Source organism: Bradyrhizobium sp. SRS-191, from assembly GCF_024586915.1.
Taxonomy (GTDB): domain Bacteria; phylum Pseudomonadota; class Alphaproteobacteria; order Rhizobiales; family Xanthobacteraceae; genus Bradyrhizobium.
Map to the genome: position 1 here is coordinate 1 of NZ_JANBVS010000013.1, position 55,926 is coordinate 55,926.

At 65.0% G+C, this 55,926-nt stretch carries 54 protein-coding genes, 2 tRNA genes and 2 pseudogenes (1 of these 58 only partly in view); 28 read left to right on the forward strand and 30 right to left on the reverse strand.

All coding sequences use genetic code 11. The features are described from left to right. Window positions 1-306, forward strand: a pseudogene (locus NLR35_RS22290) (ParA family protein); the annotation flags it as partial. 76 nt (window positions 307-382) lie between these two features. Here NLR35_RS22290 and NLR35_RS22295 read toward each other — a convergent pair. The 4 genes from NLR35_RS22295 to trxB all read right to left on the reverse strand — a co-directional run bounded on the left by NLR35_RS22295 (window position 383) and on the right by trxB (window position 4,003). Continuing rightward, window positions 383-517 (reverse strand): hypothetical protein, encoded by a 135-nt coding sequence (locus NLR35_RS22295; protein ID WP_257168686.1) that lies wholly within the window; start codon window positions 515-517, stop codon window positions 383-385. A gap of 211 nt (window positions 518-728) precedes the next feature. Then, window positions 729-1,652, reverse strand: a complete 924-nt coding sequence (dapA, locus tag NLR35_RS22300; RefSeq protein ID WP_257168687.1) for a 4-hydroxy-tetrahydrodipicolinate synthase — start codon at window positions 1,650-1,652, stop codon at window positions 729-731. Between the two features lie 454 nt (window positions 1,653-2,106). Continuing rightward, on the reverse strand, window positions 2,107-3,030 hold the full coding sequence (locus NLR35_RS22305; RefSeq protein WP_006610484.1) for a LysR family transcriptional regulator: 924 nt from the start codon (window positions 3,028-3,030) through the stop codon (window positions 2,107-2,109). A 7-nt stretch (window positions 3,031-3,037) separates the two neighbouring features. Further along, on the reverse strand, window positions 3,038-4,003 hold the full coding sequence (gene trxB / locus NLR35_RS22310; protein ID WP_257168688.1) for a thioredoxin-disulfide reductase: 966 nt from the start codon (window positions 4,001-4,003) through the stop codon (window positions 3,038-3,040). Between the two features lie 282 nt (window positions 4,004-4,285). Here trxB and NLR35_RS22315 point away from each other — a divergent pair, with 282 nt between their 5' ends. Then, window positions 4,286-4,765, forward strand: coding sequence for an Lrp/AsnC family transcriptional regulator (locus NLR35_RS22315; protein WP_257168689.1), 480 nt, complete (start codon window positions 4,286-4,288; stop codon window positions 4,763-4,765). A gap of 130 nt (window positions 4,766-4,895) precedes the next feature. Here NLR35_RS22315 and NLR35_RS22320 read toward each other — a convergent pair whose 3' ends face one another. The 5 genes from NLR35_RS22320 to NLR35_RS22340 form a co-directional block, all read right to left on the reverse strand. Beyond that, window positions 4,896-5,300 carry a DoxX family protein gene (locus tag NLR35_RS22320; RefSeq protein ID WP_257168690.1) on the reverse strand — a complete coding sequence of 135 codons (405 nt, stop codon included), beginning with the start codon at window positions 5,298-5,300 and terminating at the stop codon, window positions 4,896-4,898. Between the two features lie 277 nt (window positions 5,301-5,577). After that, window positions 5,578-6,054, reverse strand: a complete 477-nt coding sequence (gene greA / locus NLR35_RS22325; RefSeq protein ID WP_257168691.1) for a transcription elongation factor GreA — start codon at window positions 6,052-6,054, stop codon at window positions 5,578-5,580. A gap of 230 nt (window positions 6,055-6,284) precedes the next feature. Then, complete coding sequence (gene carB / locus NLR35_RS22330; RefSeq protein WP_257168692.1) at window positions 6,285-9,749, reverse strand: carbamoyl-phosphate synthase large subunit; 3,465 nt, start codon at window positions 9,747-9,749, stop codon at window positions 6,285-6,287. A gap of 246 nt (window positions 9,750-9,995) precedes the next feature. Then, a tRNA-OTHER gene (locus tag NLR35_RS22335) sits at window positions 9,996-10,072 on the reverse strand. A gap of 107 nt (window positions 10,073-10,179) precedes the next feature. Then, the gene (locus NLR35_RS22340) at window positions 10,180-10,884 is read right to left on the reverse strand and encodes a class I SAM-dependent methyltransferase (RefSeq protein WP_257168693.1); all 705 of its coding nucleotides are present in this window, start codon (window positions 10,882-10,884) and stop codon (window positions 10,180-10,182) included. Between the two features lie 108 nt (window positions 10,885-10,992). Between NLR35_RS22340 and NLR35_RS22345 the strand changes: the two genes are divergently transcribed. Then, entirely contained in the window at window positions 10,993-11,520 is a 528-nt protein-coding gene (locus NLR35_RS22345) for a Dps family protein (RefSeq protein WP_006610477.1), read from the forward strand. 122 nt (window positions 11,521-11,642) lie between these two features. On the opposite strand, the gene NLR35_RS22350 is transcribed toward NLR35_RS22345, so the two are convergent. From NLR35_RS22350 to NLR35_RS22360, 3 genes are read right to left on the reverse strand one after another with little or no spacing between them, the layout of a single operon-like run. Further along, window positions 11,643-12,536, reverse strand: a complete 894-nt coding sequence (locus NLR35_RS22350) for an MBL fold metallo-hydrolase (protein ID WP_257168694.1) — start codon at window positions 12,534-12,536, stop codon at window positions 11,643-11,645. A gap of 43 nt (window positions 12,537-12,579) precedes the next feature. Continuing rightward, window positions 12,580-13,032: a DUF6691 family protein gene (locus NLR35_RS22355; RefSeq protein WP_257168695.1), complete on the reverse strand. Its 453-nt coding sequence runs from the start codon at window positions 13,030-13,032 to the stop codon at window positions 12,580-12,582. Between the two features lie 7 nt (window positions 13,033-13,039). Continuing rightward, a complete protein-coding gene (locus tag NLR35_RS22360) occupies window positions 13,040-13,654 on the reverse strand; it encodes a YeeE/YedE family protein (protein ID WP_306577688.1) in 615 nt (204 codons plus the stop codon). On the opposite strand from NLR35_RS22360, the gene NLR35_RS22365 reads away from it, so the two are divergent. After that, a complete protein-coding gene (locus tag NLR35_RS22365) occupies window positions 13,548-13,889 on the forward strand; it encodes a helix-turn-helix transcriptional regulator (RefSeq protein ID WP_257168696.1) in 342 nt (113 codons plus the stop codon). The genes NLR35_RS22360 and NLR35_RS22365 overlap by 107 nt on opposite strands. Here NLR35_RS22365 and NLR35_RS22370 read toward each other — a convergent pair whose 3' ends face one another. After that, window positions 13,890-14,405, reverse strand: coding sequence for a cupin domain-containing protein (locus NLR35_RS22370; protein WP_257168697.1), 516 nt, complete (start codon window positions 14,403-14,405; stop codon window positions 13,890-13,892). It abuts the gene before it with no gap. A gap of 150 nt (window positions 14,406-14,555) precedes the next feature. Here NLR35_RS22370 and NLR35_RS22375 point away from each other — a divergent pair, with 150 nt between their 5' ends. After that, entirely contained in the window at window positions 14,556-15,725 is a 1,170-nt protein-coding gene (locus NLR35_RS22375) for an ROK family transcriptional regulator (protein ID WP_257168698.1), read from the forward strand. A gap of 44 nt (window positions 15,726-15,769) precedes the next feature. Next, window positions 15,770-17,341 carry an ABC transporter substrate-binding protein gene (locus tag NLR35_RS22380; RefSeq protein WP_257168699.1) on the forward strand — a complete coding sequence of 524 codons (1,572 nt, stop codon included), beginning with the start codon at window positions 15,770-15,772 and terminating at the stop codon, window positions 17,339-17,341. Between the two features lie 9 nt (window positions 17,342-17,350). On the opposite strand, the gene NLR35_RS22385 is transcribed toward NLR35_RS22380, so the two are convergent. Further along, the gene (locus NLR35_RS22385) at window positions 17,351-17,845 is read right to left on the reverse strand and encodes a PaaI family thioesterase (RefSeq protein ID WP_257168700.1); all 495 of its coding nucleotides are present in this window, start codon (window positions 17,843-17,845) and stop codon (window positions 17,351-17,353) included. Between the two features lie 137 nt (window positions 17,846-17,982). After that, window positions 17,983-19,179 (reverse strand): glutamine-hydrolyzing carbamoyl-phosphate synthase small subunit, encoded by a 1,197-nt coding sequence (gene carA, locus NLR35_RS22390; protein ID WP_257168701.1) that lies wholly within the window; start codon window positions 19,177-19,179, stop codon window positions 17,983-17,985. Between the two features lie 192 nt (window positions 19,180-19,371). On the opposite strand from carA, the gene NLR35_RS22395 reads away from it, so the two are divergent. The 4 genes from NLR35_RS22395 (at window position 19,372) to NLR35_RS22410 (ending at window position 23,344) form a co-directional block, all read left to right on the forward strand. Next, window positions 19,372-19,827 carry a GatB/YqeY domain-containing protein gene (locus NLR35_RS22395; protein WP_257168702.1) on the forward strand — a complete coding sequence of 152 codons (456 nt, stop codon included), beginning with the start codon at window positions 19,372-19,374 and terminating at the stop codon, window positions 19,825-19,827. A gap of 258 nt (window positions 19,828-20,085) precedes the next feature. Then, window positions 20,086-21,693: an acyl-CoA synthetase gene (locus NLR35_RS22400; protein ID WP_257168703.1), complete on the forward strand. Its 1,608-nt coding sequence runs from the start codon at window positions 20,086-20,088 to the stop codon at window positions 21,691-21,693. Between the two features lie 334 nt (window positions 21,694-22,027). Then, on the forward strand, window positions 22,028-22,804 hold the full coding sequence (locus NLR35_RS22405) for a DUF2189 domain-containing protein (RefSeq protein WP_257168704.1): 777 nt from the start codon (window positions 22,028-22,030) through the stop codon (window positions 22,802-22,804). A gap of 117 nt (window positions 22,805-22,921) precedes the next feature. Continuing rightward, window positions 22,922-23,344: a hypothetical protein gene (locus NLR35_RS22410; protein ID WP_257168705.1), complete on the forward strand. Its 423-nt coding sequence runs from the start codon at window positions 22,922-22,924 to the stop codon at window positions 23,342-23,344. A 13-nt stretch (window positions 23,345-23,357) separates the two neighbouring features. Here the strand turns inward: NLR35_RS22410 and NLR35_RS22415 are convergent, their stop codons facing one another. Further along, on the reverse strand, window positions 23,358-23,891 hold the full coding sequence (locus NLR35_RS22415; protein WP_257168706.1) for an SRPBCC family protein: 534 nt from the start codon (window positions 23,889-23,891) through the stop codon (window positions 23,358-23,360). Then, window positions 23,884-24,198 (reverse strand): helix-turn-helix transcriptional regulator, encoded by a 315-nt coding sequence (locus NLR35_RS22420; protein WP_257168707.1) that lies wholly within the window; start codon window positions 24,196-24,198, stop codon window positions 23,884-23,886. The genes NLR35_RS22415 and NLR35_RS22420 overlap by 8 nt, the downstream gene beginning before the upstream one ends. Before the next feature lie 462 nt (window positions 24,199-24,660). Between NLR35_RS22420 and NLR35_RS22425 the strand changes: the two genes are divergently transcribed. Then, the gene (locus NLR35_RS22425) at window positions 24,661-25,281 is read left to right on the forward strand and encodes a LysE family translocator (protein WP_257168708.1); all 621 of its coding nucleotides are present in this window, start codon (window positions 24,661-24,663) and stop codon (window positions 25,279-25,281) included. Between the two features lie 16 nt (window positions 25,282-25,297). Here NLR35_RS22425 and NLR35_RS22430 read toward each other — a convergent pair whose 3' ends face one another. Together NLR35_RS22430 and NLR35_RS22435 are read right to left on the reverse strand one after the other, a co-directional pair. After that, on the reverse strand, window positions 25,298-26,134 hold the full coding sequence (locus NLR35_RS22430) for a PhzF family phenazine biosynthesis protein (RefSeq protein ID WP_257168709.1): 837 nt from the start codon (window positions 26,132-26,134) through the stop codon (window positions 25,298-25,300). A gap of 25 nt (window positions 26,135-26,159) precedes the next feature. Then, a complete protein-coding gene (locus tag NLR35_RS22435) occupies window positions 26,160-26,303 on the reverse strand; it encodes a hypothetical protein (RefSeq protein WP_006613609.1) in 144 nt (47 codons plus the stop codon). Between the two features lie 86 nt (window positions 26,304-26,389). Here NLR35_RS22435 and NLR35_RS22440 point away from each other — a divergent pair, with 86 nt between their 5' ends. Beyond that, window positions 26,390-27,799: a PLP-dependent aminotransferase family protein gene (locus tag NLR35_RS22440; protein WP_257168710.1), complete on the forward strand. Its 1,410-nt coding sequence runs from the start codon at window positions 26,390-26,392 to the stop codon at window positions 27,797-27,799. A 207-nt stretch (window positions 27,800-28,006) separates the two neighbouring features. Here NLR35_RS22440 and NLR35_RS22445 read toward each other — a convergent pair whose 3' ends face one another. Next, entirely contained in the window at window positions 28,007-28,795 is a 789-nt protein-coding gene (locus tag NLR35_RS22445; RefSeq protein ID WP_257168711.1) for an N-formylglutamate amidohydrolase, read from the reverse strand. 186 nt (window positions 28,796-28,981) lie between these two features. Between NLR35_RS22445 and NLR35_RS22450 the strand changes: the two genes are divergently transcribed. The 7 genes and pseudogenes from NLR35_RS22450 to NLR35_RS22480 all read left to right on the forward strand — a co-directional run. After that, window positions 28,982-29,806 carry a transglutaminase family protein gene (locus NLR35_RS22450; protein ID WP_257168712.1) on the forward strand — a complete coding sequence of 275 codons (825 nt, stop codon included), beginning with the start codon at window positions 28,982-28,984 and terminating at the stop codon, window positions 29,804-29,806. 36 nt (window positions 29,807-29,842) lie between these two features. Beyond that, a complete protein-coding gene (locus NLR35_RS22455; protein WP_257168713.1) occupies window positions 29,843-30,253 on the forward strand; it encodes a gamma-glutamylcyclotransferase in 411 nt (136 codons plus the stop codon). A gap of 166 nt (window positions 30,254-30,419) precedes the next feature. After that, on the forward strand, window positions 30,420-32,426 hold the full coding sequence (dnaG, locus tag NLR35_RS22460) for a DNA primase (protein WP_257168714.1): 2,007 nt from the start codon (window positions 30,420-30,422) through the stop codon (window positions 32,424-32,426). Between the two features lie 426 nt (window positions 32,427-32,852). Further along, on the forward strand, window positions 32,853-34,964 hold the full coding sequence (rpoD, locus tag NLR35_RS22465; protein WP_006613604.1) for an RNA polymerase sigma factor RpoD: 2,112 nt from the start codon (window positions 32,853-32,855) through the stop codon (window positions 34,962-34,964). Window positions 34,965-35,081: 117 nt separating this feature from the next. Continuing rightward, window positions 35,082-35,348 carry a hypothetical protein gene (locus NLR35_RS22470; protein ID WP_257168715.1) on the forward strand — a complete coding sequence of 89 codons (267 nt, stop codon included), beginning with the start codon at window positions 35,082-35,084 and terminating at the stop codon, window positions 35,346-35,348. Window positions 35,349-35,724: 376 nt separating this feature from the next. Next, a complete protein-coding gene (locus tag NLR35_RS22475; RefSeq protein ID WP_257168716.1) occupies window positions 35,725-37,908 on the forward strand; it encodes a tetratricopeptide repeat protein in 2,184 nt (727 codons plus the stop codon). 84 nt (window positions 37,909-37,992) lie between these two features. After that, window positions 37,993-38,174: pseudogene (locus NLR35_RS22480) on the forward strand (sigma factor-like helix-turn-helix DNA-binding protein); the annotation flags it as partial. Window position 38,175: 1 nt separating this feature from the next. Here the strand turns inward: NLR35_RS22480 and NLR35_RS22485 are convergent. The 3 genes from NLR35_RS22485 to NLR35_RS22495 form a co-directional block, all read right to left on the reverse strand. Continuing rightward, complete coding sequence (locus NLR35_RS22485; RefSeq protein ID WP_257168717.1) at window positions 38,176-39,411, reverse strand: reverse transcriptase domain-containing protein; 1,236 nt, start codon at window positions 39,409-39,411, stop codon at window positions 38,176-38,178. 998 nt (window positions 39,412-40,409) lie between these two features. After that, window positions 40,410-40,646, reverse strand: coding sequence for a hypothetical protein (locus NLR35_RS22490; protein WP_006613601.1), 237 nt, complete (start codon window positions 40,644-40,646; stop codon window positions 40,410-40,412). 31 nt (window positions 40,647-40,677) lie between these two features. Then, window positions 40,678-41,010, reverse strand: coding sequence for a hypothetical protein (locus tag NLR35_RS22495; protein WP_257168718.1), 333 nt, complete (start codon window positions 41,008-41,010; stop codon window positions 40,678-40,680). Here NLR35_RS22495 and NLR35_RS22500 point away from each other — a divergent pair. Next, window positions 40,985-41,359 carry a thiol-disulfide oxidoreductase DCC family protein gene (locus NLR35_RS22500; RefSeq protein ID WP_257168719.1) on the forward strand — a complete coding sequence of 125 codons (375 nt, stop codon included), beginning with the start codon at window positions 40,985-40,987 and terminating at the stop codon, window positions 41,357-41,359. The genes NLR35_RS22495 and NLR35_RS22500 overlap by 26 nt on opposite strands. 281 nt (window positions 41,360-41,640) lie before the next feature. Here the strand turns inward: NLR35_RS22500 and NLR35_RS22505 are convergent, their stop codons facing one another. From NLR35_RS22505 to NLR35_RS22515, 3 genes are all read right to left on the reverse strand, one after another. Then, entirely contained in the window at window positions 41,641-41,955 is a 315-nt protein-coding gene (locus NLR35_RS22505) for a hypothetical protein (RefSeq protein ID WP_257168720.1), read from the reverse strand. Between the two features lie 149 nt (window positions 41,956-42,104). Then, window positions 42,105-42,617, reverse strand: coding sequence for a hypothetical protein (locus tag NLR35_RS22510; protein ID WP_257168721.1), 513 nt, complete (start codon window positions 42,615-42,617; stop codon window positions 42,105-42,107). 89 nt (window positions 42,618-42,706) lie between these two features. Then, entirely contained in the window at window positions 42,707-43,645 is a 939-nt protein-coding gene (locus tag NLR35_RS22515; protein ID WP_257168828.1) for an OmpA family protein, read from the reverse strand. A gap of 270 nt (window positions 43,646-43,915) precedes the next feature. Here NLR35_RS22515 and NLR35_RS22520 point away from each other — a divergent pair, with 270 nt between their 5' ends. Further along, a complete protein-coding gene (locus NLR35_RS22520; protein ID WP_257168722.1) occupies window positions 43,916-44,722 on the forward strand; it encodes a lytic transglycosylase domain-containing protein in 807 nt (268 codons plus the stop codon). A 767-nt stretch (window positions 44,723-45,489) separates the two neighbouring features. On the opposite strand, the gene NLR35_RS22525 is transcribed toward NLR35_RS22520, so the two are convergent. Continuing rightward, window positions 45,490-46,329: an SDR family oxidoreductase gene (locus tag NLR35_RS22525; RefSeq protein ID WP_257168723.1), complete on the reverse strand. Its 840-nt coding sequence runs from the start codon at window positions 46,327-46,329 to the stop codon at window positions 45,490-45,492. Between the two features lie 155 nt (window positions 46,330-46,484). Between NLR35_RS22525 and NLR35_RS22530 the strand changes: the two genes are divergently transcribed. Beyond that, window positions 46,485-46,889 carry a response regulator gene (locus NLR35_RS22530; RefSeq protein ID WP_257168724.1) on the forward strand — a complete coding sequence of 135 codons (405 nt, stop codon included), beginning with the start codon at window positions 46,485-46,487 and terminating at the stop codon, window positions 46,887-46,889. Window positions 46,890-47,024: 135 nt separating this feature from the next. Here NLR35_RS22530 and NLR35_RS22535 read toward each other — a convergent pair whose 3' ends face one another. Continuing rightward, the gene (locus tag NLR35_RS22535) at window positions 47,025-47,177 is read right to left on the reverse strand and encodes a hypothetical protein (RefSeq protein ID WP_175345159.1); all 153 of its coding nucleotides are present in this window, start codon (window positions 47,175-47,177) and stop codon (window positions 47,025-47,027) included. A gap of 303 nt (window positions 47,178-47,480) precedes the next feature. Between NLR35_RS22535 and NLR35_RS22540 the strand changes: the two genes are divergently transcribed. Beyond that, the gene (locus NLR35_RS22540) at window positions 47,481-48,716 is read left to right on the forward strand and encodes a GGDEF domain-containing protein (RefSeq protein WP_257168725.1); all 1,236 of its coding nucleotides are present in this window, start codon (window positions 47,481-47,483) and stop codon (window positions 48,714-48,716) included. Window positions 48,717-48,734: 18 nt separating this feature from the next. Next, window positions 48,735-49,358: a peptidoglycan recognition family protein gene (locus NLR35_RS22545; RefSeq protein WP_257168726.1), complete on the forward strand. Its 624-nt coding sequence runs from the start codon at window positions 48,735-48,737 to the stop codon at window positions 49,356-49,358. 82 nt (window positions 49,359-49,440) lie between these two features. On the opposite strand, the gene rpoH is transcribed toward NLR35_RS22545, so the two are convergent. Beyond that, window positions 49,441-50,340: an RNA polymerase sigma factor RpoH gene (gene rpoH / locus NLR35_RS22550; RefSeq protein WP_257168727.1), complete on the reverse strand. Its 900-nt coding sequence runs from the start codon at window positions 50,338-50,340 to the stop codon at window positions 49,441-49,443. A 219-nt stretch (window positions 50,341-50,559) separates the two neighbouring features. After that, window positions 50,560-51,540 carry an RluA family pseudouridine synthase gene (locus tag NLR35_RS22555; protein ID WP_257168829.1) on the reverse strand — a complete coding sequence of 327 codons (981 nt, stop codon included), beginning with the start codon at window positions 51,538-51,540 and terminating at the stop codon, window positions 50,560-50,562. A 31-nt stretch (window positions 51,541-51,571) separates the two neighbouring features. Here NLR35_RS22555 and NLR35_RS22560 point away from each other — a divergent pair, with 31 nt between their 5' ends. From NLR35_RS22560 to hsdR, 4 genes are all read left to right on the forward strand, one after another. After that, entirely contained in the window at window positions 51,572-51,910 is a 339-nt protein-coding gene (locus NLR35_RS22560) for a hypothetical protein (protein ID WP_257168728.1), read from the forward strand. 397 nt (window positions 51,911-52,307) lie between these two features. Further along, the gene (locus tag NLR35_RS22565; protein ID WP_257168729.1) at window positions 52,308-52,829 is read left to right on the forward strand and encodes a DUF2846 domain-containing protein; all 522 of its coding nucleotides are present in this window, start codon (window positions 52,308-52,310) and stop codon (window positions 52,827-52,829) included. Between the two features lie 95 nt (window positions 52,830-52,924). After that, window positions 52,925-52,999 (forward strand) — tRNA-Glu (locus tag NLR35_RS22570). A gap of 200 nt (window positions 53,000-53,199) precedes the next feature. Continuing rightward, window positions 53,200-55,926: the 5' portion of a type I restriction-modification system endonuclease gene (hsdR, locus tag NLR35_RS22575; protein ID WP_257168730.1), read on the forward strand. Its footprint extends 654 nt past the window's final position; the window shows 2,727 of its 3,381 coding nt (coding positions 1-2,727); its start codon is at window positions 53,200-53,202; the stop codon falls past the right edge of the window.

Here is a 55,926-nt window from a genome sequence, read left to right on the forward strand (position 1 = left end):
GCGCGCAAGCCCTACGCGGTCGTGCTCAACGGCGCGCCGGCCCGCCGCGACGATGCCGAGAGCCCGATCGTGACGATCGCGCGCGAGGCGCTCGCCAAGTTCAAGGCGCCGGTGTGGGGCGGTCAGATCACCAACCGCGCCGATCTCCTGATGGCGCTGGGGCAGGGCGAAGGCGTGCGCGAATATTATGCGGAAGGCCGCGCGGCGGCCGAGATCGCGCGTCTCTGGGCTGCGATCGAGCGCTCGGTGAGGGCGATCCGCGGCACGGTGTCGGCCAACGGCGCGATGCACAAGCAGGCGGCGTGATAGCAGCCGATGTGAATCAGGGACGCGCGGGGCCGCCGCGCGTTTTTTGCTTGAGAGGCGAGGTTGAGAGGCGAGGTCAGGCGACCATCAGCAGATAGAACGCGATCGCCGGCGTCAGCGTCAGGATCACCGACCAGATCCCGACCGCCCACACGATATCCTCGGTGCTGAATCCCTGATGCTCAGGGAATGGATGATCCTGAAAAGCCACGACGCCCCCGCGCTCGTTTTGAGGTTTTCAACATCCATAGCGGAATGTCTTTAAAGAGCTGGTTGCCGCGCTCGGCGCATTTGACCGCGTTTGTTAGCCGCGATTAACCAACGGCCGCCGCGCTCGGCGCGGCGTCCAAAGGCCGGGGCGGCCGACTTGACATCAATCGCCGGACGATCGAGGCAGAGCCGGTGATTGCGCCCGGCCGGGCTCAGGCGACGCGGCTCCGTGTCGCGGCTGTGCTGCGGCGGTCGATTTCCTGATCCAGCCGTGCGGCGAGCTCGGCGCTGACCTCCACCATCGGCAGCCGCACCTCGGCGCTGGCGATGATGCCGGTCCGCGCCAGCCAGTACTTCGCCGGCGCCGGGCTCGGCTCGGTGAACAGCAGGCGCGTGAGATCCTCGACCTGCGCCCAGCACGCCGCCGCGGCGTCGGTCCGGCCGGCCCTCGCGTGATCGAGCATGGCCGCAAACGTCTCGGTCTCCAGATGCGCCGAGAGCAGGATGGCGCCGTCGGCGCCGGCCTGCAGCGCGTCGAAGCTCTGGGCATCCTCGCCCGTGAGGATACGGAAGCCCTGTGGCCGGCGCGCAATCAGATCGCGCGTCTGCATGCGGTTGGCGCAGCAATCCTTGAGCCCTGCGATGGCCGGATGCTCCGCGAGCCGCAGCAGCGTCTCGTTGTCGACGCCGACAGCCGAGCGATAGGGGATGTTGTAGAGCACGATCGGATGCGCCGTGCGCTCAGCCAAAGCGGTGAAGTGCGCCAGCAGCCCGCGTTGCGAGGGACGCACGTAAGGCGGGCTCGAGATCAGATAGAAGTCGATCGGCCATGACGCCGTTCGATCGAGCGCCTCGATGAGGTCTGATGTCGCCACGCCGCCGATGCCGAGACAGATCGGCAGTGTGCGACCGAGCGCCGCGAGTTCGTCGCGGACGGCGCCGACGAGGCGCGCGCGCTCGTCCCACGACAGCGCCAGCCCCTCGCCTGAGGTCGCGCCGAGCACGAAGCCATCGACCGGCTTGGCGGCATAATGCCGGACGAGATTGCGCAAGGATGCTTCATCCAGCGCGCCGTCGCGAAACGGCGTGATCAGCGGCAGCCATAGTCCGTGCAGTCGCGTTCGAAGGGGCGTCATGGTCCATCTCCTTGGGGGTGTTGAGGCCGGAGACGGGACACAGAAAAAAGCCCCGTCCTTGCGGCGGGGCTGGTGATGCGGCGGTGAACTTGGAAAGATTCTAGCGCGCGCGTCCACAGGTCCCCGGCTGGGGACCTTTTTTCGACGACAGCTTGGCGTGCGACGTGGACATGCGATCTACATGCGCTGATGGCGACGCGCTGTCAACGTCACGCGGGCGTGATGATGCCCCGTGCGGAAAAATCCATGCGCAAAAAAATAGCCGGGCCCAATGAGCCCGGCTGGAGGTATGGCCAATGAGGCCGACACAATCACCTTCCAAGAAGGATTCCGAGCGCTTGCGCCACTGGAGGAGGGGGACAATGCGCAGCGCCAACGCTCAGCACACCAACACTATGGTCCTCGATGCGGCCCTGCAGCAAGCAGGTGCACCGCATGTCAGACATGCACAATCTCAAGCCGGCCAGCGCTGCGCTTTGCTCACGACAAAGTCACGGAACACTTGGACGCGCGCGACCGTCTTCAATTCCTCAGGGTAGACGAAGTAGGTGTCGAGCTGGATCGAGTCCGATTCACCAAACAGCTGCACGAGCCGGCTGTTCTCTTCGACCAGATAGTCGGGCAGCGCGGCGATGCCGAGCCCTTGCTGGCAGGCGCGCACCAGGCCGAGGATGTTGTTGACGCGGAAATACGCCTCGCGCGGACCGGAGCCGTTGCGGCCGGCATCGACCAGCCAGCTGCGGTTCTGCAGATGCGGCGCGACCTGGCCGTCGGCCAGCATGATGATGCGGTGATCGTCGAGCTCGTCGAGGGTGCGCGGCGTGCCGAAGCGCTTCACATATTCCGGCGAGCAATAAGCGTGGAAGCTGATCGCGAACAGCTTGCGCTGGATCAGGTCAGGCTGGGTCGGCTTGCGCGTGCGGATCGCGACGTCGGCCTCGCGCATCGACAGATCGAGCTCTTCGTCGGTGACGATCAGCGAGATCCGGATCTCCGGATACATCGCGGTGAACTCGCCGAGCCGCGGGATCAGCCAGTTGATGCCGACGCCCGGAGTCGTGGTGATCTTCAGGTCGCCGCTGGGACGTTCGCGGCTGTCGGTCAGCTTGGCGCGCGCGGCCTGCAATTGCATGAAGACGTCGTGCGCCGTGCGGAACAGCAGGTCGCCCTGCTCGGTGAGGATCAGGCCGCGGGCGTGGCGATGAAACAGCGAGACCGCCAGCTCCTGTTCGAGCGCACTCACCTGGCGCGACACTGCCGATTGCGACAGCCCGAGCTGCTCCCCGGCATGCGTGAAGCTGCCAGCTTCCGCCGCTGCGTGAAACACCTTCAGTTTGTCCCAATCCATATCCGTAAATCCATCCCGTGATCGTGGCATCGTCAGTTCATTCTGCAGCGGCGCGTTCGCTCGCGGTGTGGGCGAGGAAGCGTTCAGCCTCGAGGGCCGCCATGCAGCCCATGCCGGCGGCGGTGATCGCCTGCCGATAGGTTTCGTCGGCGACGTCGCCGGCCGCGAACACGCCGGGCACGGAGGTCGCGGTCGAGCCGGGCACCACCTCGACATAGCCGGACGGCTTCAGCTTCAGCTGGCCCGCGACGAGCTCCGTCGCCGGCGCATGGCCGATCGCGACGAACACGCCATCGGCGGGCAGCTCGGTGACGGCGCCGGTCTTCACGTTCTTGAGCCGGACGTGAGTCACCTTCGAAGGCGAGCTCGCGCCGCAGATCTCGTCGAGCGCGCTGTCCCACACCACCTTGATCTTGGGATGCTTGAACAGCCGCTCCTGCAGGATGCGCTCGGCGCGGAAATGATCGCGCCGGTGCACGACTGTGACGGTGGAGGCGAAATTGGTCAGGAACAGCGCTTCCTCGACGGCGGTGTTGCCGCCACCGACGACGATGACCTCCTTGCCGCGATAGAAGAAGCCGTCGCAGGTCGCGCAGGCCGAGACGCCGAAGCCCTTGAACGTCTCCTCCGACGGCAGCCCGAGCCAGCGCGCCTGAGCGCCGGTCGCCAGGATGACGGTTTCGGCGAGATAGACGTCGCCGGAATCGCAGGTCAGGCGGAACGGACGCTGGCCGAGCTCGAGCTTGGTGACCAGATCGGTCCTGATCTGGGCGCCGACGTGAGTGGCCTGCTTCTCCATCTGCTCCATCAGCCAGGGGCCCTGGATGACGTCGGCGAAGCCTGGGTAATTCTCGACGTCCGTCGTGATGGTGAGCTGGCCGCCCGGCTGAATGCCTTGGATCAGCACCGGCTCAAGCATGGCCCGTGCCGCGTAGATCGCCGCGGTATAGCCGGCTGGGCCGGAACCGATGATGACGACTTTGGCATGGATCGGAGCTTGCATGACGACGAGAACTCGCTGGAAAGGGGTAGATTGACGACGCAGCGAGCGGATTGCGTAGGAGAAACGCCCCGAAGCCCCATCGAAAATGTCAAATCCAAGTCTAAGCCATCTGGCAAGCTATGCAAGAATTGCAACGCATCTCGGCGAATTTTCCCTTCACGAGCCGGTCAACAGGGGAAATCTAGAGTAATAAAATTGCGCAAATTGATCGGCTTGCGCTAAGAGATTGCCTTCCGCCCGGGGGCCCGCCTCCCGCCTGTTCCCGCCAGCCCCCAATCCCCCGTGACCAAGAATCTCGACGACATCGATCTCAAAATCCTGAGCGAAATTCAGGCCGACGGCAGGATTACCAATGTGGAATTGGCCAAGCGGGTCGGCATCTCGCCGCCACCCTGCCTGCGGCGGGTCAGGACGCTGGAGGAAGAGGGCTACATCACCGGCTATCGAGGCCTGCTCGATCCGCGCAAGCTCGGCTTCGATGTCACCGTGTTTGCCGCGGTGCATCTGTCGAGCCAGGCGGATTCGGACCTGAAGGCGTTCGAGGAGTTCGTCCGCGCGGAGCCGCTGGTGCGGGAGTGCTGGATGCTGTCCGGCGAGGTGGATTTCATCCTGAAATGCGTGGCGCCTGACATGGCGACGTTCCAGGAGTTCGTCACGCACCTGACGGCAGCGCCTCACGTGCGCAACGTGCGCACCTCACTGGTGCTGCACAATTCGAAATACGAGGCGGCGGTGCCGCTCGAGGTCAAGGGACGGACCTAAGCCCCAGGCGTCATTCCAGGGCAGCCCCGAAAGGGGCTGAACCCGGAATTTCGAGATGGCGTCTGTAAGCTCTGGATTCCGGGTTCGATGCTGCGCATCGCCCCGGAATGACAATCGAGAGAGAGCGAGCTCAGCTCTTCTTGCGCAGCAGCGCGTCGAGGCTGATCGGGCCGCCGCCGGCCGTCGCCAGATACAGACACGAGAAGCAGAAGGCGATCGCCGCGGTGCCGTTGTTCAACAGCGGCAACCACACCGGCTCGCCGGTCTTGAACATGTGGCCGAGGAAATACGCGAACGCCATCTGGCCGGAGAGGATGAACGCGACCGGGCGCGTGAGCAGGCCGACCATCAGCAGGGCGCCGAGCACGAGCTCGATCATGCCGGCCGCGTAGATCAGCGGCGGGATGTTGGCGAAATACGGGATCACCGGAAACTTGAAGATCTTCGCCACGCCGTACTGAAACAGCAAAAGGCCGGTGACGAAGCGAAACAGGCTGAGCACAGCCGGTTGCCATTTCGAGAGCATCTGCTCCATGTCTGATCATCCCCCAATCAAAGCTATCATGATGTCACGAGCGCCGCACCGGTCCGAGCGGCACCGTTCGCCCTTCCTGCACTAGCTCATTACGTAAACCCCGTCACCGCCGCGTCTCTTCCGGTCCCGATGAATTGACCGTGTGCTGCTGGACGGCATAGGGCGGGGAGTGAGGCCGGCGCGCCGCCCTCCTGTTGAACGAGACCCGCAAAACGAGAAAGGGCTGCGCCTTCGCGCAGCCCTTGTTTGGTTCAGATCCTGGTGAGGGCGACCGACGTCAGCGCCACTCGACCTTCTCGATCTCGTAGGACTTGGCGCCGCCAGGCGCCATCACCTCGACGGTGGTCCCCATCTTCTTGCCGATCAGCGCGCGCGCCAGCGGCGAGGTGATCGAGATCTTGCCCTTCTTGGCGTCGGCCTCGACTTCGCCGACGATCTGCCAGACCGTCTTCTTCTCGGTGTCCTCGTCGATCAGGGTCACGGTCGCGCCGAACTTGATCGTGTCGCCGGAGAGCTTGGCCACGTCGATGATGTCGGCGCGCGCCAGCTTGTCCTCGAGCTCGGCGATGCGGCCCTCGTTGTGCGACTGCTCTTCCTTGGCGGCGTGATACTCCGCATTCTCCGAGAGATCGCCATGCGAGCGCGCTTCGGCGATGTGCTCGATGATGCGCGGGCGGTCCACCGACTGGCGCTGCTTCAGCTCGACCTCCAGTGCGGCATAGCCACCCGCGGTCATCGGAACCTTTTCCACCATCTCTTCTCGTCCTTCAGCCGTGCGGGCAACGGCGCGCACGATCAGCATCTTCAGAATCAGAATAGGCCTTTGCGGCTCAAAGCAAAGCCCGAAAGCCAAAGCCGGAAAGTCCCGTCAGTCCGCCCCGTCAAAGGCCGGACCAACATCGAACGGGGCGGCGAGTTCCTGCGGAGAGGCTTTATTGCCGATTGTTGCCAATCGCTTAGCGGGCTCTCGCCCGCGCCACGCGATTAGTTTTCGGAAAAGTAACTCTGCAAGGTGCGGACCTCAAGGTCTCCCCCGAGATAGGCACGGATGCCTTGCGCAGCCGCCACGGCACCCGAAAGAGTGGTGTAATACGGCACTTTATGCAAGAGGGCAGCGCGCCGCAGCGAGCGGCTGTCGGCTAGGGCCTGCGGGCCTTCGGTGGTATTGAAGACCAGCTGGATATCGCCATTGGTGATGGCGTCCACGATGTGCGGCCGTCCTTCCAGCACCTTGTTGATCTTCTCGGTCGGGACGCCCTGATCGACCAGGAAGCGCTGGGTGCCCGAGGTGGCGACGACCTTGAAGCCATGCTCGTGCAGCATGCGCACGACCTCGGTGATCCGGCCCTTGTCACTCTCGCGCACCGAGACGAACACCGTGCCCTTGCGCGGCACGCGCGTGCCGCCGCCGAGCTGGCTCTTGGCGAACGCCACCGCAAAGGAGCGGTCGATGCCCATCACCTCGCCGGTCGAGCGCATCTCCGGGCCCAACACCGTGTCGACGCCGGGGAAGCGGGCGAACGGGAAGACCGATTCCTTGACGCCGACATGCTTGGGCGCGCGCTTCTTGAGGCCGAAATCCGCGAGCTTCTCACCCGCCATGATTCGCGCCGCGATCTTGGCGACCGGCGTGCCGACGACCTTGGCGACGAAGGGCACCGTGCGCGAGGCGCGCGGGTTGACCTCGAGCACGTAGATCGTGCCGTCCTTGATCGCATACTGCACGTTCATCAGGCCGACGACGTCGAGGCCGAGCGCCAGCTCGCGGGTCTGCCGCTCCAGCTCGCCGATCATGGCGTCGTCGAGCGAATGCGGCGGCAGCGAGCAGGCGGAGTCGCCCGAATGAATGCCGGCTTCCTCGATGTGCTCCATGATGCCGACCACGAACGTGTCCTTGCCGTCGCAGAGGCAGTCGACGTCGACCTCGGTGGCATCGGACAGATAGCGGTCGAACAGCAGCGGGTTCTTGCCGAGCACCGTGTTGATCTGGCCGGTCTTGTCGTTGGGATAGCGCGCCTTGACGTCGGCCGGCACCAGCTCGGGCAGGGTGCCGAGCAGGTAGTCGCTGAGCTGGTTGTCCTCGCGGATGATCTGCATCGCGCGGCCACCGAGCACGTAGGACGGGCGCACCACCAGCGGCAGGCCGAGATCGGCCGCGACCAGGCGCGCCTGCTCGACCGAATAGGCGATACCGTTCTTCGGCTGCTTCAGATGCAGCTTGTCGAGGACGCGCTTGAAGCGGTCGCGGTCCTCGGCAAGGTCGATCGCCTCCGGCGAGGTGCCGAGGATCGGCACGTCGGCGTCTTCGAGCGCGCGCGCCAACTTCAGCGGTGTCTGGCCGCCGAACTGCACGATCACGCCATGCAGCGTGCCGTTCTTGCGTTCGGTCGCGATGATCTCGAGCACGTCCTCGGCCGTCAGCGGCTCGAAATACAGCCGGTCTGCGGTGTCGTAGTCGGTCGACACCGTCTCCGGATTGCAATTGACCATGATGGTCTCGTAGCCGGCATCGGCCAGCGCGAAACAGGCATGACAGCAGCAATAGTCGAACTCGATGCCCTGGCCGATGCGATTCGGACCGCCACCGAGAATGATGACCTTCTTCTTGTCCGACGGCGCGCTCTCGTCGGCGAGGTGGCCGGCGAACAGCGTCTCGTAGCTCGAATACATGTAGGCAGTGGGCGAGGCGAACTCGGCCGCGCAGGTGTCGATGCGCTTGAACACAGGACGGACGTCGAGCGCGTGCCGCTTGGCGGCGACCTCTGCCTCGGTGGTGTTGGCGAGCACGGCGAGCCGGGCGTCGGAGAAGCCCATCCCCTTCAGCGTACGCATGCCCTGCGCGTTCGGCGGCAGGCCGTGACGGCGGACCTTGTCCTCCATCTCGACGATGCCGCGCATCTGCGCCAGGAACCACGGATCGATCTTGCAGGAGTTGAAGATCTCCTCATCGGACCAGCCGAGGCGCATCGCCTGCGCCACCTGCAGGATGCGGTTCGGCGTCGGCGTGCCCAGGGCGGCGCGGATCGCGTTCTTGTCGTCGCCGCGGCCGAGCCCTTCGATGTCGATCTCGTCGAGGCCGGTGAGCCCGGTCTCGAGGCCGCGCAGCGCCTTCTGCAGGCTCTCCTGGAAGGTGCGGCCGATCGCCATGACCTCGCCGACCGACTTCATCGACGTCGTCAGCGTGGTCGAGGCGCCCGGGAATTTCTCGAAGGCAAAACGGGGAATCTTGGTGACAACGTAGTCGATGGTCGGCTCGAACGACGCCGGGGTCGCGCCGCCGGTGATGTCGTTGGCGATCTCGTCGAGCGTGTAACCGACCGCGAGCTTGGCCGCGACCTTGGCGATCGGAAAGCCCGTGGCCTTCGACGCCAATGCCGAGGAACGCGACACGCGCGGGTTCATCTCGATCACGACCATGCGGCCATCGGCCGGGTTGACGCCGAACTGCACGTTGGAGCCACCGGTCTCGACGCCGATCTCGCGCAGCACCGCCAGCGAGGCGTCGCGCATGATCTGGTATTCCTTGTCGGTCAAGGTCAGCGCCGGCGCGACGGTGATGGAGTCGCCGGTGTGCACGCCCATCGGATCGAGGTTCTCGATCGAGCAGACGATGATGCAGTTGTCCTTCTTGTCGCGGACGACCTCCATCTCGTACTCCTTCCACCCGAGCACCGATTCTTCGATCAGCACTTCGTTGGTGGGGGAGGCATCGAGACCGCGCTCGATGATATCGAGGAACTCTTCCTTGTTGTAGGCGATGCCGCCGCCGGTGCCGCCCATGGTGAAGGACGGACGGATGATCGCGGGCAGGCCGATCTCGGACAGCGCCATGAGCGCCTCGCCGAGGGCATATTCCTGGTAGCGCTTGCGGCGGTCGTTTTCGCCGAGCGTCCACTGCCGGTCGAGCTCGTCGCGCTCGGCGCCGGTGAGCTTCTCGCGCTCGGCGAGATATTTGTCGCGATACTGCTTCTTCAGCGCGGAGGCGTTGGCGAGCCGCGACTTCGGCGTCTGCAGCCCGATCTTCTCCATGGCGTTGCGGAACAGCTGGCGGTCCTCGGCCTTGTCGATCGCGTCAGCGGTGGCGCCGATCATTTCGACGTCGAACTTCTCCAGCGTGCCCTGCCGGCGCAGCGACAGCGCGCAGTTCAGCGCGGTCTGGCCGCCCATCGTCGGCAGTAGCGCGAAGCCGCCGGGAATGACGTTGCGTTCCTTCTCGATGATCTTGGCGACGATCTCGGGCGTGATCGGCTCGATATAGGTCGCGTCGGCCAATTCCGGATCGGTCATGATCGTGGCCGGATTGGAATTGACGAGGACGACGCGATAGCCCTCCTCCTTGAGCGCCTTCACCGCCTGCGTGCCCGAATAATCGAATTCGCAGGCCTGGCCGATCACGATCGGACCGGCGCCAATGATCAGGATGGTCGAGATGTCGGTTCGTTTCGGCATTCAAGCTCACGGGCAAGAAACGGCAGAGATTTGGGCACAAAAAAAGGGCGCGCGTGCCGCGCGTCCCCGAAGGCCATGGGAAGGCCAAGGCGCGACCAGTGCTCGCGCGCGAGCGGTCTTTAGACCAGTTTCCTCTGAGCGAAAAGGGTTTTGGGCCGAAATCAACGGCCAAATTGGCCGGACTGGCAAACGGGCGGCCCCGTGACCGCTGGCTCGCCGAACGGAAGCTGCGAGAGCAGCGAAGGCTGGAGGCCCGGCCTGGACTTGAACCAGGTTCAAGAGCGTTGCACCGCTCTTCGCGTCGTAGCTTCCGCCACCGGGCCGAGAACGATCTTACCTCTCACGGGCCCGTGATCCAGCACGTGTTTCAGTTAACCCTAATTCCGTTGCCGGATGCGGCCGACGCGGCGGTGGGGCGGGGCGCTGGCGGTCAGACGGTTCCCGTGGCCGGCCGCGCCACGAAGGTCATGCGCCAGGGATTGTGACCGATGTTCTTGGGCGCGCGGTCCGCGTTGAACCCGGCTTTCTTCAGGCGGGCAAGGATATCGGCCTCGGTGTACCGCTGGAGGCCGATCCTGGTCCGCAGCTGCCGGTAATCGGACAGGGCGGTGGCGACCAGGCCGACCAGCGCATCCTTGAGGAAGCCGTCGCGGGCGGCAAACATCAACAGAGCCAGGACGTCGCGGGGCATGCCGACGTCGGGGCGCAGGATGTCGCCCAGCACGAATTGCCCGGACGGCTTGAGCAGCCGGCGGATGACGCCCAGCGCCGCGTCGAAATCGGTCGCGCTCATGTACTGCGCCACCGAGTTCATGACGACGAGATCGATCGAGGCCTCCTGCATGTTGCGCAGCTCGTCGAGCGAGCGGACGCGGATCTTGGTGTTGGGCGCGAAGCGCGCGATGAGCCGTCCGCGCACGCCGGGCGCCGGCTCGGCCAGGATCAGGGTCATGCAGGCGTCGGCGACCTTGCCGGCCGACAGGGCCTCACCGCAGGAATAGTCGAGCACCACGGCATCGGGCGAGCGAATGTAGCCCACGATGTCGCGCGCGATCCCCTCGAAGTGCAGGTCGCGGTGCAGCTTGCTCGCATAGATCGTGTGCGTGGAATCGTAATAATCGATCCAATCGTCCATAGCGGGTTCCGGCAAACACGGTTCCTTGATCGGAACTGGAGGGGTCAGCGAGCGTTAACGGGTCCGATTACCCGTGTCCATCGCTGCTTCTAACAGGAAGGTTAGGCCGTGAGTAAAGCAAAGACCGACAAGACCGCCCCCGACCTCGATACCCCGACCGATCTGTCTCCGGACGCCGTGAACAAGATCTCCACGGCGCTCAACACGCTGCTGGCGGATGCCTTTGCGCTGTATCTGAAGACCAAGAATTTCCATTGGCACGTCAGCGGCCGGCATTTTCATGACTATCACGAGATGCTGGACGAGCAGTCGGATGCGATCTTCGCCACCACGGACCAATTGGCCGAGCGGGTGCGCAAGCTCGGCGGCACCACAATCAAATCGATCAGCCAGATCAGTAAGCTGCAGACGATCAAGGACAACAACGAAGAGTATGTTCCGCCGCGCGAGATGCTGCGGGAGTTGATGGAGGACAACAAGCACATCGCGGCCGCGATGCGGAAGGCGCATGAGGTGTGCGACGACAATGACGATCCGGCCACCGCAGGCCTGCTCGAAAACTTCATCGACGAGACCGAGCGGCGCACCTGGTTCCTGTTCGAGGCCAGCCGCCAGGAAGGCAGCAACGCGGCGTGATCTGATCGGCTGCGACGTGATCTCGGGGGCGCGCTACGGTGAAGTCGCGCGTCCCTGATTTTTTGCGTCGTACCCGGCTCAGGGGCGCGAGCCGGACATCCACAGGCCCTCGAGCATCGTCGTCAGAGCGCGTTGAGCGGCACCTTCAGGAAACGGCGCCCGGTCTCGTCCGCACTCGGCAATTGTCCTGCCTTCATGTTCACCTGCAGCGAGGGAATGATCAGCTTGGGCATGTCCAGCGTGCGGTCGCGCGCCTCGCGGGCGGCGACGAACTCATCCTCGGTGATGCCGTCACGCACGTGAATATTGTGCGCGCGCTGCTCGGCCACGGTCGTTTCCCAACGAATGTCGCGGCCGTTCGGACCGTAATCGTGACACATGAACAGCCGCGTCGCGTCAGGCAGCTCCAGGACCCGGCGGATCGAGCGATACAGCGTGCGGGCATCCCCGCCCGGAAAATCGGCCCGCGCCGAGCCGCCATCGGGCATGAACAACGTGTCCCCGACGAAAGCGGCATCACCGATGACGTGAGTCATGCAGGCGGGCGTGTGCCCCGGCGTATGCATGGCAAACCCCGTCATGCCGCCGATCTGGTAGGTGTCGCCATCCTGGAACAAGCGATCGAATTGGCTGCCGTCGCGGCGAAACTCGGTGCCCTCGTTGAAGATCTTGCCGAAGGTCTCCTGCACGACGCGGATGTTGGCGCCGATGCCGATCTTGCCGCCCAGCTTGGACTGGATGTAGGGCGCCGCCGACAGATGATCGGCATGGACATGGGTTTCGATCAGCCATTCCAGCCGCCATCCATTGTCCTGGATCAGGCGAATGATCTTGTCGGCCGAGACAGGCGCGATGCGGCCGGATGCGTAATCGATGTCCATCACGGAATCGATGACGGCGCAGGCGGGCGAGCAGGGGTCCTTGACCACATAGCTCACCGTGTTGGTCGCCGGATCGAAGAACGGCGTGATGTCGGGCTTCACTGACAGATCGACCGGATGCGGGATGCTGGACATGTGAACCTCCGCCGAAGCGTGTGTCTTGTTCATTCCGACTTGTTCATTCCGAAAGCGCAACGCCGAGCGCCGGTTGGCGGTTCGCCAGGACGCGCGCTGCGGCCATCCCGGCCATCATGGCGATCACGAACAGGACGATCCCAGGCGAGCCGTAGCCCAGCGCGACGAAAGCAGGGCCGGGACAGATGCCGGCAAGGCCCCAGCCGATGCCGAAAATGGCCGGTCCCGTTGCGATTCGCCAATCCAATGTCTGCGCGTGCGGCAGATGGAAGCGGTCGTGGAGCACCGGGCGTTGCCGTCGGAAGACGAGCCGGAAGCCGATGAAGGCCGTGCCGACAGCACCCGCCATCACGAGGAGGAGGCTGGGGTCCCAGCCGCCGGAGCGGATCGCGGCGAGATCGAGAAAGCTCAGCACCTTCTCCGGATTGGACATGCCGGACAGCAGCAGCCCGAGCCCAAACACGACGCCGATGACGAACTGGATCAGGATGATCATGTCGGCCTCACATCACATGCCGGACGATGAACGTGGTCGCGACCGCGGTCGCCATGAACACCAGGGTGGCCAGGAGGGAGCGCGGCGACAGGCTGGCGATGCCGCAGACGCCGTGGCCCGAGGTGCAGCCATTGCCCCAGACCGCGCCGAAGCCGACCAGCAATCCCGCCAGCACGAGCGCCGTCGGGCCGACCTGGAGGACGAGCGGCGGCAGGTCTCGGGTCGCGAGCCGCACCATCAGAGCCGCGGCGACGAGGCCGGCGATGAAGGCGAGCCGGCCGGCGAGCGTGCGGTCCCAAGGCGGCAGCAGCCGGGCGGCAATGCCGCTGACCCCGGCGATCCGGCCGGTCAGGCCCATCATCAGGACGGCGGCGATCCCGATCAAGGCGCCGCCCGCGAGCGCGGTCGAGAATGGTTCACTGATCATATCGCTGCGGCCCTCGGCAGTCTGTGTGCGTTGCAATCCATAGTCATATGCATTATTGCTTATATGCGAAATCAGAGAAGTAACAATCATGACAGCGCGGGTTGCACGCAAGGCCAAGGCTCGCTTGGTGGTTCCCTCGGTCGCCGAGGGTCTGGAAGACAAGGCGGAGGAGGCGGCGCGCCTGCTGTCGGCCATGGCGAACCCGAAGCGGCTCATGGTGCTCTGCAATCTGATCGAGGGGGAGCGTTCGGTGGGCGAGCTCGCCGAGCAGGTGGGCCTGCGCCAGACGGCGCTGTCGCAGCATCTTGCCATGATGCGCGCGCTAGATCTGGTGGCTACCAGGCGTGACGGCCAGACGATCTATTATAGCCTGGCGAGCGACGAGGTCCGCGAGGTCCTGCAGACACTGTATCGGCTGTATTGCGCCTGATCAGCGCGCGCGATGCCACAAGCGCGTGAGCGGACCGTCTGCGCCATGCACCGGATCGGTCGCCGGCAACGGGACCTCCGGAATCGTCTTCATGGCCCGCGCATGGTTCTCCGGGGTCGGCCGGGTGACCTGCATCTTCGGTCCTGGCGGGTAGGCACCGACGATGCAGAAATCCGCGCTGGCTGAGAGGCATTGATGGCCGGTGCCGGCGGGCAGGATGGCCACGTCGCCTGGTTCGAGCTCGAACTCCTGTCCTTGGTCGCCGCCGAAGCGCACCCGCGCGGTGCCGCTGGCGACGCCGAGCGCCTCATGCACCGTCGCGTGATAGTGCAGATAGTCGTAGACGCCGTTGCGCCACATGTCGAAGACCCCCTCGATGGTTGTTGCGGGGTCGTCGCGATCGAGAGTGATGGCCGACTTGTAGACCAGGAACGGCATCGGATTGTTCGGCACGAGGCCGTCATCGGCAAACACGATGCTGATCGGCTCGCTGCCCTCTGCGCCTGTCGATGTCATTCGTGCTCCCCATCGGACCTCTCCCGACATCAACACGATCGGCGTCATCAACGTTCCGGCAAGCCATATCGGCCGCACGCCGGTCGGATTGACACCACTTGCCGAGCTGGCTAGCGTTACAATAAGTAAGAATGAAATCGGGAGGACCGTGTGCGGCTCGTCCGTAGTCGGCACGATACGAGATCTGCAATCCTGGGTTACCTCTGGTGCACCGGCGGCTCGTTCCGGCCGGATCTGGCGCAGGGCGTCGCGCTGACCGAGGCCAGCATCTCCCGCATCATCAGCGATCTGAAGACCGAGGGGGTCATCCAGGAGACCCGGCGCGCGGCGCCTTATCGCGGCGGACCCAGCCTGTTCGTCGCCTTGAGCAGCGGCATCTCGGTTGCCGCGATCGAGGTCTCCAACAACCGGCTCTACGCCGCCGTCGGCACGCTGGCCGGCGACACGCTGTATTCGGAGCGCTACGACCTGCCTGACGGTCTCGGCGCCGCCGCCGTCACAGCGACGGTGACGCAGGCGGTTCGCGAGCTCGCGGCCTGGGCCACGCCGCGCGGTCTCGTGCTGGAGCAGCTGGCTGTCTCGATCCCGGGATACGATCCGGATCTGCGTGCCAGCCCGATCGTGCCGCTCGATGCCGATGCGCTCGCCAACGTCCTGCAGCGTGAGCTTCCGGAGACGCCGGCGCGCTTGACCAATTCGATGGTTGCCCGCGCCGTCGCGCATCGTCTGCAGATGGGAACCGGTGTGCTCGGCGGCTCGTATTTCTTCGTGTTCGTCGGCCATGGCGTTGGCGCCGCGATCGTCGACGAACTCGCCGAAAGCGGCGATGTCGAGACCTGCGAGATCGGCCACGTCGTGATCGAACGCGGCGGCCGCTGCTGTCGCTGCGGTCATGGAGGCTGCCTCGAGCCCTATGTGTCGACCGTTGCGCTCGCTGACATTCTTGAGGTGCAGGAAGGCGATCTGATCGGCCGCGGCGATCGCTGGCCGGACGATTACAACATCCCGGCGGCGGCCCGGGCAGAGATCAAGGCGCGGTTGGGCCTGCTCGGCCTCGCGATCGGCAACGCGCTCAATCTCAACCGCCAGCGCAATGTCGTGATCGCCGGATGGCCGGGGGCTCTGCCCGCGGAGGATCGCGCCGTGGTCCTGGACGCCATCGGCGCATCGCGCCTCGGCGGCCTGCAGGGCATTGCGCTCACTTTCTCTACGGCAAGCCTCGGGCGCGAGCCGGTCTCCGGACTGGCGCTCGCCGCTTTCTCGTTCATTCGCCGCAGCGGCGCGCGTCGCAAGCAGCGACAGCAATTGATCTCGAATTGACAAACGTCGGCGGCCGTCACGTCCGACGATCATGGGAGGGAAGCATGAAACCACATCACGCTCTGGCGGGCGCTCTGTTCTGTCTGGCGGCAGCGCTGCCGGCCACGTTCGCGCACGCCGAAACCGTGCTGAAGGTGAAGCCGTCGGGCGACCTCAAAGTCCTCGATCCGACCATCGCCGCGGATTCGATCGCGCGCAATTTCGGCTACATGATCTACGATACGCTGTTCACGGTCGACGACAAGCTCCAGGTCAAGCCGCAGATGGTCGACAGCTGGACCACCTCCGCGGACCGCAAGATCTGGACCTTCAAGCTGCGCGACGGGCTCAAGTTCGGCGACGGCGCGAGCGTGACGTCGGAGGACGTCGTCGCCTCACTCAAGCGCTGGAGCCAGGCCGATGCGATGGGGCAGATGCTGAATGCCCATGGCGCAGCCTGGGACATCGTCGACGCCAAGACCTTCAGCCTGACTTTGAAGGAGCCCTGGGGCTTCGTGCTCGACGCGCTCGCCAAGCCGGGCGCACCGGTGCCCTTCATCGTTCCGGCTCGCGTCATCGCCGCGACCGCTGCCGGGCAGCCACTCGCAGATCAGACCGGGTCAGGTCCCTTCATCTTCAAGAAGGATGAATGGGTGCCAGGCTCCAAGCTGGTGTTCACCAAGAACCCGAATTACGTGCCGCGCGCCGAGCCGGCATCGGGACTTTCCGGCGGCAAGGTCGTCAAGTTCGACCGCGTCGAATGGCTGATCATTCCCGACCAGCAGACCGCGCTCGACGCGTTGAAAAAGGGCGAGCTGGATATCGCCGAGGACATTCCGACCGATCTCGTTCCGGTGGCGAAGGCCGGCAGGAACGTGGTCGTCTCCAACCAGGACGAGATCGGCGTGGCGCAGCAGATCCGCCTCAACTCGGTCCAGCCGCCATTCGATAATCCCGCCATCCGCCGCGCCGCGCTGCTGGCGGTGAATCCAACTGATTACATCGAGGCCTGGGGTGGCGGCGAGGGCGGCCTGATCAAGGCGTGCAAATCATTCTACATCTGCGCCTCGCCCTACTACACGGAGTTGGGCTTTCCGTCCTTCGACCTGGAGAAGGCGAAGACGCTGCTGCGCGAGAGCGGCTATGACGGCACGCCGGTCGTGATCCTCGATGCCTCGGAGAATGCGCAGATCCATCCGGCGAGCCTCGTCGCCGAGCAGCAGCTCAAGGCGGCCGGCTTCAAGGTCGACGTGCAGGCGATGGACTGGGCGACGGTCGTGAGCCGCCGCGCCAAGAAGGAGCCGGTCGGGCAGGGCGGCTGGTCGATCTTCATCTCCGGTCCCGGCGGGCTCGACATGATGTTGCCGATCAGCCATCTCGGCCTGCGCTCGAACTGCGACAAGGCGTGGTTCGGCTGGCCCTGCGACGCCGGGATCGAGAAGCTGCGTGCCGCGTTCGGCGACTCCGCCGACATGGCCGAGCGCAAGGCGCTCGCCGAGCAGATCCAGCTGCGCGCCGTGCAGACCGTGCCGTACATTCCGATCGCGGTGGCCTATCAGTTCCGCGCCGCGCGCGCCGATCTGACCGGCATCCTCAATCCGCCGGCGCCGGTGTACTGGAACGTGTCGCGCAAGTGAGGCGGCGGGCTAGCCGTTCGGCAGCTCGAACACCAGGCACGTCGTGGTGGCATGCGCCAGCAGGCGGCCTTGTGAATCGATGATGCGCGCTTCGGCCGTCGCGGCGCGGCGGCCGAATGACAGCGTCTTCCCCTCGGTCCGCACCACGCCTGTCGCTTCGGTCATCGCCTTGACGAAGGAGATCTTGAACTCCAGCGTCGTGTAGCCGCTGCCCTGCGGACATTGCGTGTGGACGGCGAGTCCCATCGCCGAATCCAACAGGATCGCGGCATAGCCGCCGTGAACGGAGCCGATGGGATTGTAGTGCCGCAAGCCGGGCACGCTGTGCATCACGACATGGCCCGGCTCTGCGGTGCAGTCGAACGGCGCGACCGTCTGCATGATCGGCGGCTGCGGCAGCGTCCCGGCGAAGACGCCGCGCACGAACTCGAGCCCAGGCATCGAGGCCAGCACCGTCACCGGCACCACGCCGAATTCGATCTCGGGTCCGACGGCTTCGTTCATGTCACGATCTCCCGACAAATGATGGTCATCATACAAAGAAGATGGACGCAGTGCGAGCGCAAATGTCGGCGGGGTGATCACGACGTCACGGGCAAAAAAATGCCCGGGAGCGACCCGGGCATTCAAAGGGCTGGAGATCACGCCGCGCTGCGCTTCTTCTCCCGCATCAGCTCGGCAAACCGCTGGAACAAATAGTGCGAGTCGCGCGGGCCGGGCGAGGCCTCGGGGTGATACTGCACCGAGAACACCGGCTTGCCCTCGAGCGCAATGCCGCAGTTCGAGCCGTCGAACAGCGAGATATGCGTCTGCGTCGCGCCGGCCGGCAAGGTGTCCTGGTCGACCGCGAAGCCGTGGTTCATCGAGGTGATCTCGACCTTGCCGGTGGTCTCGTCCTTGACCGGATGATTGGCGCCGTGATGGCCCTGATGCATCTTCTTGGTCTTGGCGCCGACCGCCAGCCCGAGCATCTGATGTCCCAGGCAGATGCCGAAGGTCGGCGTCCCGGAGGCGATCACCTGCTGGATCACCGGCACGGCATATTTGCCGGTCGCGGCGGGATCGCCGGGGCCGTTGGACAGGAACACGCCGTCCGGCTTCATCGCCATGATGTCCTCGGCCGAAGTCGTCGCCGGTACCACGGTCACCTTGCAACCGACGCCCGCGAGCAGGCGCAGGATGTTGCGCTTGATGCCGTAGTCGATAGCGACGACGTTGAACTCCGGCTTGGTCTGGTGGCCAAAGCCCTCGTTCCACACCCAGGGGGTCTCGTCCCAATTGAAGCGCTGCGCCGAGGTGACCATCGGCACGAGATCCATGCCCTCGAGGCCGGGCCACTCCCGCGCTTCCTTCTTCAGCGCGTCGAGATCGAACTTGCCGTCCTTGGCGTGGGCGATCACCGCATTCGGCATGCCCTTGGAGCGGATCAGCGCCGTCAGGGCGCGGGTGTCGATGCCCGACAGGCCGATGATGCCGCGGGCGCGCAGCCACTGGTCGAGATGGCGGCTGGCGCGGTAATTCGACGGATCTGATATCGCGGTGCGCAGGATCACGCCACGCGCGCCCGGCGTCGCCGCCATGTTCACCGTCTCGATATCCTCGCCGTTGGTGCCGACATTGCCGATATGCGGGAAGGTGAAGGTGATGAGCTGGCCGGCATAGGACGGATCCGTCAGGATCTCCTCATAGCCGGTCATCGCAGTGTTGAAGCAGACCTCGCCCACGGCGTGGCCTTCGGCGCCCAGGCCGTAGCCTTCCAGCACCGTTCCATCGGCGAGCACGAGGAGCGCGGTCGGTTTATGGTCCGGCCAGGCGGCGTCAGTATCGATGTGTGTCATGAGGCCTCTACATAGTGGGGCAAGCGCCCGGCGTCAAAGCAGGAAGCGGCCGATTCACACGGGATTTCGGTCAATTTGCGCTGACAACGGCCCGGTTTCGGTACCTTCGGCCGGAACGGATGCGGAACCGAGTTGTCTCAAAGGGACGAACCGCCTAGACCAGCCGCCAACCGAATTTACGAGGGCGAGATCATGCTGCGCGACGACATCAACACCGCGGTCAAGGAGGCGATGAAGGCCAAGGACGAGCGCAAGCTGTCCACCCTTCGCATGGTCAACTCGACCTTGAAGAACGCCGACATCGCCGCCCGCGGCGAGGGCAAGCCGCCGCTCACCGACGCCGACGTCCTCGCGGTGCTGCAGAAGATGATCAAGCAGCGCCAGGAATCCGTCGAATTGTACGAAAAGGGCGGCCGCGCCGAACTCGCCGCCGGCGAGCGCGAGGAGATCGCGGTGATCTCCGCCTACCTGCCGAAGCAGATGAGCGACGACGAGGTAAAGTCGGCGATTTCGGCCGCCGTGACCGAGACCGGCGCCGCCGGCATGAAGGATATGGGCAAGGTGATCGCGGTGCTGAAAGCCAAGTACACCGGCCAGATGGATTTTGCGAAAGCCAGCGCGCTGGTGAAGGCCGCGCTGTCGGGCTAACGACTGCTGAATAGTCAACAGTAGCAACCGCAGCCGCGGTGCGCTCCCTCTCCCCGTTCTTCACGGGAAGAGGGGCGGGGTGAGGGGCAGCCGCACGGGAGGTGCGCGCCGATAGACCTGTACCCCCTCACCCGGATTGCATCTGACGATGCAATCCGACCTCTCCCCGCCCTAGCGAAGCTCCGCTTCGCCCTGGCGGGGAGAGGTAAGAGACCGGGCCGTTGCTCGGCAAACAACCGAGAGGGAAACACCTCCGTCATGCTTCAGGAAACGTCCGACTACGACCAGCTGTATCGCGACTTCCGCTGGGACATCCCGGCGCAATTCAACATTGCTGTCGCGACCTGCGATCTCCACGCCGACGGCTCCGGCCGGCTCGCCCTGATCGTCGTCGAGGAGGATGGCGCCGCCCGACGCGTATCCTTCGACGAGCTGCGCGACTATTCCTGCCGCTTCGCCAACGTGCTCAAGGCCGATGGCCTGGCACAGGGCGATCGCGTCGCGGTGTTCCTGTCGCAATCCCTGGAGCTGCCGATCGTCCATCTCGCCGCCTTCCGCGCCGGCCTGGTCTCGGTGCCGCTGTTCACGCTGTTCGGCGAGGATGCGCTGCAATTCCGCCTGCAGAATTCCGGCGCCAAGGTCGTGGTCACCGACATGACGGGCCTCGCCAAGCTCGCCCGCATTCGCGATCAATTGCCGGAGCTGAAGACGATCTACGTCACCGACGGCGACGGCAGCGGCGCCCGGCCGTTCTGGCCGACGCTGGAGCGCGCCTCCGATCGCTTTCCGACCGTCGCCACCTCGAGCGACGATCCCGCCATCATCATCTACACCTCCGGCACGACCGGAAATCCCAAGGGCGCGCTGCACGCGCATCGCGTGCTGCTCGGCCATCTGCCGAATGTCGAGATGGTGCACGGCTTCCTGCCGAAGCCCGGCGACGTGATGTGGACGCCGGCGGACTGGGCCTGGATCGGCGGCCTGTTCGATGCGCTGTTTCCGGCCTGGTACCATGCCGTGCCGGTGGTCGGCTATCGGGCCAGGAAGTTCGTGCCGCAGGCGGCGATGCAGCTGATGGCGGACTATCACATCCGCAACGTCTTCCTGCCGCCGACTGCGCTCAAGCTGATGCGTCAGGCCAACGTCAAGCACGACGGCGTCAAGTTGCGCAGCATCCTCACCGGCGGCGAGTCGCTCGGCGCCGAGCTGCTCGACTGGGTGCGCGGGACCTTCGGCATCGATGCGCACGAGATCTACGGCCAGACCGAATGCAATCTCGTCGTCGGCAACAATGCCAAGCTGTTTCCGATCCGGCCGGGCTCGATGGGCAAGGCCACCCCAGGCTTCGAGGTGCTGATCGTCAACGACAAGGGCGAGGGGCTGCCACGCGGCGAGCGAGGCATCATCGGCGTGCGCCAGCCCAATCCCTGCACCATGATCGAATATTGGCGCAATCCCGAGGCGACGCGGAAGAAGTTCGCGTCTGACGTGCTGCTGACCGGCGATCTCGGCACCCAGGATGAGGACGGCTATTTCTGGTATGCGAGCCGCGAGGACGACGTCATCACCTCCGCCGGCTACCGCATCGGCCCCGCGGAGATCGAGGATACCTTGCTCAAGCATCCCGCGGTGGCGCTCGCCGCGGTCGTCGGCATTCCCGATCCCTTGCGCACAGAGGCCGTGAAAGCCTGGATCGTGCTGCGGCCGGGCTTCGTTGCGAATGACACGCTATCGCGAGAGATCCAGGACTTCGTCAAGGTGAAGCTCGCGGCGCATGAATACCCCAGGCATGTGGAGTTCACGGACACCCTGCCGATGACGGCGACGGGCAAGGTGCTGCGGCGGGAATTGAGGGCGCGGGGGTAAACTCGCCTTCGTTTGACGCAGGATCGTGCAGCTTGCGTATCTGGCCCCGCCAGGGCGAAGCGAAGCTTCGCTGAGCAGGGAGAGGTCGGATGCATCGTTAGATGCAATCCGGGAGGAGGCTCTCCGCACTGTCGGTGCGCGTGGCTGCCCCTCACCCCAACCCTCTCCCCGTAAGAACGGGGAGAGGGAGCCTAGCGCCCGTGCGGCAACGGGCTCACCTCATTGGAAGTAGATCAAGCATGCGTTGTCGTATTCTGCCTACAAGTTGAAATTGAAATCTCCGCCCTCCCGCTGTTAGCATCGTCCCAACAAAAACATGCAGGAGGGACCGCCGATGACCGCATCCGTTTCGGGACGATCTGATCCCGTGGTGCGCCGCATCACCACGGCCGACATTGCCGAGGCCTTGACGCAAGGCTTGCGGGATTTCCAGGCCGCGCCGCTGTTCGGCCTGGCCTTCGGCCTGATCTACGTGCTCGGCGGCGTCAGCATCGTGCTGTGCGTGACCGCCTTCGGGATGGTCTATCTGGCCTATCCGCTGGCCGCAGGCTTCGCGCTGATCGGGCCGTTCGTCGCCATCGGCCTCTACGAGGTCAGCCGCCGCCGCGAGCTCGGCCAGCCGATCTCCTACGGCGCGGTCTGGCGGACGATCACCTCGCGCGCCGAGATCGCCTGGATGGCCTTCGTCACCGTGTTCTTCTTCGTCATCTGGATGTACCAGATCAGGCTGCTGATCGCGCTGCTGCTCGGGCTCAACGCCTCGTTCTCCAGCTTCAAGGAATTCATGACGGTGGTTCTCACGACCAATGAGGGCCTGCTGTTTCTCGCGATCGGCAATCTCGACGGTGCCGCATTGTCGCTGGTGCTGTTCTCACTGACCGTCGTGTCGTTTCCGCTGCTGCTGGATCGTGATGTCGATTTCGTCACCGCGATGATCACCAGCGTGCGCGCCGTCGTGAACAGCCCGGGACCGATGATCGGCTGGGCCGCGGTCATCACCGTGCTGCTGATCGTCTCGGCGCTGCCGTACTTTCTCGGCCTGCTTGTGACTGTGCCGGTGCTGGGCCATGCGACCTGGCATCTCTATCGCCGGATCGTTGCGCCTGCCTGAGGGAACAGCAGGTCGGGACGAAGGTTGCATGGCCGACGAACGCGCCGCCGCGTATGCTTGGTGCAATGCGCGGCGGGCCGTCAGATGTCCGACCAGCGCCATCACCGGGGATGGATGATGCCAGACAACATCGCCTTGTTCGCTACCATCATCCTGCTGCTGCCGATGTTCTATCTGCTGCTGGCGGCGCCGGCCTTCCTGCTGGTGCGGCTCGACATCGTGCCGGTGACGCGGCTGCTGCGCGGCATGTTCGATTCCTACTTCGTGGCGCTCGCGATCGCCGGCGGCATCGGCACGCTGGCGGTTCTGGCCGATGGCCGTCCGCTCCTCGCCCTTGGCATTGCTTCCATCGCCGGCTTCGCGCTGCTGTCGCGCCGCTGGTTTCTGCAGCGGATGGATGCGCGCATCAGCGATCGCGATCGTGGCGATGCGACAGCCGTGCGCCGGTTGCGCTGGCTGCATTGGGGCGGCATGCTCAGCAACGCCATCCAGGTCGGTGGCGTGCTGGCGTACATCCCGCAGATCGCGGCGGTGTCGTAGACCGCTGCGGCGCTCAAGGCATTCCGATGCCGAGCGCCTTCATCGCCGACAGCATGCGCGCGGGCGGCGCCATCTTGATCGCGAGCGGCTGGCCGGTTTCGAGCAGGCTCTTGAGGCTCGACAGGATCGCAGGCCAGCCCTGGCGTCCGCCGGACAGGATGTCGTCGGACAGCGGCCGCTCATGCGCTTCGGTCATGGTGAGACGCACGGCATCGCCGGCCGGCTCGATCTCGTAGGTGACCAGCGTGCGGCCGAGCGCCGCGACGAGACCGGGCCAGTTGACGTCCCAGGTGATGGTCAGCCGTTGCGGCGGCTCGCAGACGACCACCTCGCCGTTGATGTGCTCGGAGCCATCGGGCGCGCGTACGATGAAGGCGCCGCCGGCGCGCAAATCCGCCTCGACGGCGAAGCCGAAGAAATATTGCCGGCTGAACTCGGCCGAGGTCAGTGCCTGCCAGACTTTCTCCGGCGTTGCCGCAATGTAGATCGTGTAGACGGTCTCCGGCTTGAACCTGGAGATGTCCACTGCGCGTCCCGGCTCAGTCATCGCTGTCCTCCAATCGCTTCTTCAAATCGCCGAGCGCTGTCAGCTTGGCGCGCTCGAATTTCCTGATCCAGCGTTCGCCGATCTGGTGGATCGGCACCGGATTGAGAAAGTGCAGCTTCTCGCGGCCATGCCTGCGCGTCGTCACCAGATTGGCCGCTTCGAGGATCGCAAGATGCTTGGTCACGGCCTGCCGCGTCATCGCGAGGCCGTCGCAGAGTTCAGTCAGGGTCTGGCCGTTGCGCGCATGAAGCCGGTCGAGCAGCGCCCGCCGCGATGCATCCGCCAGCGCCTTGAAGACCTCGTCCATGGGACAGATGATAGGCAACCAAATGGTTGCTTGTCAATCGAATGCAGCGCGTCATTGTTTGTGCCGAGATCATGCGGCTCGCTCGCTGCACCTCTCCCCGCCCTTTGCGGGGAGAGGTCGGATTGCATAGCAATCCGGGGGCACGGCACATACGCGGCCCGGACTGCAGGTCCATCGGACGGGCGGTGCGCATGCGCCTGAATGCGAAACGCGCTGGGATGTGTTCGTCGCGAGCCGAGGGGCGCTGTCGACGCAGATAGGTGGCACCGCCCGTGCCGAGCCTCTCACCCCGACCCTCTCCCCGTGAAGAACGGGGAGAGGGAGCGCACCGTTGCTGCCGCAGAGCTCGACTCTCTAACGCGAGCTGTACGTCGTCGTGTCGTTGCGAGTCCGATCAACCAAGGCTTCCATCGGCCGCCTTGTCATGCATTAGTCGTGGCGTCACCCGCATCGAGGCGCCCCATGTCCCTGCAAGTCTATCTCGCCTTCATCGCCGCCTGCGTCGCACTGGCGCTGCTGCCTGGTCCGGTCGTCACGCTGCTGATCGCCAACGGTCTGCGCCATGGAACCCGCGCTGCGCTGATCAACATCGCCGGCGTGCAGACCGGGCTCGCGATCGCGATCGGCGTCGTCGCGATGGGGCTCACCACGCTGATGGCCACCATGGGCTACTGGTTCGAATGGGTGCGCCTGATCGGCGCGGCCTATCTGGTGTGGCTCGGCATCCAGCTCATCCGCTCGCCGGTCGAAGGCATCGCCGAAGGCGAGGCGCCGCCCCCGCCGCCGCGCGGCGGCTTCTTTCTGCAGGGGCTCGTGGTGCTGCTGTCAAACCCGAAGGTGATGGTGTTCTTCGGCGCCTTCCTGCCGCAGTTCATGGACATGAGCCGGGATCACGTGCCGCAGGTCGCGCTGCTCGGCGTCACCTTCATGGTGGTCGCGGGCCTGACCGACGCCGTCTACGCGTTGCTCGCCGGCCGCGCGCGGAAAATGTTCTCGAAGAGGCGCACCCGCCTGGTGTCGCGCATCTCCGGCGGCTTCATGATCGGCGGCGGCCTGTGGCTGGCGCTGACGCGGGCGCGGTGAGGCGGCGCAGCACGCGCTAGACGCTGATCGTGCCCTTCACCACCTGGGCGACGCCTCCGCCGACCCAGATCGTCTCGCCGTCCTGCGCGACATGAACGCGGCCGGCGCGGCCCAGCACCGTCCCTTGCGACGCGACATATTGCGTCGGAGCAATTCCGGCGCCGATCAGCCATTGCGCCAGACTTGCATTGAGGCTGCCCGTCACGGGGTCCTCGACCCCGCTCCAGGTGAAGGCGCGGACTTCGTAGTGCGCGTCGCGTCCGTCCTTCGCGGAATCCCACGGCGCGACCACGCCGACCGGCTGCTGCGAGAGGGCAAGCGTGTTGAACTTGATGTTGAGCAGATCCTGGCGGGAGTCCATCAGCACGCCGATCCAGCCCGGGCCGTTGTCGATCCACTGCACGGCGCGCATCGCGCTCGTGGGGATGCCGAGTGCGGCCGCGATCCTGCTCGTGAGTTCGGCATCGACCGCGCCGGAGCGCTTGAGCGGCGGCGCCGCGAAGGCAAGCCGTTCGCCGTCGCGCTTGATGCGCACCAGACCCGCGCCGCATTCCTGCACGACGTGCTCGCCCTTCGGCCGGCCGCCGAGCGCGAGCCAGACATGCGCGGAGCCGAGCGTCGGGTGGCCTGCAAAAGGCAGCTCGCGCTGCGGCGTGAAGATGCGCACACGGTAATCAGCGCCTGGATTCTGGGCGCGCGAGAGAAAGGTCGTTTCGGACAGATTGGTCCAATTGGCGATCGCCTGCATCGCCGCATCGTCGAGGCCGTCGGCCTCGGCGATCACGGCAAGCGGGTTGCCCTTGAACGGGACTGCGGAGAACACGTCGACTTGCTGGAATGGAAGCGTCGGCATCACGGTGTTCTCCTCAAGGTCGTCGTCAGTCGCGCCAGAACGGCTTGTTGGCTTCGTCGTGAACGACAGTCGGATCAAGTCCGCAGTCGCGCATCTGCTCGGCGTCGAGCATCGCGAGCTCGGAGCGCCAGAACAGACGCTGCAGCCACAGCTGAGGGACCTGGAGCAAATTGCTCTTTCCGTGAGCAACTTGCGGAGTTGCCCAACGCTGCGCCAGGGAATATGCCATGAGTCACCTATTGGTCTTCGATTGCGTTGTTCGAAGAGCAATCGCGCAGTACATATCTCGGTGCAATCGAAACATTGCTCTCGGTGCAATATAGCATGAATGCTTCGTATACGACCCTGGTGGACGACATCGCCGAGGACATCGCGCAGGGCCGGCTGAAGGCCGGCGACCGGCTTCCGCCGCAGCGCCAGTTCGCCTATGAGCGGGGAATTGCCGCATCCACGGCAGCCCGCGTCTATGCCGAATTATTGCGCAGGGGTCTCGTCGTCGGCGAAGTCGGCCGCGGTACCTTCGTCGCCGGTGAGCCGGTGCCGGTGCCGGCCTCGTTGCGGCTCGAGCCGTTCGACGGCCGCATCGATCTCGAGTTCAATTTCCCGACACTGCCCGATCAGGCGGCACTGATCGCCAAGTCGCTTGCCGCCTGGCAGCGGCCGGAGAAGCTCGCGCCGGTGCTGGCGCCGATCACCCAGCGACGGCTGATCGAGGCCGGGCGCACCGCCGCGGCCTTCTTCGCCGGGGAGCGCTGGCGGCCCCGCGCGGAGAATTTCGTGTTCGCCGGCAGCGGCCGGCAGTCGCTGGCGGCGGCGATTTCCGCGTTGGTGCCGGTCGGCGGCCGGCTCGGCGTCGAGGCCGTGACCTATCCGATGATCAAGGGCATCGCGGCGCGGCTCGGCGTCACCCTGGTGCCGCTGGCGATGGACACTGAGGGCGTTCGCCCGGACGCGTTGACCAAGGCGCACCGCACGAGCGCGCTCAATGCAATCTACATCCAGCCGGTCATGCAGAATCCGCTCGGATTGACCATGAGCGAAGCGCGGCGGGAAGAGATCGTCAGGCTCGTGCGCAAGCACGATCTGATGATCATCGAGGATCTCGTCTACGGATTCCTGAGCGACCAGGTCTCGCTCGCCGCGCAGGCCGAGGAGCGCGTCATCGTGGTCGACAGCCTCGCCAAGCGGCTCGCGCCGGGCATCGCCGTCGGCTTCCTCTATGTCCCGTCGCATCTGCGCGAGAAATTCGCCGCGACCGTTCGTACCGGCGCGTGGTCGGTGACCTCGCTCGCGTTGGCTGCCGGCATGGGGCTGCTCGCGGACGGTACCGCCGCCGAGATCACCCGGCGCAAGCGCGCCGACGCCGTGGTCCGCCAGGCGATCGTCGCCGAATGCCTCGCCGGCCATCGCATCGACGCCGATCCGCGCTCCTACCACGTCTGGCTGCATCTGCCGGAAGGCTGGCGCGCCGAGGCGCTGACGGCCGCCGCGGCGCGCGCGGGGATTGCGATCACGCCGGCGAGCGCGTTTGCGGTGGCGCATGGTCACTCACCGAATGCTGTCAGGCTGGCGCTGGGGCTGCCCAACCATGATGATCTCAGGACGGCGCTATGGCGGCTTGCCGGCCTGCTGTCGCATCACGACGCCTCCGACATGACGGAGTAAGGCGCTGTTGCCGTCTCCCACTCGCGTCATTCCGGGGCAAGGCCGCAGGCCTTGAACCCGGAATCTCGAGATTGTCGATCGCTCCTGCCGACGACCTCGAGATTCCGGGCTCAATCGCCAACGCGCAGCGGCTGGGCGGCTTCGCATTGGCGATTGCGCCGGAATGACGTCGCGCGGAAGAAGCGGGGCTAGAGCTCAGAACAGCGACTACGCCAGCCCCTTGCCGCGCAGTCCGGCCTCGATCTCGCCGAGGATGCGGATCAGCCGCTCGGCCCACAGCTTTTGCCCCTCGGGCTCCGCGATTTCGTTCTGCCGGATCTCGATGCCGGATGTAATGAGCCCGCGGCCTTCGCCATGGACGGGGATGGTGTAGTCGGTGTTGTCGCCGACTGCATAAGGCTGGTTGTCGCCGACGACGAGATCAGGCTCGGCGCGCAGCGCCTTCAGCAGCAGCGGCGGCAAAATCTTGTCGTGCTGATACAGCGTGCCGATGTGCCATGGCCGGGCAATGCCGGCATAGACCGGTGTGAAGCTGTGCAGCGAGACCAGGATGGTCGGCCGCCCCGCCTCCTTGCGCGCATCGAGCACGGCGGTGATGCGGTCGTGATAGGGATCGAAGATCGCGCGCCGGCGCAACTCGGCCTCCTCATGGGTGAGGCCTTCATTGCCGGGAATCGTCGTGCGCTCGCTGATCATCGGAATCGAGTTCGGTGCGCCCGGCGAACGGTTGCAGTCGATCACCAGCCTTGAATAGCGCTGCGCCACCAGATGCGCGTCGAGCGCGCGCGACACCTGCTCGGCCACGCCGGCGATGCCGATGTCCCAGGCGATGTGCCGCTCCAGCTCGCTTTCATCCAGGCCGAGATCGCCAAGCGCGCGCGGCAGCAGCCGGCCGTAATGATCGCAGGTGAAGACGAAGGCCGATGCGCCATCGGCGTTCTGCTCATGGACCGGCGGAACTTCGCTGGCCTGAAGGAGTCGTGTTGGATCGGTCACGCGCAGGGCTCGGTTGTGATCAGTTCGTTGCTCATTCAGGCGGCATGACGAACTACGATTGAGCAGAGGTCAATCTGGATTGGATCGTCGAAACCCGCGATGATGATTCGAAGACGATGCCGGTCTCGGCCGTCGACCACAAGGCCTGATATCGCCGAGCCTGTGCACAGGCGGAGGAGGGGACGGATGCAGATCAAGGTCGGGTTCGAGATCGCCTATGCAGCGCCGGCGGCGACGCCGATGGTGATCATGCTGTCGATCCATCCCTCGCGCCGCCAGGACATCATCGGCGCCGAGACCATTATCACCGAGCCGGCCGTGCCGATCAGCTTCTATCACGACAGCTTCGGCAACATCTGCGGCCGCCTGGTGGCGCCGAGCGGCGGAGTCACCTTCCATGGCAGCGCGATCGTACGCGACAGCGGATTGCCCGACGCCGTCGAGCCGACGGCGCAGCAGCTGCCGATCGACCAGCTGCCGGATGATCTGCTGCTGTATCTGATGCCGAGCCGCTATTGCGAGACCGACAAGCTGACCGATATCGCATGGTCGCTGTTCGGCAGCGCGCCTGCCGGCTGGGCGCGGGTGCAGGCGATCTGCGACTTCGTCCATGGGCATGTCAGCTTCGGCTATGAGCACGCCCATCACATGAAGTCGGCCCACGACGTCTATCAGTCGCGCACCGGCGTCTGCCGCGACTTCGCGCATCTGGCGCTGACCTTGTGCCGCTGCATGGGCATCCCCGCGCGCTACTGCACCGGCTACATGGGCGACATCGGCATTCCGCCGGAGCCCTATCCGATGGATTTTTCCGGCTGGTTTCAGGTCTATCTCTCCGGTGAATGGTACACCTTCGATGCCCGGCACAACGTGCCGCGCATGGGCCGCATCCTGATGGCGACAGGCCGCGATGCCGCCGACGTCGCGCTGTCGACCTCGTTCGGCCGGATGACGCTGACCAAATTCCACGTGGTCAGCGACGAGATCCTGCCCGCCCGCGGCGCGGCGTAAGCTGGCCTTGCCGCGCCGGGGCGGCTATGCAGGGCCATGAGCTCCGACACGCCCTCCGATCTTCTGTTCGTCTACGGCACCCTGATGCGCGGCTTCGACCATCCGATGGCAAGGCTGCTGTCGGCCCATGCCGATTTCGTGGCCGAGGCCAGCTGCCGCGGCCGGCTGTACCGCATCCAGCATTATCCCGGCCTCGTGCTCTCGGACGATGCTGCCGATGTCGTGCATGGTGAGCTGTTCCGGCTGCACCAGCCCGAGCCGATGCTGCGCGAGTTCGACATGTACGAGGCCTGCGGCGAGGGCTTTGCGCAGCCGACCGAATATCTGCGTCGGCGCCTGAACGTCACGCTCGCCGACGGCTCGGCCCGCGAGGCCTGGACCTACGTCTACAACTGGCCGGTCGACGAGGCCGCCCGCATCGCCTCGGGCCGCTTCCTGGCGCCTTGAGCCCGTCTCTCCCCGCCCGTCATTTCCAGGCTCGCCCTGCGGGCGCCCCGGAATGACGTGCGAGAGAGAGGCCTGTGAATAGCCCGGACAAGGCCGAGGAAGTTCACATTTCGTACACGGCTGCCTATATGCGTAAGTCCACCAGCACAGGACGATCACCCCGCCTATGGCCCGCTTCACGCCGGAATTCCTCGATGAGCTGCGCGCCCGGCTTCCGGTCTCGGATGTCGTCGGCAAGCGCGTGAAGCTCAAGAAGGCGGGACGCGAGTGGAAGGGGCTGTCGCCGTTCCAGCAGGAGAAGACACCGTCCTTCTACGTCAACGACCAGAAGGGTTTTTATCACGACTTCTCCTCCGGCAAGCACGGCAACATCTTCGACTTCGTGATGGAGACCGAGGGCTGCTCGTTCCCTGAGGCCGTCGAGCGGCTGGCGGGGATTGCCGGCCTGGCGCTGCCGGCGGTGACGCCGGATGCGGCGCGGCAGGAGCGGCAGCGCAAGACGCTGTATGACGTGATGGAGCTGGCGGCGAAGTTCTTCGCCGACACCTTGGCCTCGCGGCACGGCGCCCGCGCCCGCGGCTATCTCGCCGATCGCGCGATCCTGCCGCAAACGCAGCTACAGTTCCGCATCGGCTATGCCTCGCAGGAACGGTTCGGCCTGAAGGAATATCTCGGCGCCCAGGGCGTGCCGGTGAACGACATGGTGGAGGCCGGGCTGCTGGTGGCCGGCGACGACATCCCGGTGCCGTACGACCGCTTCCGCGACCGCGTGATGTTCCCGATCACCGATGTCCGTAACCGGGTGATCGCCTTCGGCGGCCGCGCGCTGCAGAAGGACGTGCCGGCGAAATATCTGAACTCCCCGGAGACGCCGCTCTTCCACAAGGGCGACAACCTCTACAATCTGCCGGCCGCCCGCCAGGCCGCGCACAATGGCGCGCCGATGATCGTGGTCGAGGGCTATGTCGACGTCATCGCGCTGGTCGCAGCCGGCTTTGCCGGCGCCGTGGCGCCGCTCGGCACCGCGCTGACCGAGAGCCAGCTCGCGCTGATCTGGAAAATGGTCGACGAGCCGATCCTCTGCTTCGACGGCGACCGTGCCGGCCAGAAGGCGGCGTACCGGGCCGCGGACCTCGCGTTGCCGCATCTCAAGCCGGGCAAGAGCCTGCGCTTCGCATTGCTGCCGGAGGGGCAGGACCCCGATGATCTCGTTCGCAGCGGCGGCCGCGGCGCGGTCGAGGAGGTGCTCAAGGTCGCCAAGCCGCTCGCCGAGGTGATCTGGTCGCGCGAGATCGAGGGCGGCAGTTTCACCACCCCGGAACGCCGCGCCGCGCTGGAGGCGCGGATCGGCCAGCTCACCGGCGGCATCGCCGACGAAGTGGTACGTCGATACTACAAGCAGGACCTCAGCGACCGGCTGTACCGGGCGTTTGCGCCCGATGGCGGCCGGGGTTTCGGCCGCGGCTTCGGTGCCGAATCAGGACGCCGGTTTGCTCCTCGCGGTCCCGGTTCCGGACAACAGGGACGGTTATCCACAGGGGGCGGCCGCCGCGGCGGTCCGCCGTCCACAGGCCCCGCGATGGCCCGCGGCCCCTACATGGCGGCGAGCCCGCAGCTCGCCATGAGCCCGATCATGCGCGGCCAGCGCTCGGCGATCTCGCGCCGCGAGGCGCTGATCCTGCAATGCCTGATCAACCACCCCTGGATCCTGCACGACCACCTTGAGGAGGTCGCGGCGCTCGAGCTCGCCCATCCCGAGGCGCACAAGCTGCGCGCCGCGATCATCGCCGCCTTCGCCCACGACCACCACCATTCGCCGGATCCGGACGAGCAGGCCGAGAAGATGCGCGCCGATCTGGAGAAGGCGGGCTTTTCCGAGCTTCTTCAAAGGGTTGAGCGAGCGATCACGACCGCGGCCGTGTGGGCGGCGAAGTCCGGCGCCGCGCGCGATGACGTTCTTGCGACTTGGCACCAGCTCGTCGCCTTGCATCGGCAATGGCACTCCTTACTTAGGGAATTGAAGGATGCCGAGCTTGCCTTGGGCGAGGAGCCGAGCGAGCCGAACATGGGCTGGTTGAGGGACGTGAAGGCCAGGATGGCCGAGATGGACGGCACCGAAGCGCTGATCGAAGGCTTCGGGGAACTGTCCGGGCGTACCAACCGAAACGTGTAGAATTGGGGCCCGGCGCCCGGTCATGGACGAGCACATTTCGGCCCGGTCCGCTGGTGCGGTCCCAGGTCCGCGCGAAAAGACTCGCCAAATCCATGGTTTGGCTGCAAAAACAGGGTTAATCGAAGTTTAAGAGGTCCGGGGCATCTTCTGCAGCAGATGGGTTGGTTTCGCTGTCGGACACCACGCCGGTAATCAGGCGCCGGATTCGATTGCAAAACCGGTATCGCTTTTGCAAGAAACGCGCGCCGGTCCGAAAACGGGACGACACCAGCGTAGGACGACACTAGCGAAAGACCTTTGGGGGTGGCGACGTGAGATGTGCGCCGCCCTTTCCGCGTCGAGAACAGTTTGAGTAGAGCAGGCGGGCGCCGCGATGCCAAGGGCGAAGATGCCACGGGCGGAGCGGGCGCGTTTCGGGAGCAATGAATGGCCACGAAGGCAAAGACGCTGCAGGTGAAGGACAAGGAAAAGGACGACAAGGCCGCCGACGCTCCCGAAAAGGACGCCGCGGATGCGCCTTCGCCGTTGCTCGACCTGTCGGACGCCGCCGTCAAGAAGATGATCAAGCAGGCCAAGAAGCGCGGCTTCGTGACCTTTGATCAGCTCAACGAAGTGCTGCCTTCCGACACCACCTCGCCGGAACAGATCGAAGACATCATGTCGATGCTCTCGGACATGGGCATCAACGTGACCGAGGCCGAGGAGGCCGACGAGTCCGAGGAGAAGGACGACGGCGAGGACGAGACCGACAACGAGCTCGTCGAGATCACGCAGAAGGCCGTCACCGAGGTCAAGAAGTCGGAGCCCGGCGAGCGCACCGACGATCCCGTGCGCATGTATCTGCGCGAGATGGGCACCGTCGAGCTGCTCTCGCGCGAGGGCGAAATCGCGATCGCCAAGCGCATCGAGGCCGGCCGCGAGGCGATGATCGCAGGCCTCTGCGAGAGCCCGCTGACCTTCCAGGCCATCATCATCTGGCGCGACGAGCTCAACGAAGGCAAGATCTTCCTTCGCGACATCATCGATCTCGAAGCCACCTATGCCGGCCCGGAAGCCAAGGGCGGCATGAACCCGCAGATCGCTGGGCCCGCCGCCAATGGCGAGGGCGCTCCGGCCGAGGGCGGCGAGATCCAGGCGGCGGTCGCGCCGCCGGCTGCGCCGCAACAGGCGACGCCGTTCCGTGCCGCGCCGAACGGCGCACCCGCCGAGGAGAAGGATCCCGGCGAGGCGGCAGCCGAAGCCGACATGGACGACGACGAGTTCGAGAACCAGATGTCGCTCGCGGCCATCGAGGCCGAGCTGAAGCCGAAGGTCGTCGAGACCTTCGACAAGATCGCGTCCGAGTACAAGAAGCTGCGCCGCCTGCAGGAGCAGGACATCGCCAACCAGCTGCAGAGCGAGTCGCTGTCGCCCTCGCAGGAGCGCAAGTACAAGAAGCTCAAGGACGAGATCATCGTCGAGGTGAAGTCGCTGCGCCTCAACCAGGCCCGCATCGATTCACTGGTCGAGCAGCTCTACGACATCAACAAGAAGCTGGTCTCGTTCGAGAGCCGCTTGATGCGTCTCGCCGATTCCCACGGCGTCGCCCGCGAGGACTTCCTGCGCAACTATCAGGGCTCCGAGCTCGATCCGCGCTGGCTGAACCGCGTCTCCAAGCTGTCGGCCAAGGGCTGGAAGAACTTCGTCCATTACGAGAAGGACCGCATCAAGGACCTGCGCCAGGAGGTGCAGTCACTTGCTGCGCTGACCGGTCTCGAGATCGGCGAATTCCGCAAGATCGTGCACTCCGTGCAGAAGGGCGAGCGCGAGGCCCGTCAGGCCAAGAAGGAGATGGTGGAAGCCAACCTCCGTCTCGTGATCTCGATCGCCAAGAAGTACACCAACCGCGGCCTGCAATTCCTCGACCTGATCCAGGAAGGCAACATCGGCCTGATGAAGGCCGTCGACAAGTTCGAGTACCGCCGCGGCTACAAATTCTCGACCTACGCCACGTGGTGGATCCGGCAGGCGATCACCCGCTCGATCGCCGACCAGGCCCGCACCATCCGCATCCCCGTGCACATGATCGAGACGATCAACAAGATCGTCCGCACCTCGCGCCAGATGCTGAACGAGATCGGCCGCGAGCCGACCCCGGAGGAGCTCGCCGAGAAGCTCGGCATGCCCCTGGAGAAGGTGCGCAAGGTCCTCAAGATCGCCAAGGAACCGCTCTCGCTCGAAACCCCGGTCGGCGACGAGGAGGATTCACACCTCGGCGACTTCATCGAGGACAAGAACGCCATCCTGCCGATCGACGCCGCCATCCAGTCGAACCTGCGCGAAACCACCACCCGCGTGCTCGCCTCGCTGACCCCGCGCGAAGAGCGCGTGCTGCGCATGCGCTTCGGCATCGGCATGAACACCGACCACACGCTGGAAGAAGTCGGCCAGCAGTTCTCGGTGACCCGCGAACGTATCCGCCAGATCGAAGCCAAGGCGCTGCGGAAGTTGAAGCATCCGAGCCGGTCGAGGAAGCTGCGGTCGTTCCTGGACAACTAATCACTGTATCAGTCGTCATTGCCGGGCTTGACCCGGCAATCCATCAGACCACGACGGCGGACCGAAAGGTCCGCCGTTTTGATTTGTGCTATCGAGCATTCGAGACAGGAGCGTCCGATGACCTCAATCCTCTTCACGACCATGCGCCTGCTCGACAGGCTCGGTCATCACTTCTTCATCGAACGAACACGACCTGACACGATCCGGCTGTCGGTCACGCTGGTCGGCGAGCGGCTGGAAATCGATGTGTTCGAGGATGATCATATTGAATTCAGCCGCTTCTGCGGTGACGAGAGCGTCGAAGGCGGCTACCAGGAATTGCTCCTTCTTCTGCAAGCTCACGCAATCGATAGCGAAGGTTTGTCTCGACGCACGAGCACATGATCAACGACGCGCGGATGCGTAGTGTGGGCAAAGGCGCGTGCACGGTGTCGAGATTGGCGACGGTGTCGCGCGCCGTGCCCACCGTGCTTCGCGGCAGGTGCCTAATGGTGGGCACTCATGGTGGGCACGCGCCGCCTTCGGCGTCGCTTTGCCCACCCTACGTATCGAGCTCGTCCTGACGGCGACGGAGGTGGCTGCGCTGCGTAGCGGCAGCGATTGCATTCACGCCGCAAATTCCCGCAGACAACATGGTTAATGAATTGTTTACGCTTGTCATCGAAGGTTCGGCGGGCGACCGAATGACGCCTGCATTCCGGCACTCTGCCCCGTCGTGACAGAACATGACGATGGCGGCTGATCCCTGGACGTTTTCAGCATGCAGCCAGCCTTGCGGAAAGGCGATGAGATCGCCGACCTGTTTGCCCGGGCGAGTGCGTCTCACCGCGCCGGCGATCTGGCCAAGGCTCAGGCCGGCTACAAGAAGATCCTGAAGAAGCGGCCGAACCATTTCGGCGCGCTCTATATGTCCGGACTGTCCGAGCACCAGAGCAACAATCCGGAGGCGGCGGAACGCCTGCTGAAGCGGGCGCTGCTAGTTGACCCGCAAAACGTTGCGGCAAGGTATGCGCGGGCAGTTGTTCTCTCCGCGCTGCAGCGGGACAACGACGCCTTGACCTGCTTCGACGACCTCCTCGCCTTGAAGCCGGATTTCGTCGAGGCGCATCTGGAGCGCGGCAAGCTGTTGTCGCGCCTCCAGCGCTTCGCGGACGCGGTCGTCAGTTTCGACAACGTCCTCCGGATCAACCCGCAGCAACTCGACGTGTTGATGAACAAGGGCGAAGCGCTGCACTATCTCGGGCGCTACGCCGACGCGATCGCGTGCTACGACCAGCTTCTCGCGGTGAGGCCCGCGCATTTGGCCGCCATCATCAATCGCGGCTGCGCGTTCAAGGACCTGCGCCGCTCCGATAAGGCGATCGCCGAATTCAGCCGGGCACTGGCGCTCGCGCCCGACGACACCACGGCGCTGATCAATCGCGGCGAGACATTCCTCCAGCTCAAGCGCAACGACGACGCGCTCGTTGATTTCGACCGGGTGATCGCGCTCGATCCGCAATTCACGCTGGGCTGGCTCGGCCGCGCCAACGTCCTGATGCTGAACAAGCGGGTGAGCGAGGCGCTGGAGGCCTGCCAGCGCGCGGTTGCGATCGAGCCGAACTCGGCGAAAGCGCTGAGCCAGATCGGTCAATGTCATGCGTTGCTCGGCGATGCGGAAGCCGCTGTCGCCTTTTTCGATCGGGCGCTCGCGATCGACCCGGCCGACGACATCGCGCTGGCGAACCGCATCTTCTCGTTGGACTTCTGCGATGTCGGCTATGCGGAGCACCAGGCGGCCCGGTCGGAGTGGTGGCGCCGGATCGGGTCGAAGATCGCCGAGCGGCATCCGCCTGATCACACCAACGATCTCGACCCTCACAGACGCATCGTCGTGGGATATGTGTCGGGCGACTTCAAGGAGCATTCCGCCGCTCGCACGATCCGGCCCGTGCTGCAGAACCACGACAAATCGCAGGTCGAGGTGATCTGCTATTCGAACTCACCGGTCCAGGACGAGATCACGGAGACGTTCCGGGCGGCTGCCGATCGATGGCGCGACGTGATGCAATGGTCCGACGATCAGCTCACGGAGCGCATCCGCGCCGACCGGGTCGACATTCTCGTCGACCTCTCTGGACATTCTCGCGGCAATCGACTGAGCACCTTCGCGCGCAAGCCGGCCCCCATTCAGGTCACCGCCTGGGGCCATGCGACCGGCACCGGCCTCGCGACGATGGACTATCTGTTCGGTGATCCCGTCATGGCGCCGTCGGAGGTGCGTCACCTGTTCACGGAGCAGATCTATGATCTGCCCTGCCTGATCATCATCGAGCCGCCTCCGGCGGGGCTGCGCAGCCTCGAGGCGCCCGTGACGACGAATGGCCATGTGACCTACGGCGCGTTCACCAGGGCGAACCGGTTGTCGAGCGCCGTCATCGACGTCTGGGCCTGCATCCTGCGCGCCGATGTCAATGCCCGCTTGCTGGTCAAGGATTATCTGCTCAGCGATATCGCGATCCAGGCGCGGCTGCTGGCCGACTTCGCCGCGCGCGGCATCGCGGCGGATCGTATCGACCTGATCGGACCGACCTCCCGCGACGAGCATCTGGCCGCCCACCGGCTCATCGACATCTGGCTCGATCCGTTTCCGAATGGCGGCGGCGTCTCGGCCTGGGAAGCCCTGCACATGGGCGTGCCGGTCGTCTCGAAGCTCGGCAACGGCATGTGCAGCCGGGCCGGCGGCGCCATCCTGACGGCAATCGGCATGGCCGACTGGGTCGCCACGACTGACGATGAATATGTGGAGATCGCATTGCGGTCCACGCCGGACCGCCTCAGGACGATCCGTCACCAACTCCCCGACCTCATCGCCGCACGTTGTGGGCCTGCTGTCTACACCAGGGCCGTCGAAGCGGCCTATCGCACGATGTGGCAGACCTATTGCCGCGGCCGACAGAGCTGACCTGGGTGAGGTGATAGCGGAACGGTAACAGTCCACTGGTCGTTCGAGCCGCAAGGCGGCGGCGAGGTGCCGAGGTTGGCAGACATCGGCATCAACACCAATCACTCACTAGAAGAAGCGGGTCAGCAATTCTCGGTGACCAAAGACGTATCCGCTACGTCGAAGCCAAGGCCCTGCGGAAGCTGAGGCAACCGTCGAGTTTGAGGCAAGGTCGGCTTTTCGCTGCGTTGGACTCGATGCGACCGAGCGTATGCGACCCGAAATAAGTTAAGTCATTATGCTGCTATTGGCCTCATCGAACTCGAGAAGCTTTAGTCCAAGAAACTTGGCTTGATCGGGAGTGATTCGCGAAAGTGCGTGCTCTCCGAAGATGTCGAGCAGGATATTGCTGATGATTTTCCGCGATGTCCCTCGTAGCGCCGAGTCTAAGGAGACGAAGTTGTAAGCCCCCTTATAGATTGAAAAATACGAAGCGATCGAACTCCACACCTCTACCATCGTTTCTTGCAGGGTGCTGTCTTCTTTCAATCTCGTTTGCAGATTGTATTCGTCTTCAAGTTTTCGGCTTATCTTCGCAATTTGTTTCTGAGAAACCCGCCAGACCGCTCGCCTGTCGTCACCTACACGGAGAACTTCGCGCCCGAGAAAGTCGACAGGATCGTCCGGTCCGAGTATTTGTGTTTTTGAGGCGTCACCTAGCCCCGGAATTGTGAGCTTGAGTTCGGACAGGGCGGTGGTTACAAATTGATGTGCTTCTTGTGCCTCTTTCTTTGTGCTTACGAATATCGCCATGTCATCCGCATAGCGAACCATCTTTAGTCGACGCTTTTCAATGCGGCGATCAAATTCAGCGAGTACAAGGTTGGCCAAAATCGGAGAGAGGGGCATTCCTTGCCGGATCCCGGCCCCTCTATGAATTCCTTGTCGCTGAATTTTAGTCCTGTTCTGCCGAGTAATCTGTACTTCGCAGTCGATGATCTTAGCGATAATAGGTGTGAGGCTGTGTCTATGAAGAGCTCGCTCGACCCGTGATTTAAGATATTGACGCGGTATGGAATCGAAGAATGACTCGATGTCAGTCTTAAGGCACCAATCAAAAGAGTCTCGATATCGAACCGCTGCGTCGATTGCGGCTTGCGTGCCTAATTCGGGCAGAAAGCCAAATGAAGAAGAGTTGTATATCGGGAATTTCTTTGTTCGCTGGAGGTAGGCAGCTATCGCTCGTTGTACGAGACGATCGGAAATTGTCGGGATGCAAATCATCCGTTCTTTGTCGGAGTTTGGTTTGGGTATGAAGACAGCCTTTAGCTGTGAGGGACCGTAGTGCCCTTTTCGCAGGCGCGTTGCCAGCACATCCAAATTGTAGTCTAGATTTGCAGCGAAAGCTGCGCCGGTTACATTGTCAATGCCCGGACGGCCGGCATTTCCCGTTGAATCTCGAGAGTCAACCCAAGCAGAACGTAGCCTGGATTTCGATAGCGTTCTTGTTGGTTTGGACGTCATCCTGTTCGCACAAGCTTAGGATCGAGATTGGCGGTGCACCTAAGCTTGATAGAACTGGCGCCACCAGATGGTCAAAGACGCATCCGCTGGCTCTTTGAGCTTTGCATCTGCCACGCTTGCGCGCGACACTCTCTGCTCGTGACAGATCACCGTGGGAAAGGCAACTGCGCTGATAGACCAGCTTAGCAGACTTCCTACGATGATCCCCGTCCAGACCACCCACGCGGCGAGCGTGGGAACATATCGTGAACGTGCCGCGTCGGCTCGCCGCCCCCGCCCCTTGGGCGCTCCGTCACAAATGCCATTAGTCCGTCTCTTAGTATTATGCACCACGGACATCGACACCTCCGTTGTCCTGCCGCGCCACCAGATGGTCAAAGACGCATCCGCTGGCTCTTTGAGCTTTGCATCTGCCACGCTTGCGCGCGACACTCTCGGCTCTTGACAGATCACCGTCGTGAGGTCGCTTTCGGAAAAGAAGCGATTGCCAACCTCTTCTATGTAGGTGTGGCCGATAACTGACGCAACCACGAACGCGCAATTATCAATGGAAATCGTTCGAATGCGGCCGCATCTGTCAGAATGCTGAGATATATGCGGGGGCCGACAAGAAACGTTGTTCGGAATGCGCCTACATATTATAGACAGACGATCAAGCCGCCCGTTCCAGCCGGAAGATATACGACCCGCGTTGCCTCGACGGTGTTGAGATACATCTCTCCGACTTATGTCTCGCCGTCTATCCCTCACCGGCCCGGTGCTGTTAATTATTGGGCAGATGAGCGGTCGGTGTAAGCACGTCAGCGTCCGCTATTAAGAAGATCGGACGTCTCCCCCGGTGAGCTGCCGTAGGGTGGGCAAAGGCGCGTGCACGGTGTTGAGGCTGGCGGCGGTGCCGCGCGCCGTGCCCACCGCGCTTCACTGCAGGCCGCTGACGGTGGGCATGCGCTGCGCGCTTTGCCCACCCTACGGCAACCGGGACTACGGGGGGCGCCGACCTACTTCTTCTTCGCGCCGACGCGCTCCAGCGACTTGATCGCGAGCGGCGGGCGGCCGGATTTTTCGGCGATGTCGCGGTCCTGCTCCATGATGAAGCCGCGCGCGGGCTCGTCGCCGTCGAGGCCGCCGAGCAGCTCGGCCGGGACGCGGCGGTTGGAGCGCTGCGAGCCGTCCTCATAGGTCACGTTGAAGAAGGCGAATTCGCCTTTGGGATTGGAGCCGGGTTTCTTTGCCATGGGGGGCTTTTCCAGGATCAGAAGCGCCGCGTCAACGAGGACGGATGCCGATCTGCTCATCGATTTTGCTGAAGAGGATGGTTAAGGGCTCAAGCCGGGCAGGGGCAGCGACGGCACCGATGCCTCGCGTCTTCCGCCCGGGGGCGAGCGCATCGCGCAGGGCGCGCGGTGCGTGCCCGCTGAGATCGGCATGATATGGGGAGGGTGCGGCGGTTTTCCTACCCTGCTGCCGGCCTGCGGCCACATTCGGGCTCCTCGATTTTGCCGGATCGGCATGCCCCCATGCGCCCGATTCCATGTCAGCTTGATGAACGCCGCCTCCTGGGATGCCGATGTCGATGCCGCAACTGACCATCTGGTACAACACGCGCTGCCCGGTCTGCGACGCCGGCATCGACTGGCAGCGCAACAAGCTGCTGGCGCTGGTGAAGTCGGGCCGTGTCGCGTTCAAGGACATCAACGAGGAGCCGCAGGCGCTGGCCGCATTCGGTGCCGACGTCGACGACGTCCGCCGCCGCCTGCATGCGACCGACGAGGACGGCCAGCTGATCACCGGCGCCGACGTCGCGCTCCTGCTGTGGAAGCTGACGCCGGGCGAAGGCTGGCTTGCCACGCTGCTCGGCAACCGCGTGGTGCGACCGCTGACTCGCTTCGGCTACGACCGGTTTGCGGATGGACTGTTCGCCTGGAACAAGTGGAAGGGGCACTGGTGAGGGGGGCGCGTTTGATCCTCCGCCGTTGCCGCAACGGCGGTGAGCTCCCCTCCCCCTTGCGGGGAGGGGTCGGGGGTGGGGGTCCACGAGTCCCGCTCTTGTTGACGAGCACGGATTTCAGCTCGTCCGTCCGAGCACATCGGGTCTCATCTATGCCGTCACAAGTACACGTCGGGCATCGCGCCGCGCCTCTCACGGAGTTCAGCGCCCGGGGACCCCCACCCCCGCCCCCTCCCCGCAAGGGGGAGGGGGCGCACCGTCATCGCGGGGAGAGCTCGCGTCTAACGTCCGCGCACCTTTACCCGCGCGGGCACCCTGGTGCCGCCGCGCGGACCATCCTCATCATCGCTGCGGCCGAGCGCCATGATCGCGGTGCCCATGGCGGTCGAGCCGAAGGTGACGAAGAACGAGCCGAGCAGCAGGCCGATGGCGACGCCGGGCGAATGATCGGCGAAGATCAAATGGCGCAGGCCCCAGGGATCGAGCACCAGCAGGCCACCGACCAGCACCACGGCCATCACGAGCCCGAGCGCGAGATTGATCGCGAGCAGGCGGAACAAGGGCGACTGGAGCAGTCGGCGCTGGCGGGGCGGCATCGGCGCTCTCCGTTGCGATCGTGAACGACAGCGGAATCGTAGCACCGATCACGCCCCGCTCAAGGCCGGAGCCGCCCGGGACAGGCATGGCTGAGCCGACCTGGCCGCGGCTCGTTTTGGGACAGGCGGGCGCAGATCGCCGCGTCGCCTCACGCCGCCTCGCCCTCGGCTACCCCGTGCTGTTTGGCGATCACGCCCTGCCAGACGCTGGCGATCGCGCGCTGCGTCTCCGGTGCAATCAGGCAGTGGCCCTCATGATCGAAGCCGCAGAAACGTGCCGACGGATCGTGCCTGGTCTCGATCAGCGCGTTGTTGATCATCTCCAGCGAGGCCATCACCTGGCCGATGTTCTGCAGCCGGGTATGATGCAGGATGTCGATCAGCCGATAGATCATGACCGGCGGCTGACCCAGCGCGATGCCCGGGCGACCGAACTCGAAGAACACGTTCATCGCCGGCAGCACGCCCTGGATCTGCGCCAGGATCTTCGCTGCATCGTCATTGCTGCAGGCGACGAGATGCGCGCCCTGCACCGGCAGGCTCGGCGCCGGCGGCGTCTCCGGGCCGAGCCCGAGGCCGGCCAGCACCTGATGCTCGATCCAGCGCCGCACCTCCGGTGGCGCCGAGCGGATCTGGTCGGCGGTCAGCGTAATCCCGATCATGGCGTGGTCTCCTTTTGCGTGGGAGATTAGGAAGTGAGCATGGCGCGGTATTGACGAGGATCAAGCGGCCGCGCGCCCTGCGCGCTGCCTCAGGGCGCCACAAGCTCGACGCGGCGGTTCAGCGCCCGGCCCGCATCGGTGGCATTGCTGCCGACCGGGGCGAGCAGGCCGACGCCCGCAGTGCGCAGCCGCGCCGGCGCAATCCGGTAGCTGCGCGACAGCTCCGCGGCGACGGCCTCGGCGCGCCGCCGCGACAGGTCGAGATTGTAGTCGTAGCTGCCCTGGTTGTCGGTGTGGCCGACGATGAAGACGTTGAGCTGCGGCTGACCGCCGAGCAGTTGCGCGATCTGCTCCAGGGTGGGCCGGCTCTCCGGCTTCAGGGTCGCCTTGTCGGTGTCGAAGTAGATGCCGTAGAGCGCGATGTGGCCCTTGTCGCCGAGGCCCTTGGCCATCTCGGCTGCGCTGACCATCTTGTTCTCCATCGCGCCGAGTTCGGCGATGGTGAGCTGCGCAAAGATCTGCTGATTGTTCTGGCTGACCAGGAGGCTGGCATAGGTCTCGCGACCGCCGGCGGTCTTGCGGCCGGCAAAATAGCGGTAGTCGAAGCCGTCGACCCACATCTGCGGCACCGGCAGCAGGTCGATCGCCTCGGTGAAGGGAATGCCGCCGCAGGCCTCGGTGTCGCAGGCGACGAGCGTCTCAAAGCCTGCCTTGGCGAGCTGGCTCTCGAAATTGCGCGACACTTCCAGGATCGAGGGACCGGGCGCGGTTCGATAGGCGATGCGGGCGATGCGGCCTTCCAGGCGACGCTCGTCCGTCGCCTTGTCGGCCTTGAACGGCGCCGCCTGCACGCGCACGGCATCGAAATCCTTGGCGACATAGCCGGTGATCACGCTGCCGGCGAAACGGCCGATGCCAGGAACGTCCCTCGCGCCCGCGACATCGCCGGGCTGAGCGTTTGCAGGTGTGTGAAAGACCAGTGCGGTGAGCAGGACCGCTTGCGCCAATGCGCCGAGCCGGAACGTCATTCTCATGGGGACCTCTGACAGATGGCGGGCCAACGCTGGGACGGTTCAGGCGCAGAATGTCGTGGGGCGCGCGGAAGCAACGCGATGCCGAACACGGAGCGCCTTGCATGAGTGCCGGCGAGGACGCGTTCCGTTCAAAGAAGACGATGGTCCCGCGCGGCGCGATGGCGATCCCTGCCGGCTGGCCTGCCACCGCCAAATCGGGCATTGTGCCTGCGTCTCGGCGCCGTCCTGCCATCATCATGCTCTCATGCAGGGACCTCTCTCCTCATGCTGTGTTTCCGAACTGTCGTCATTGCCGCTATCCTCGCCTTCGCCTCGCCTGCTTTCGCCGCGCGCTGCGGCGGCGACTTCAACACCTTCGTCGCGAGCATCTCAGCGGAAGCGCAGAGCGCGGGTGTGTCCGGCGCCGTGGTCAGCCAGGCGCTGTCAGGCGTGACGCTCGATCCGGCCGTGCTCGCGTTCGACCGCCGCCAGCGCTACACCTTCAACAAGAGCTTTGAGCAGTACGTCTCGACCCGCGTCGGCGCGGGCCGCATCAATGGCGGCCGCGCGATGCTGCAGCGGCACGCGGCGCTGCTGTCGAAGATCGAGCAGCAATACGGCGTGCCGCGCCAGATCCTGGTTGCGATCTGGGGTTTAGAGACCGATTTCGGCAAGGGCGACATGGGCAAGCTGCCGGTGATCCGCACGCTCGCCACGCTCGCGCATGATTGCCGCCGCACCGAGCTGTTTCAGGGCGAACTGCTGGCCGCGCTGAAGATCGTCCAGCGCGGCGATCTCACCTTGCGCGATCTGATCGGCGCGTTCGCCGGCGAGATCGGCCAGACCCAGTTCCTGCCGTCGTCCTACATCAAATACGGCGTCGACTTCGACGGCGACGGCCGCGTCGACCTGCGCCACTCCACCGCCGACGTGCTCGCCTCGACCGCCAACCTGCTGCACAGCAACGGCTTCAAGATGGGCCAGCCCTATGACGAAGGCTCGGCGAATTTCGACGCGATGCGCGAGTGGAACAGGGCGGTGATCTACCGCAAGACCATCGGCTACTACGCGGATCAGCTGATGGGGCGGTAGGGGCGTCTCTTTCAGCTCCCACTGTCCTGCCCCGCAGAGGCGGGGTGACCTACACAATAAACGGGGCTAGCGCCACGAACGATCGTACCAATCAGTTGCTCCGTCATGCCCGGGCTTGAGCCGGGCATCCACGTGCTTCCCAGCGTGCCGGACGACGTGGATGGCCGGGACAAGCCCGGCCATGACGACTTGGAGGCTGGCGAGTGTAAATCTGATCGCTGATGACCGTGTGAGAGAGCCGGGCACATACCCGCCATGCGCCAATTGCCCGTCGTGTTGGTTTGTCGCACGATCTGCCCTTGTGTCGTCGGGCAAATCAGCTGCACATTCTCGCTCGTCCCGGCCCGCCGGAGGGGCGTTTCGCGATCGTCACGAGGCGTGGGCCGTTGGATGCGATGGGCGTAGAGCTTCGCAGCGTGGCTGGTCCGCGCCGACGAACGGAGCGATGCGCACGCCGAAATCGTGGCGTCCCGACACCCCGATGCTGGTGTCAATTCACGACGAAGCTTCGCTTCGCGTGGGCATGGTGGCCAACAAGCCCGGTGCACCAGGGAGACTACGTATAAGGCGTCAACCCGTTGCGCAGGGAGGGCCGGGTCTGTCCGGCTGAACCTGTGGTAACCGCCGCGTGCATTTTCTTTCGCACGCGGGCCGCAGGCCTCAGCCGAGGCCTGGCTCTCCCTGCGCCCTCCATCTCGAGGAGGGCGGCCCATGGAGACAACTCGGACGCTTCCGCGCCGCGAGACCGCTTTCGCTCGCCTCTCAACTCACGCTTCCTTCGCCGCCGCCTTCTCCAGCCGCTTCGCCATCACCTTCCAATAGGTGCCCGGCATGAACCGCTGCAACAGATCCATGAAGCGCGCATCGCCGCCGATCAGGATGCGCGGCTCGTTGCGTTCGATGCCTTGGATGATGCGCAGCGCCGCGTCGCGCGGCGTGGTCCTGGCGAGCCGCTCGAAGCGTTCGATCGACTGTACGCGGCGCGCATTGTCGGTCATGCCGTGCCCGGCGCGGGCGTTGCGCGCAATCGCGGTCGCGACGCCGCCGGGATGCACGACCGACAGCTTGACGGGGCTGTTCGCCATGGCGAGTTCATGACGCAGGCTCTCCGAAAATCCGCGCACCGCGAACTTCGCCGCGGCATAGGCCGACTGGCCGGGCGGCGCGATGATGCCGAAGATCGAGGACAGATTGACGATATGGGCCTCGCGCTGCCGCGAAAGATGCGGCAGGAAGGCGCGGGTGCCGTGCACGACGCCCCAGAAATTGATGTTGAACAGCCACTCGATCTCGGCCTGGTCGATCTCGTGAAATGCGCCGAACAGCGCCACGCCGGCATTGTTGACGACGATGTTGAGGCCGGGATGGACCGTGGTCGCATCCGCGGCGAACTGCGTGATCGCCTGCGCATCGCTGACATCGAGCCGGTGCGTGGTGATCTTGCGGCCGGAGAGGGCGAGCTCGGCGGCGACGCTCGCGAGGCCGGCTTCGTCGCGGTCGGCCAGCGCGAGATCGCATCCTCCCGCGGCCAACTCCACCGCCAGTGCGCGGCCGATGCCGCTGGCTGCCCCCGTGATGGCGGCGGCCGCCTTGTTGATTGCCGTCATTGTCGCATCCTGCCCCTTGGTTGTCGGTTCCGGCGCCGCGTTCCAAATCGTTTGATCACCTTGCGTCACTTTTTCGCATTGGAACCGAACCATCCGGCGGCTTTGCTTTTAACTCAGGCTACCGATCGGAAGAGCAGGTTTTTTGGAGGTATTGCATGGGCCAGTCGCAGCCGTTCCGCGCCACGGCGCTGATCGTGGAGGACGATCCGACTCAGCGCGAGATGATCTCGCTGCTGCTCGAGGAGAGCGAGTACGATGTGATCGCGTGCGAGAGTGCCGAGGCGGCCGAGATGGTCTTGAACAAGCCCGGCAACCGCGTCGTGCTGTTGATGACCGACGTCAACCTTGCGGGCCGTATGAGCGGCGTAGAGCTCGCGCACATCGCGCGGGCGCGTCATCCGCACATCAACATTGTGGTCACGTCGGGCCGGCCGCTGTCGCAGCCGTTGCCTGGTGATGCCAAGTTCTGGGCGAAGCCCTGGGCGCCGCTGGACGTGCTGCGTGAAGCCGAGGTCACGCTCGAGCGCGCACCGGAGCTGCAGCAGAGGCTGGGGGATTGAGACAACCATCGCCGCTCCGGAGCTCTTGAACTGCGGAGCGGTCATCCCATTTCTGAAAGCACGAAGGGAACGGCGGGGTTGGCAGAGCAGGCGCAGAGGCCGGGTGGAAGCCGCGCTCCCACCCGGGGAGTGCAACTACTTCTTCTTGGCAGCCTTCTTGGTCTTCTTCGCCGCTTTCTTGGTCGCCTTCGCGGCCTTCTTCGCCTTCTTCGCCATGGAATCCTCGTCAGGAGTTGATGGATTGCAACGCGACTTCGAGGCCTTCGCTGGCGCAGGCCAGCTATGCATCAGCCTCGGGAATTGATCCCAGCAGATTCGCGAAGTTCTGCCTCACGCTGTCACCAGCGCGCTCACGCTTATCCACAGCTCGCTGCAATCCAGTCCTGGTGCGCCGTTCGCACGGGCCGGGAGAGCAGGGTTAACGTCCGGCAAATGATGTCTTCATTGATTCAAAACCAAGGCGCAATCTTGATGGAGGAATTGAGGAACCGTTAAGTGCGCGGCGTTCATGTTACCGCGAGCCACAGGGAAGGTCATGAGCGCGGCGTTGCTGAACATCGAGGACGGGACTTGCGTAGTCCTGCGGTTGGAATGCTGAACGTTCCGACCTTGTGGACCGCGTTCGTGGTCAACTTCCTCGCGCTCGGCCTGATCTGGGCCTACGTGATGCGCAGCTATCCCAATCTGGATTCGGCGCGCTTCTGGACGGCTTCGGCCGTGGTGTGCGCGCCGGCCGCGCTGTTCGCGCTGGGACGCTTCTACTTCGGCTCGTTCCTGCTGTTGCTGGCCGCCGGGGCCTTGATGACGTTCGCGATCTGCCTCGCTGCAATGGGCGTCGAGCGCTTCTACGGCCGAAGAGCATCCTGGCGCTTGAGCGCCGCGGTCGTGGGGCTGACCTGCGCGTCGATCGCGTTCTTCATGTATGTCGACAACAACGGCCCGATGCGCATCCTGAGCTACTCGATCGGGCAAGCCGTGCCGATGATCGTGATCGCGCGGCTGGTGCTGGATGTGCGGCACGGACCGATCAATCCCGGGGCGCGGCTTGCCGGCCTGCTGTCCATCCTGATTGTTGCCGTCTTCACGGTCCGCGCCGCCGGCGCCTTCCTCGGCGCCGACTTCAACTTCAGCCATTCCACCAGCGGACAGGCCGCCGCGGTTCTGCTCCTGATCTTCCTGTCGATGTCGCTGAATTTCGGCTTTCTGCTGATGGCCGTCGACCGGCTGCGCAACGAGGTCGCCGATCTCGCGCTGCTCGATGACCTCACCGGCGTCGCCAACCGGCGTCACCTGATGCAGCGGCTCACCGAGGAATGCGCCCGCGCCGAGCGCTCGGGGCGGCCGTTTGCGCTCTTGGTGATCGATCTCGACGGCTTCAAGCTCATCAATGACAATCACGGCCATGCGGCCGGCGATGCCTGCCTGCAGCATTTCACCTTGATGGCGCAAACGCGGCTGCGGCCCGGCGACATGCTCGCCCGCACCGGCGGTGACGAGTTCTGCATCGTGCTGCCGTCGTCGCGCTTGGGCGAGGGCGCGATGATCGCACGCCGTATCCTGCAGGTTTGCCGCGAAGACGCGGAGGCCTGTGCAGGGGCCGATGTTCCGATCGAGGTCTCGATCGGTGTCGCCGAATGGACTCACGAGGTCGGCGCGTTCCCTGACCGGCTGATGGCGCGGGCGGATCAGGCGCTCTATGCGGCCAAGAAGGATGGCAAGAACCGCTATGCCGTGTTCGATGACGGTCCCGACACGCCGGCCTTGGCGCCGGATCAGATCGAGGCGCTGATCGCGCCGTTGTCACGCCAGGATGCCGCCGCCGAGTAGCGGTGCTATCGTTCGGCCATGAGGCCGCTTCTGCTCTCGCTCCTCGCAGCGTTCGCGCTGCTTGTGTCGTTTCAACCGGCGTCCGCCGATGATCTCGCCGCGCTTGCCCGCTCGTCGGGCACGCCCGATATTCCCGGCCTCAAGATGGTCTGGCTGGCGCCGTGGGGCGACCCGCACCGGGCGCATCCCTGGACCAACATCATCGTCCACCAGACCGAGGGGCCGGCAGGATCAGCGCGATCCGGCGCGCTGGCGCAGGCCAAGAACCCCAGGAGACGCGGTGTTACCCTGTGGGTGGAGACCGACGGCACGGTGTACTGGGCGGTGCCGGAAACCCTGGTGACCTTGCATGGCGACGGCGCCAATCGCAATGACAACCGCTATATCGACAACGGCCCGACCTATCGCAAGGTGGTGCGCGACAACTCCATCGGCGTGGAATTCGCCGGCAACTATCCCGACGTCACCACTCCCCCGACCGAAGCCCAGATCACCGCGTGGCGCCTTCTCTCGAAGCTGCTCCGGCTGCGCTATGGCATCGCCCGGGAGCGAATCTATGCGCACAACTGGATCGACTACAAGGACGCCCGCTATTGCGAGGGCTGTGCGCTGGCCGAGCTCGCGCGTGCCGCGCCGGACTAACTGACTCCACATAACAAGAAGCCGGCGTTTCCGCCGGCTCCGATCGCATCCAAAAACCACCTTCAAGCAAGCCCGTGCGACCCTAGTGCGCGGCCTCCAGCGCCGCCGCCTCCTGCTTGGCGATGGTGCCCTTGACGGCGGATTGCACCTTCTCGAACGCGCGCACCTCGATCTGGCGGACGCGCTCGCGCGATACGCCGAACTCGGCCGCCAGGTCCTCGAGCGTCATCGGCTCGTCGGCCAGCCGCCGCGCCTCGAAGATCCGCCGTTCACGCGCATTCAGCACGCCGATCGCGCCGTTCAGCGCCTGCCTGCGGTGGTCGTACTCCTCGTGCTCGGCCATGATGGCTTCCTGGTTGGGCGAGTTGTCGACCAGCCAGTCCTGCCATTCGCCCGCTTCGCCGTCGTCGCGGATCGGCGCGTTCAGCGAGGCGTCGCCGCCGAGGCGGCGGTTCATGTCGATCACGTCCTGATCGGTCACGCCGAGGCGCTTCGCGATCAGCTTGACCTGATCCGGACGCAGATCACCTTCGTCCAGCGCCGAGATCTTGCTCTTCGCCTTGCGCAGGTTGAAGAACAGCTTCTTCTGGTTCGCGGTGGTGCCCATCTTCACGAGCGACCACGAACGCAGGATGTACTCTTGTATCGACGCCTTGATCCACCACATGGCGTATGTGGCGAGGCGAAAGCCCTTCTCGGGCTCGAACCTCTTCACCGCCTGCATCAGGCCGACATTGCCTTCCGACACGACTTCGGATATCGGCAGGCCGTAGCCGCGATAGCCCATGGCGATCTTGGCCACGAGCCTGAGGTGGCTGGTCACGAGTTTATGTGCTGCGTCGCTGTCGTCATGCTCGCGCCAACGCTTGGCGAGCATGTACTCCTCCTGCGGTTCCAGCATCGGGAACTTGCGGATCTCGGAGAGGTAGCGAGCAAGGCCGGATTCTCCGTTGAGAACCGGTAGTGTAGCTGTACGGGCCATCGAGCGCCCTCCAGTTGGTTCAGGCCCCCGATAGCGGCGGGCCAGGCAAAGCGGTCACTTGGTTAAAGCCAACCGGTTTGCGACGTTCCATGCGTCGACCATTCGACGCAGGCGCAACATACACCAAAAATCGTCTCCCGTGGAAGGATTCCGGGGGTCACGACCCCGTGTGGCTCCATTAAGATTTTGACATACTTGCGTTTTTCTGAACGGCCTGCGTCATAGCGCCGCTCGCAGGGCATCCCCTAAAAGAGAAAGATCCTCCGGAAGCTCCGATTCCCAGCGCATTATTTCTCCGGTCCGGGGGTGCTCGATCACCAGCAGATAGGCGTGCAGCGCCTGCCGTCCGAGCCCCTCCAGCGCCGCGCGCGCCGCCGGCGCGAGCTGGTTCGCCTTGGTCTTGAAATGCGGGCCGTAGACGGCATCGCCCATCAGCGGATGGCCGAGATGGGCGAGATGCACCCGGATCTGATGGGTGCGCCCGGTCTCGAGATGGCAGGCGATCATCGCCGCCACCGGCTTGCCGTCGCGGCCGGTAAAACTCTCCTGCACCTCGTAATGGGTAATGGCCTCGCGCCCCCGCGGGCGCACCGCCATCTTGTCGCGGGCATGCGGATGGCGGTCGATCGGCGCATTGATGGTGCCATGCGGCCGGTGCGGCAGCCCCCAGGCAAAGGCGAGATAGCCGCGCTCCATCGCGCCGGTGCGGCCGTGGTCGGCGAACTGCGCGCTCAGCGAGGCGTGGGCATGGTCGTTCTTGGCGACCACCATCAGCCCCGTGGTGTCCTTGTCCAGCCGGTGCACGATGCCCGGCCGCTTCACCCCGCCAATGCCGGAAAGACTGGCGCCGCAATGCGCGATCAGCGCATTCACCAGCGTTCCCGTCTCGTGCCCGGCGGCGGGATGCACCACGAGGCCTGCGGGCTTGTCGATGACGATGATGTCGTCATCCTCGTAGACGATCTGAAGCGGGATCGCCTCGGCGGCGGGCTCGGCCGGGACGGCTTCAGGCACGTCGATTGTGATCGTGTCGCCGGCTGCGACGTGATAAGCGGGGTCCCGCACCGCCTCCGCGCGGAGGCTGACTTGTCCGGCCAGGATCAGCGCCTTCAGCCGGGACCGCGACAGCTCCGGCAGCCGCGCTGCCAGCACGCGATCGAGCCGCGGCGAGCCTTCGTCGCCGGCGACAGTGACCGTCATCAGACCGTGGGATTGTGAAGTCGAGATGTCCATGAATTCTACCCTGGCGCCCGAGCCGTCCTCGCCCGAGCAGGCCCAGCTGATGGCGCGGCTGCGGCGCATGATGATGATCGCGGGCGTGACCACCTCGGTCGCGATCGCAGTGCTTCTGGTCGCCATCGGCTATCGCCTTTTCCGCGGCGATGGAAGCACTGCTTCCGGCCCCGACCTCACCGCCATGCTGCCGAAGGGCGCCCGCATCACAGCCACCGGCACCGCCGGCGACCGCCTGGCGGTCACCCTGGATGTGGGGGGCACCACGGAAATCCGCACCTTCGACGCCAAGACCCTCAAGCCCACCGGCCGCCTCCGCTTCGCGGTCGAGCCGTAAGGGCAGGGCGGCGCCCAACTCCCCGCCGCGGCCGTGCTGCGAGACGACCGTCCCCGAATGCGCCGGCGCCGCCTTCGGTGCTGGACGCTCTCCATGAACACGCCTCTCGGCGTGTTCATGGTCGGTGTGCAGGACCCCCTTGGGTGCCAACCCCTCATGGTGGGGAGGCGCGCGCCCAGCGGCGCGTGAGAGCAAACCGGCCCATATTCGCGCGCCGTCTCGAACCATGAGGCCCGAGCCTGGGCCTTGCCCTTCGAGACGCCCGCCTTGGGGCGGGCTCCTCAGGGCGAGGAGGAAAGCCGCGCGCATCCCTCCGCCCGTGGCACTCCCGGTATCGTTGTCGCCCGGTTCCATGTCTGCTCTAAACACCCCTGGGGAACTCTGGGAGTGGGGTGGAATGACCGGACATCTTTCGCGCGCGCTGAGCCTGTTGGCCGTGGCGCTGCTGCTGGCCGCCTGCGCCGGCTCGTCGGCGCTGGAATCGCAGACCAGGCAGCGCGACGGCCGGACGGCGCGGATCTATTTCCTGCGCGAGAAGGGCCTCGTCGGCGCCATGGGCACCACCGCCGGCACGGCCGACATCAAGGTCGCCGGCAAGGCCGTCGGCGCGCTCCGCAACGGCTATTATCTGTTCGTCGATCGTCCGGCCGGCACCTACGAAGTGTCGGTCAACGCGGGCGTTTCGCTGCCCTATGAAACCGAGATCCAGGTCGAGGCCGGGCAGGTCTACTATCTGTGTCTGGGCGCCTCGCCCTATGGCCCGCCCGGCCAGGTGCTGCTGAACCAGGCCTATGCCGGCGGCAGCGGCACCTTGATGCCCCCGCGGTCGGGCCTGTCCGGCGCGATGTCCGGCACCGTGCTGTATCGCATGGAGCCCGGCCCGGGCGCCGCGCTGATGGCCCAGCTCCAGGCGCCGTGAGGCCGGCGCCAAAAACCCGTCCGCAACATCGCCTGCGAAAATTCTCTCTTCCGTCTTGCGGCGCGGCGATTTCGAGGCTATGCGGTTCACCTCACGCTCCCTTCGTCTAGCGGTTAGGACGCGGCCCTCTCAAGGCTGAAACAGGGGTTCGATTCCCCTAGGGAGCGCCAATAAAATCAGCGACTTAGCTGATTTTGGAAAAAGTCGTCGAATATCCGTCGAATAAGCGTCCACGGACGGCAGTGGACTAAGGGCGTCTGCCTTGCGCAGAGGAGCCGCGTAGTGATGCCGCTCGTGCAATCGCTCAAGTCGTGAGACGGCGTCCGCTCAACTCCTTGAATTTGATCGGCGGATCGGTACTTTCCATCCAATGGGGGTACACAGCAACTTCAGCTTCCTCGTCCCGCAGGACGAGCGTTTGGCTCGACTCGGCGCACTCGCCGAGCGCTATTTTTTTGATGACTCGCCTTCGACCCTGATCAAGCTGCGGCAGCTCGCCGAATTTCTTGCCAAGGAGGTCGCCGCCCGTCACGGCCTCTTGCCCTCCAGCAATGTTACGTTCGACGAAGTGCTGCGGGCCTTGCGGCTGCGCGCGATTCTTCCGCGGGAGATCGCGGATCTGCTGTTCAACCTAAAGCGGCTCGGCAACGAGGCCGTTCACGAGGATGTCGGCACGCCCGCCAACGCGCTATTTGCCCTGAAGATCGCGCGCAGTGCCGCGATCTGGTTCCACCAGAGCTATGGCGGCAAGCCGGACTTCAAGGCGGGACCGTTCGTGCCGCCGCGGCCGCCAGCCGATGCCACCGCCGCGCTCAAGGCTGAGCTGGACGAGCTGCGCAAGCAGGTCGGCGCGAGCTCCGATGAAGCCGCCAAGGCCCTCCTGAAGCTGCGTGATGCCGAGGAGGCCCGGCTGAAGGCGCTGTCCGAGGCCGAGGCGATCCGGCAGGATAAGGAATTCTGGGAGGGCTACGCCGCCGAGACCGAGGCCGGCCTGCGCAAGACCGAGGCCGCCTTGAAGGCCGCCCAGGCCGCGGCGGAGGCCGCGCCGCCGCAGCAGCTGGATCTCCTGGCGCAGCTCGCCAACCGGCAAGCGCAGCAGGTCGAGCTCGACGAGGCGACCACGCGCCTGCTGATCGACGAGCAGCTGCGCACCGCGGGCTGGATCGTCGACACGCCGACCTTGCGGCATGCCGCGGGGACGCGCCCGCAACCCGGCCAGAGCATCGCCATCGCCGAATGGCCGACCGACAGCGGCCCGGTCGACTACGCGCTGTTCATCGACGGCCGCTGCGTCGGCGTCATCGAGGCCAAGCGCGGCATCGCCGACGTGCCCGGCCGGCTCGGTCAGGCCAAGCGCTACGCGCGCGACATCCGCCTGACGCCGGACGAGGCCATTCCGGGCAGCCCATGGCTGCAAGGGCTCGATCGTTTCCGCGTGCCGTTCCTGTTCGTCACCAACGGCCGGCCCTATGTGAAGCAGTTCGAGACCAAATCCGGCATCTGGTTCTGGGATGCGCGGCCGACCGGCGGCGATCCGCGCGCGCTGCCGGAATGGTTTTCGCCGCAGGATCTCACCGAGCGGCTGGAGCAGACCGAGGACTTTGACGCGCTCGCCGAGCGCGAGCTTGGCGTTACGGGCTTGCGGCCGTACCAGACCGACGCGATCACGGCGGTGGAGACCGCGATCGCCGCCGGCCAGAAGAATATCCTGCTGGCGATGGCGACCGGCACCGGCAAGACCCGGCTCGCGATCGCGCTGATGTACGAGCTGCTGCGGCGAAAGCGCTTCCGCCGCATCCTGTTCCTGGTCGACCGCAACGCGCTCGGCCGGCAGACGCTGGACGCGATGAGCACGACCGACACCGCCGGCTTCCTGAAATTCGACCAGGTGTTCCCGGTCGCTGATCTGGCCAAGAAATTCCCCGAGGCCACTGATCGTGTGCAGGTCGCGACCGTACAGGCGATGATCCGCCGCGTGTTCGACGACCCCGACGCGGTCAGGCCGACGCCCGGCACCTATGACCTCATCATCGTCGACGAGGCGCATCGCGGCTATACGCTCGATGCCGAGTTGCGCGAGGACGATCTCGGCTTCCGCAATCTCGACGACTATCTCTCGGCCTATCGCCGCGTGCTCGACTATTTCGACGCGACCAGGATCGCGCTCACCGCGACGCCGGCGCTGCACACCCGGGAAATCTTCGGCGCGGCCGTGTTTCATTACGGCTATCGGCAGGCGGTCATCGACGGCTACCTGATCGACCACCGGCCGCCGCGCCGCATCACCACGGCGCTGAGCCAGACCGGCATCAGCTTCGAGGCCGGCGAGGACGTCAACATCATCGATCCCCGCACCGGCCAGATCGATCTCTTCAATCTCGACGATCAGGTCGATTTCGAGGTCGCCGAGTTCAACAAGAAGGTGCTGACGCGCCCTTTCAATCGCGCCGTCGCCGACGCGATCGCGCGCGAATGCGCGCCAAGCGAACGCGGCAAGACCTTGATCTTCGCGAGCCGCGACGACCACGCCGACACGCTGGTCGCGGCGCTGCGCGATGCGCTCACCGAGGAATACGGCCCTCAGCCGCACGATATCGTCGAGAAAATCACCGGCTCGGTCGACAAGCCGCTGGACCGCATCAAAGCGTTCAAGAACGATCCCCGGCCGAAATACGTCGTCACGGTCGATCTGCTGACGACCGGCGTCGACGTCCCCGCGATCACCAACCTCGTGTTCGTGCGCCGGGTCAACAGCCGCATCCTCTACGACCAGATGATTGGCCGGGCAACGCGGCGCTGCGACGAGATCGGCAAGGAATATTTCCGCATCTTCGACGCCGTCGACATCTACGCCAATCTGCAGGAGGTCAGCGACATGCGGCCGGTGGTGGTCAACCCGGCGCTGTCGTTCGCGACTCTCCTCGGCGATCTCGAACGCGCCGCGACCGAGGACGACCGCGCTTTCGTCCGCGACCAGATTGTCGTCAAGCTGCGCCAGCGCCTCAAACACATCGGAGGCACCCAGCGCGAGACGCTGGAGACCGTGCTCGGTTCGCTGGCCGCGCTGCCGGAACGCCTGCGCGATGCCCCACCGGCC

Bases quoted from the DNA above. Each gene is read 5' to 3' on its own strand.
- NLR35_RS22355 (WP_257168695.1), bottom strand. From the start codon at position 13,032: ATGATCATCCTGATCCAGTTCGTCATCGGCGTCGTGTTTGGGCTCGGG.
- NLR35_RS22420 (WP_257168707.1), bottom strand. From the start codon at position 24,198: ATGGACGAGGTCTTCAAGGCGCTGGCGGATGCATCGCGGCGGGCGCTG.
- NLR35_RS22520 (WP_257168722.1), top strand. From the start codon at position 43,916: ATGCTGTGTTTCCGAACTGTCGTCATTGCCGCTATCCTCGCCTTCGCC.
- NLR35_RS22340 (WP_257168693.1), bottom strand. From the start codon at position 10,884: ATGGACGATTGGATCGATTATTACGATTCCACGCACACGATCTATGCG.
- NLR35_RS22430 (WP_257168709.1), bottom strand. From the start codon at position 26,134: ATGCCGACGCTTCCATTCCAGCAAGTCGACGTGTTCTCCGCAGTCCCG.
- NLR35_RS22470 (WP_257168715.1), top strand. From the start codon at position 35,082: ATGACCTCAATCCTCTTCACGACCATGCGCCTGCTCGACAGGCTCGGT.
- NLR35_RS22350 (WP_257168694.1), bottom strand. From the start codon at position 12,536: ATGTCCAGCATCCCGCATCCGGTCGATCTGTCAGTGAAGCCCGACATC.
- NLR35_RS22485 (WP_257168717.1), bottom strand. From the start codon at position 39,411: ATGACGTCCAAACCAACAAGAACGCTATCGAAATCCAGGCTACGTTCT.
- NLR35_RS22415 (WP_257168706.1), bottom strand. From the start codon at position 23,891: ATGACTGAGCCGGGACGCGCAGTGGACATCTCCAGGTTCAAGCCGGAG.
- carA (WP_257168701.1), bottom strand. From the start codon at position 19,179: ATGACACACATCGATACTGACGCCGCCTGGCCGGACCATAAACCGACC.
- NLR35_RS22455 (WP_257168713.1), top strand. From the start codon at position 29,843: ATGAGCTCCGACACGCCCTCCGATCTTCTGTTCGTCTACGGCACCCTG.
- dnaG (WP_257168714.1), top strand. From the start codon at position 30,420: ATGGCCCGCTTCACGCCGGAATTCCTCGATGAGCTGCGCGCCCGGCTT.
- NLR35_RS22515 (WP_257168828.1), bottom strand. From the start codon at position 43,645: ATGACGTTCCGGCTCGGCGCATTGGCGCAAGCGGTCCTGCTCACCGCA.
- rpoD (WP_006613604.1), top strand. From the start codon at position 32,853: ATGGCCACGAAGGCAAAGACGCTGCAGGTGAAGGACAAGGAAAAGGAC.
- NLR35_RS22490 (WP_006613601.1), bottom strand. From the start codon at position 40,646: ATGGCAAAGAAACCCGGCTCCAATCCCAAAGGCGAATTCGCCTTCTTC.
- NLR35_RS22380 (WP_257168699.1), top strand. From the start codon at position 15,770: ATGAAACCACATCACGCTCTGGCGGGCGCTCTGTTCTGTCTGGCGGCA.
- NLR35_RS22565 (WP_257168729.1), top strand. From the start codon at position 52,308: ATGACCGGACATCTTTCGCGCGCGCTGAGCCTGTTGGCCGTGGCGCTG.
- NLR35_RS22535 (WP_175345159.1), bottom strand. From the start codon at position 47,177: ATGCATAGCTGGCCTGCGCCAGCGAAGGCCTCGAAGTCGCGTTGCAAT.
- trxB (WP_257168688.1), bottom strand. From the start codon at position 4,003: ATGCAAGCTCCGATCCATGCCAAAGTCGTCATCATCGGTTCCGGCCCA.
- NLR35_RS22505 (WP_257168720.1), bottom strand. From the start codon at position 41,955: ATGCCGCCCCGCCAGCGCCGACTGCTCCAGTCGCCCTTGTTCCGCCTG.
- NLR35_RS22475 (WP_257168716.1), top strand. From the start codon at position 35,725: ATGCAGCCAGCCTTGCGGAAAGGCGATGAGATCGCCGACCTGTTTGCC.
- NLR35_RS22305 (WP_006610484.1), bottom strand. From the start codon at position 3,030: ATGCCACGATCACGGGATGGATTTACGGATATGGATTGGGACAAACTG.
- NLR35_RS22400 (WP_257168703.1), top strand. From the start codon at position 20,086: ATGCTTCAGGAAACGTCCGACTACGACCAGCTGTATCGCGACTTCCGC.
- rpoH (WP_257168727.1), bottom strand. From the start codon at position 50,340: ATGGCCCGTACAGCTACACTACCGGTTCTCAACGGAGAATCCGGCCTT.
- NLR35_RS22450 (WP_257168712.1), top strand. From the start codon at position 28,982: ATGCAGATCAAGGTCGGGTTCGAGATCGCCTATGCAGCGCCGGCGGCG.
- NLR35_RS22385 (WP_257168700.1), bottom strand. From the start codon at position 17,845: ATGAACGAAGCCGTCGGACCCGAGATCGAATTCGGCGTGGTGCCGGTG.
- NLR35_RS22425 (WP_257168708.1), top strand. From the start codon at position 24,661: ATGTCCCTGCAAGTCTATCTCGCCTTCATCGCCGCCTGCGTCGCACTG.
- NLR35_RS22510 (WP_257168721.1), bottom strand. From the start codon at position 42,617: ATGATCGGGATTACGCTGACCGCCGACCAGATCCGCTCGGCGCCACCG.
- NLR35_RS22410 (WP_257168705.1), top strand. From the start codon at position 22,922: ATGCCAGACAACATCGCCTTGTTCGCTACCATCATCCTGCTGCTGCCG.
- dapA (WP_257168687.1), bottom strand. From the start codon at position 1,652: ATGACGCCCCTTCGAACGCGACTGCACGGACTATGGCTGCCGCTGATC.
- NLR35_RS22555 (WP_257168829.1), bottom strand. From the start codon at position 51,540: ATGACGGTCACTGTCGCCGGCGACGAAGGCTCGCCGCGGCTCGATCGC.
- NLR35_RS22395 (WP_257168702.1), top strand. From the start codon at position 19,372: ATGCTGCGCGACGACATCAACACCGCGGTCAAGGAGGCGATGAAGGCC.
- NLR35_RS22365 (WP_257168696.1), top strand. From the start codon at position 13,548: ATGACAGCGCGGGTTGCACGCAAGGCCAAGGCTCGCTTGGTGGTTCCC.
- NLR35_RS22525 (WP_257168723.1), bottom strand. From the start codon at position 46,329: ATGACGGCAATCAACAAGGCGGCCGCCGCCATCACGGGGGCAGCCAGC.
- greA (WP_257168691.1), bottom strand. From the start codon at position 6,054: ATGGTGGAAAAGGTTCCGATGACCGCGGGTGGCTATGCCGCACTGGAG.
- carB (WP_257168692.1), bottom strand. From the start codon at position 9,749: ATGCCGAAACGAACCGACATCTCGACCATCCTGATCATTGGCGCCGGT.
- NLR35_RS22370 (WP_257168697.1), bottom strand. From the start codon at position 14,405: ATGACATCGACAGGCGCAGAGGGCAGCGAGCCGATCAGCATCGTGTTT.
- NLR35_RS22360 (WP_306577688.1), bottom strand. From the start codon at position 13,654: ATGGCCGACAGCAGGCGCGCCGCCTCCTCCGCCTTGTCTTCCAGACCC.
- NLR35_RS22500 (WP_257168719.1), top strand. From the start codon at position 40,985: ATGCCGCAACTGACCATCTGGTACAACACGCGCTGCCCGGTCTGCGAC.
- NLR35_RS22530 (WP_257168724.1), top strand. From the start codon at position 46,485: ATGGGCCAGTCGCAGCCGTTCCGCGCCACGGCGCTGATCGTGGAGGAC.
- NLR35_RS22320 (WP_257168690.1), bottom strand. From the start codon at position 5,300: ATGGAGCAGATGCTCTCGAAATGGCAACCGGCTGTGCTCAGCCTGTTT.
- NLR35_RS22405 (WP_257168704.1), top strand. From the start codon at position 22,028: ATGACCGCATCCGTTTCGGGACGATCTGATCCCGTGGTGCGCCGCATC.
- NLR35_RS22560 (WP_257168728.1), top strand. From the start codon at position 51,572: ATGAATTCTACCCTGGCGCCCGAGCCGTCCTCGCCCGAGCAGGCCCAG.
- NLR35_RS22540 (WP_257168725.1), top strand. From the start codon at position 47,481: ATGCTGAACGTTCCGACCTTGTGGACCGCGTTCGTGGTCAACTTCCTC.
- NLR35_RS22545 (WP_257168726.1), top strand. From the start codon at position 48,735: ATGAGGCCGCTTCTGCTCTCGCTCCTCGCAGCGTTCGCGCTGCTTGTG.